This is a genomic window from Echinicola sediminis (assembly GCF_054777495.1).
In genome coordinates this window covers 1-57,671 of record NZ_BAAHAP010000034.1, presented here as the reverse complement: position 1 = coordinate 57,671, position 57,671 = coordinate 1, and the positions used below count along the sequence as shown (strand labels likewise).

Sequence of the window (57,671 nt, the reverse complement as noted above, 5' to 3'; positions counted from 1 at the left end):
TTTAGCGCTACGAAGCTTCTTCTCCAGACTTTCCAGGTCGGCGATGTCATCAAATGGCAGCATTAGGGAGTGGTTGCGCTCTTTCAGCGCTTGGATTTCCCTTTGCTTTTCTAGCTGGTTTTGTGAGTGGCTGTCAAGCGTTACCTGGATTTTTTCAAAATCGGATTTCCCTGACCTGAGCTGATCAAGTTTGGTTTTTAACTGTTGTATTTCAAGTTCATTTTGAGAAAGGGCTCCGTTTTCCAAACCATGGGAAAGGGGATCGGGATGCTCCAAAGCTCCGCAAAGGGGGCAAGGTTGCCCTTCTTTGAGTTGATGGGCATAGGTGAAGAGCCCTTGCTGCTGCAGGAGTATTTCCCGTTCTTTTTCCAGTTTGGACAGTGCTTTGGCGGTCAGCTCCAGTTGCTCCGGAAAGGCATCTGTTTCCATTCCGTTTTTTGCTAAGATGGATTGTGCCGCTTGTCCTTGGGTTTGGATTTCTTCCTCAAGGCTGGATAACTGTTGGGTCAGTCTGCGATGTGAATCGCTGTTTTGTTTCATTTCCACCGCAGTGGCCTCCAGTTTGCTGACCAGTTCCATGTCGGGTACATTCAGCTTTTCCAATGCTTGTTCCAGCTGATGGATGTGCTTTTCCTGTTTAAGCCTTTCCTCCTGGAATGTCTGGGTCTTTTGCTCGAGCAGTTCCAGCTGATGGTCCAGTCTGACTTTTTGTGACTCCAGCTGGTTCAGTTCTTTTATTTGTATTAAATCCCTTATTCGGGCTTCCTTATCTCCTTTTTTGCTGAAGTCTTGGTAGAGTTTCTGGTAGCGGGCTTCCTTTTCTGCTATTTCCTGCTCAAAGGCTGTTTTAAAACGCTCACAGTCCGTCACGCTGACCTGGTATTTTTCCAGTTCCACTTCCTGCTCTTTAAGTTGGTCAAGAATAGGCTTTAAGTAGGTGAGCGCTGTTTGGAACTGGCTTAGCTGGTCCCGCTTTCGTTGATAGGCCGGTAGCTGATCATTGAGCTTTTGGAGTTGGAGTTGCTGGTGTCGGAGCAACTCGGCCTTATCCTTGAGGGCCTGGGCATTTCTCAGCAAGGCTTCTTTTTCACTCAGGGCCAAATTCTGGGCCTCCTTTTTCTTCAAAAGCTGTGTTAGCTGTTCTTCAGCTTCTTGGAGAAGGGCTTTTGTGAATTCCTCCAGGCTTCCCAAAAGGGTTTCCAGCTTGATTTTCTTTTCCTTTTCCTCGGATAAGAGCCTTCTGGTACGGTCCGAAAGGTCAAAGCGCTCCAGCCCAAAGAGCTCCTTCATCATGTCTGCCCGGTCCTTGGGCTTCTGCTCAATAAAGTCCCTGAATTTCCCCTGGGGGATGATTACCGTCTGGCGGAAATGATCCATTTTCATGCCTACCAGTTCCTCCCCACGGGCCTCCAAGGGCAGCCAGCCCTGATCGGTCATCTCATAAAAAGTGTGGGTGGCCGGTTTAACATCGTCAAAGTTTTTGCTGTTCCGCTTGGCCAAGTAGGAGGCCTTGAAAGTCTGCCCATTGTTTTTGCCCGCTTTGAATTCAAAGTTGATGGCAATGCCCGGGCTTTGCAGGTTGACCATGCTGTTTTTCTCCCCTTTGCTGGCCAGCCTTTCGGTGGTGCCGTACAGGGCCAGTAAAACAGCTTCCAAAATGGATGATTTTCCACTGCCCACAGCGCCAAAGATGCCAAATAGACCTGCAGCGGTCAATTGGCTGAAGTCGATGGTCTGTTTTTCTTTGTAGGAGTATAAACCCTCTATTTCCAGTTTTATCGGGATCATGCTTGTTCAGTATTGTCGTTTTGGCCGATGATTTCGTTGAAAAGTGTTTTGATTTCCCCGTTGGGCTCCATCCCTTTGGCGCTTTCGTAAAATCGCGAAAATAGGGTGCCCATATCCTGGCCGAGGTCTTCAGCCCTCAGGCCATTATCTCGGTTTTGGCTGTCTCCCGTCAGTTTGGGGATGAGGCTTATGATACCGTCATGGGCTTTCATAATGGCCTTGCGGGTTTCCGCATCGATGGAGCTTGCGGTTTCGTAGAGGATTTCCACAAAGCAGTGGGGATGTTGTTCGAGCCATTGGAGTGTACTGGCCAAATCACTGAAGGTTTCCTGATAGAGCGGCCTGCCTTCTGTCAAAGGGACGGGGGTGTACCTGACGGGTTGGGCAGGAAGAGCTTCCACCAGGACCACTTTCTTTTCCTGGTTGGCCTCGCTGAAGCTGTAGGCCAAGGGAGAACTGCTGTAAACTACCGGGCAGGGCGAATGGTCCACAGTATGGTAGCGGTGCAGGTGCCCCAAGGCGGCATATTGTATGGTCTTTGGGATCAGGTGGGTATAGATGGCCTGGGCTCCCCCCACATGGAGTATGGGACGCTCACTTTCCGGTTCTGCCTCAGGTTTTTCCCCTTCTTTCATAAAGAAAAAGTGGCCCACAAATAAATTGACGCCCTTATCATCGCAATGGACATCTGAAATCTGTTGCCATTTATTGCCCAGCACTTTCCGCAGTTCTGCCTCTTTATCCTCTTCTCCCAGGTAGGTTTTGAGCAGGACCTCATTGGCGTAGGGGGCCAGGATAATCCTTATCGGAAACTCAAACTGGGGAAGTTTTAGTTCTGCAAAGCCCGGTGCGGATTGGGTGATTTCCAGTCCTGTGTCCAGTTTGCCGGTTGGGATTACCTGGTCGTATTGACTGTAAAAAAGGATGCCCAGTTCTTTGGCCAAAGGATTGGGAGCGCTGATGAACTGGCTGCTGTCGTGGTTTCCGGAGATGGCCAGGATAGGGCGCTTGCCTTCGTTGGAAAGTTTTTTGAGGCTTTTGTAGAGCAGCTCCACGGCTTCATGGCTGGGGTTAAAGGTATCAAAAATGTCCCCTGCCAGCAGCACCAAATCCACTTTTTCACGGTCAGCGATCTGGATGATTTCCTCCATTATCAGCTGCTGTTCAGGTAGCCTGGAGTATTCCTGTAGACGTTTTCCGAGGTGCCAATCAGCTGAGTGTAAGATTTTTAACATAATTTAAAAAAGGAAAAACTTGTGATTTGAACCAAATACAGACTAAATTTAGGCGCTTAAAATTTGGTAAGCAAACCTATTTCAAGGAGGTGACAGTAATTGGCACTGAAATTGAGTAGGCCGATACGTATGAAAAAAGCTTGGTGTTTAATCGTGTGCATGCTTGCGTTGATGAGCTTTAAGGCAGCAGCACAGCCGACTGTAGAGGAGTCGGATTCGACATTGGTGATAGAGAAAGGGGTGGCCAGTTATTACGGGCGTTTTTTCCATAACCGCAAGACTGCAAATGGGGAAGTGTTTGATATGGAAGGGATGACGGCGGCGCACAAAAACCTGCCGTTTGGAACATTGGTAAAGGTTACTAATCTGAAAAACGGCAAAGAGGCAGTGGTAAGGATCAATGATCGCCTGCCCCAAAATTCCCGGCGGACGATAGATCTGGCCCGGGGGGCAGCCAAGAAGCTGGGCATGATCCAAATGGGGCTGGCCCCGGTAAATATCAGCGTACTGCAACCGAACACGGTAGCCAACCTGATCGATTTTTATGAAGATGATGTCCCCGAAAGTTTACGATTGAGAATGTATTATGATCCCATTACGGTCGAAAAAGATACCGCGCAACTTTTTAACATGCCTGATTGGGAGTTTGTGGGAGCGATGTGATTTTTAGTAACAAGTAGCAAGTACGAAGTACAAAGTAGGACGTACGAAGTAGCAAGAGGAAAGAAGCAAGAGCAAAGAGTAAAGACACGTTACGTTTTGTAATGCGGTTTTGATCGTCCCAAATCATATCCGGTTTGGCAATGCGGTAAAATTATCCACGGATGCACACAGATAAACACGGATGGCGTGTTGATCAAAAGAAACCTACGTTTATCCTTTTGTCCCCTGTCCGGAAAGGCCAGTGGGTAACATTAAAGCCAAGGTCGTTAGCACGAGCCTCTTCTCCTTGTGTTTACCGGAGATGAGCAATCATGACATGACTTGGAGTCATGCCATGATTTTTTTGATTTTGATTAAATAATTAGTTTTGTAACTTAGTCCTACGTTTTAATTGTTTGGCTTAATCTTTTTGCATCTTATGCGTTTTTTGAAACGAATTTTACTGTTGGTTGGCATTGTTGTTTTCTTGGGATCTTGTGATTCTCAAAAAAGACAGAAAGAGGATGGTAGCCCATCCCTTGATTTGGTCAAAACCGATCAAGGCATAGCATTGCCTTTGGATGCTGAGACGCCCAATATTAGTGTGGGACTGGCCTATTACAGGACAGAAAGACCGTGGTTATTTAATTGGAATCCAAAAGCGCATAGCCTCCAAATGTATGATTTGGATAAAGAGAATTTGTTTAAGGAGATCACTTTTGAAAGAGAGGGAGAGGAGGGAGTGGGGAGAATTCAGGGCTTTCATGTACATAATCTGGACAGCATATTTTTATTTCCACAAAATAAGGGGGAGATCTTTCTGACGGACACCTCGGGGCTTGTCAAAAATAAAATCAGTTATGATGTGCCTCTTTATCACACAGCCGCATTTGTGCTTACCTCTTATTTTGCTTCCTCTCCAGTAATCAGGGATGGGAAGATGATGGTGAAAACCCATGTGGATGGAGATCATAAAACCGTTATTGGAGAAGAACTTGCCGAAAGGCACCTTTCTTATTCTATTGATTTAGAAGATGGAAAAGTGAGGTTTTTGTCACATCAGTATCCTGAGGAATATTTGAAAGAGGGCAAAAAACATTTTGAAGCGAGTTTTGCTGTTTCCCCTTCAAAAATGGTTTACTCCTTATTTGCCGATCATAAGCTGTATTATACTGATTCGGAAGGACAGGAGCTTAAAGCAAAGGAAGCACCCAGCAGATTTATCAAAGGGAACTTTGAAAATTATCCATTGGAAGGGAACCGCCTGGAGAGCTACAGTTATTTTTATGGCTCTCCGCATTATGGAAGTCTGCTCTATGATTCATATAGGGAGGTTTATTACCGTTTTTGTTACCCTAAAGTAGATGTGAAAACTGAAGAAGAAGCATTGAAACTTCGGCAATATCCAAAACGGTTTTCCATTATGATTTTGGATAAGGAGCTAAATGTCCTTGGAGAAACCTTGTTTGAAGAAGGCAAATACTATCCTGATAATGCTTTTATTACTGAATGGGGGCTTTACCTGTCCATCAACCATGCCGACAATCCGAGGAATAAGGAGGATTATTTGGGTTTTGATTTGTTTGGGTTGGAGTTTAAAGATGCTGGTAATTAGAATCAAGGGAAAAGAAAGAGCAAGGAGTAAAGATATGGTCTTGTTGATATAGTTAAATCAATAAAATTAGTTTATGGCAAATCAATTGAGGATATTTTTTGGCGTGGTAATCATCATGATGGGGCTTGTGATAATGAAAATAGGGTAGATAAAAAGTATAAGCACTTTACCGAGGAGGATATTACGGAAAAGGTTTTTTTGGAAAGCAAGAAGTATTATTTCGAAGAACTGGTCTCTCCGAGGAATATCATTAATAAAGGTGATTATCTGGTTATAAGCGAGAGCAGAAGAATCAATTCAGAAATGCCGATGATTCATATTCTGGATTCAAAATCATTGTCTTATTACCAAAGCAAAGGTGTAATGGGTTTTGGGCCTGGAGAAATACCTGATGTTTTTGTGTTAGATCCTGGTTTTGATGATAGTACTTTTTGGGTAGCGAGCGGCATGGCCAAAACATTTTCCGAATTTAATTTGAAAGACCAGAAGCAGCTTTCCAATCAACAAATTAAGCAAGAAGGAGGCTTTTATATGACTGCCCAAATGTGTAGGACATCGGATAAGACAGTAGTGTGCAGAATGACAAATGATCCACATCAGTTTGTAGAGTTTGATATGAAAGGCAACAGGCTCAAGAGCTTTGGAGATTGGAAAAATGATCCGCTTAGCAAAGGTTTGAATGATTATATGATGAGTGAGCTGAACAAGGGATGGATGAGCGCGAATGCCAAAGCAGATGTCTTTGTATCGGTAGGGATTTACAGGGACCGAATTGAACTGTTACGAAAAGACTTAGGTGCCATCACCACCATTGATGGGCCAAAGCTAACCGTTCCAAGATATAAGTTAGTAAATGGAGGAAAAGGTGGTGCAGCATTAGTAGTAGATTATGATGAGCCTCTTTCCTATCTGGATGTAACAGTTGGGGATCAATATTTCTATGCACTTTACTGTAATAAAAATGAACAGAAAATTCGGAAAGAAGGTGACTATGGGGCCAGAGTATTTGTATTTGATTTTAATGGAAATCTTGTCAACGAGTATGAACTGGATAGGTCAGTCAGGGCAATAACCGTTAATTCAGATAGAAACATCATATATGGTATCACCACCGATGAAGCCCCTGGGATTGCTGTTTTTGAATTGCCTTAAGAAATACACGCTATATGATTGTCAATAATTTTAGATCCGTTTCGGCTGTTATTTACTTTTTCCCTCTTGTGGCGATCTGGTCTGGATCAGCATGGACATAACAGAGCGGAAAGCTTTGTTGTGCTGAGGGCTTGGCCCAAGCACCCTTAAACCTGAGCCTGCCTTTGTCGGTAGACAGGTCTCCGGCTCAAATAGATGAAGTTGGAGTCGGAGACTCAAATTTACCAGTCCCGTGCCTGCGCGCCGGGGCGTGGTCCAGCCAGCGGGACAACGGAGTGTAATTGGTGTTTAATTCGATAGTCTAATTTATCTGTCTTACATCTACCATCTAATATCTCCTCAATATTCCTTTTCTTTTACTTAATAATTTAGTTAATTAAGACCTGGAAAATTTTAGTACATATCCATGAATTTAAAGCCACTTTTTTTACTCCAACTTTTAGCCGTTCCCCTTTTTATTTCCTGCGAGAGCAAAGGGGAAAAGCAAGAGGAAATCCCCCTGGAATCCATCCGCAATGAGGTGAGTGCCACCAAGGTTACCGTGGCCAAGGCGGAGAAGCGCTCCTTTGATTACCTGATCAATGCCTCCGGCAAGGTGGAGGCCGCCCAGCAGGTCAAGGTGCTGATCGAAGGCCAAGGCTACCTCAAGGAACTTCATGTTAAAGAAGGCCAGTATGTTCCGTCCGGAACGGTGATTGCCCAGCTGGACAATTCGGACAATATCTTCCGCAAGGAAAAGGCACTGGTGCAGCTGAAAAATGCACGGGCCAGCTATAACAGCGAAAAACTGGGCTATGCGACCATTTTTGAAGGAGAAAATAAGCAGCAGATAGCCGAGTTGGATGAGCAGCTCAAGGCCAGCAGCGGTTTACTTTCGGCGGAAATAGAACTGAAGGAGGCGGAACTGGAACTGGCCAAGGCCACCATCAAGGCGCCCATATCAGGAAAGGTGGCCGATCTACAGGTCAAACCGGGCAGCCTGGTAAAAGCTGGGGAAGATTTCTGCGAGATCTTGAGTGCGGGCGAACTGGAACTGGAGGTAAAAGTACTGGAATCCGATATTCCTTTTATTTCCCTTGGCCAGCAGGCTGAAGTATATCCGGTCTCTGCAGGTACCGGCAGCCTTTCGGGCAAGGTCAGCAGCATCAATCCCAAAGTGGATGAAAACGGACTGGTGGAGGTCAGCATCCAGCTGGGCCAAGCCGCTAAATTGCTTCCCGGCATGAATGCTCGGGCCGTGATCCGCGCTCCGCAAAACGACAATGTGGTGGTGCCCAAGCAGGCCCTGGTCTACCGGTCGGGCCGTCCGGTGGTCTTTACCATTAATGGCCAAGAGTCCAAGTGGAACTATGTGGAAGTGGGCAAGGACAATGGCAAGGAGATAGAAATCCTGGACGGCATACAGGACGGGGAAAGCGTCATCACCAGCAATAACCTGCAGCTGGCCCATCAGGCGCCTGTCCAAATTGTACAAGAAAAAGAATAGCCATGGTCAGATTTTTATTGTCCCGGCCCATTGCGGTGACCATGATTTTTGTGGCCCTGATGGTTTTTAGCCTGATCGCTTTTACCAAATTGCCCATTTCCCTTTTGCCGCCCATAGACGTGCCCCAGATCGTGGTGAAGGTCAGTTATCCCAATGCCTCTCCGGAAGCCATAGAACAGAATGTGCTCCGACCGGTAAGAGAAAGCCTGATCACCCTGAACGGTCTGGAGGATATGGAAAGCAAGGCCGGCAGTGAAATAGGAACCGTCAGGTTGCAGTTTGCCTACGGCACTTCCATGGAACTGGCCTATATCGAGGTGAACGAGAAGATCGACCGACTGACCAATAGCTTGCCGGAAGAGTTGGACCGTCCTCAGGTCATCCGCATCAACACCAACGACATTCCCATGGTGCGTATTCAGGTCATTCCCAAGGAGGGAATCGATTATGCAGAGGTCACCAAGCTGACAGAAAATGTGCTGAAGAAACGGATAGAGCAGCTGGAGGGCATTTCCCTGGTGGACATCAACGGAAAGCAGGAGCGGGTGATCACCGTGGAACCCAATAAGGCGGTGCTGGCCGGGCTGGGCATGTCCGAGCAGCAGGTCATCAATGCCATCCAATCGGGCAACCGAGAACTTCCGGGCATCAGCGTCAAGGACGGGCAGTACCGGTACTTTTTGCGTTTGGCGACCAGGGTAGATACCCCAGGGGATATCAAAAAGCTTCCGGTGATAGGACCCGAGGGCACCGTAGTGGCCTTGGGCAAAGTGGCCGATGTACAGTACCGAATGGGGGAAAGCATGGGCTACCATCTCTATGGACAGCAGGAAGGTTTGGTCATCACTGTGCACAAGCAAGCCGCCGCTAAAATGAATGAACTGATGGATAGGGTAAGGGAGTCGGTGGACTTGTTTAAAAAGGACTATCCACAGGTGGATTTTGCGATGACCCAGGACCAGTCCATGTTGCTCAATGCCGGGATCAACAACCTTCAGACCAGTTTGCTCTTTGGAGGGATCTTTGCTTTTGGGGTGCTTTTTATCTTTATGGGCAATTACCGTATGCCCTTGATCATCGGTGTCAGCCTGCCGACCTCCTTGGTGATCAGTTTTTTGGTCTTCCATGCTTTTGGAATCTCCATCAATGTGATTTCCCTGAGTGGGCTGGCCCTTGGGCTGGGCATGCTGATCGATAATGCCATCATTGTCCTAGACAATATCACCCGCAAAAGGCAGGAAGGATTGCAGCTTTTAGAGGCCTGTGTCCAAGGGGTAAATGAGGTGATGTCGGCCCTGATCAGTTCTGTGCTGACGACCTTGGCGGTTTTTGTTCCCTTAGTGTTCTTGAGTGGAATCTCCGGGGCATTGTTTTTCGACCAGGCCGTATCGGTGGCGGCCATTTTATTTGTGTCCCTGGTGGTGGCCTTTGTGCTGCTTCCTTTGCTTTACCGCCTGTTTTTTGCCAAAACAGAAGGGGACAGTCCCCGTGAAGACAGCCGTTTTTTCAAATGGATCCTTGCAAGGTACAAAAAAGGCTATCGCCGGATAATGGCCCATAGAAGATGGAGCCTGATGACGCTGTTTGGGCTTATCCCTGTATTTCTGCTGATAGCTTGGGGCTTGCCCAAGGAGGGCTTGCCCCCGATTGGGAAGAAGGATGTGCTCCTCGAAGTGGACTGGAATGAGCCCATCGGAGTGGAACAGAACCGGGACAGGGTGAAAAAGATCATGGCCAGCCTTGGGGAGAGCTACCAGCAGGCGGAAGCGGATGTGGGCATCAGGCAGTTTTTGCTCTTTGACGGGGAAAATGCCGTACAGCAGGCCAGTATCTATCTGGACTTCAGTGACCAGAATAGCAAGGAGAGGCAGACAGCATTGTTGGAAAACTACCTTAGGGAAAATTATCCAAGCGCCAGCGTAGCGCTGATGGATGCCCCCAATGCCTTTGACCAGCTGTTTTCCTCGGATATCCCCTATTATGAAATGCGGTGGCAAGAGCTGAAGGACAAAAAGCCGGTGGAGGCAGCTACCATGGGGCCTTGGTTGGATGCTCTGCCGGTAAAATGGAAGAAAGGTCCGGGACTGCAAGAGGAGTCTACGGTGATTTTCCGTATTGACCTGGAGAAACTGGCCCTGTATGAAGTGGAGATCGGTGCGCTGACGGGAGCTGTGGAGAAGCTCTTCGGCCATTACCCCATCGATGAGATCAAGCACTTCAATGAGGTCACCCCAATCAAGCTTCAGGGAAACAAAAATGATTTTGGGCAAATCCTCAATAACAACTACCTGCAAGGCAAAGAGGGGCAGCGCTATGCCCTGGCCAACTTTATCCGGACAAGTTACGAGAACCATTATAAATATGTCACGGCGGACAAGACCGGGATTTACCAATCGGTGGAAATCGCTGCTCCTGATCCGATGAGTAATGACCGCAAGCTGAAGGACTGGGGAAGGGAAAGGAACCTGAGTGTCTCTTTTACCGGGCAATATTTCAGGGATCAGGAAAACCTCAGGCAGCTGCTAGGGATATTGGGGGTGTCGGTGCTGCTGCTCTACTTTATATTGGCGGCGCAGTTCGAAAGCTTTGTGCAGCCCCTGATCGTGATTTTCACCCTGCCGCTGGGCATAGGAGGGTCTTTGCTGGTACTGTGGCTGACCGGGACCTCCCTGAACGTGATGTCGGCCATCGGCCTGGTGGTGATGCTGGGGATTATGGTCAATGATGCCATTTTGAAGATTGATACCATCAACAGGCTACGGATAAAGTACCGTGTGGCCATGGCCGAAAAAGGAGCCTCGGCTATTTTGGAGAGGGCCCTTTTTGAGGCAGGGGAAATCCGTCTAAAGCCCATCCTGATGACTTCCATTACGACTATTTTAGCCCTGTTGCCTGTAGTGTTCAGCTCAGGGCTTGGTGCAGATCTGCAGCGGCCCTTGGTGTTCAGTGTGATTGGGGGACTGACGATTGGTACCTTGACGGCCTTGTATTTTGTGCCTTTGTGTTATTGGGCGTTTTGTAGGGAGTATAGAGTACAAAGTAGGGAGTAGTGAGTATTGAGTAAAATTGGGACTACGTTGTGTATGTTGTGCCGAAGGCCTGCCTATAGCAGAGAGGTTACCATGGAAAGTGTTTAAGGTGCGGAGGGGATCCCCCTTAAGGGGGCTAGGGGGTGAGGAGGGTGGACTGATAGCTGTGTGTTAATGAGTAGTTAGTAGAAAAAAGAATAAAGAGCAAAGAATAAAGATCAAAGTAGCTAGTATAAAGTACAAAGTATTGAGTCTTGAGAAAATAGAGTTCGTTGTGCCATGGGCTGCGCCCTGGCACCATGAAAATTGAGCCTGTGGCTCAGTTGTAATGAGCTGAAAGCTCTGCTTTAGGAGTCCCGCGCCTGTGCGCCGTGGCGTAGCACAGCTGTCGCGACAACCGTTCAATACTCACTACTCAATACTCACTACTCAATACTCAATACTTAATACTAAAGTCTAATATCTAAAAATTGAGTCCATTCAGAATAGTCATATCGTTTTTTGTCCTGGCCATCATCGGCTTTGCCTTGGTGCCCAGGCTGACCGTGGAGCTGAACCCCAGGGAAAAGCAGCCGGTGCTGAGGGTTTCTTTTGGGGTGCGGGATGCTTCGCCTGAATTGGTGGAGAAACTGGGAACGGCTCCTTTGGAAGGGCTTTTTAGCCAGTTGGCCGATTTGAAGAAAATAGAATCCGTCTCCCGGTACAATGGCGGTTCGGTCACCCTGCGATTCGATAAGCATACGGACATGGAGTTCAAGAAATTTGAAGTGGCCTCCCTGGTCAGGCAGGTGTACCCTTCTCTGGACCCTACGGTAAGTTATCCACTGATCTACCAGTCTTCCCAAAGCAATAATGAGCCCCCTATACTTCAATATAGTGTCAATGCTCCTTTTGCCCCATTTGAGATCAAAAAGGTCACGGAAGACGTGCTGAAGTCCGTCCTAAACCGCTTTGATGAAGTGGAGGAAATCCAGGTTTATGGAGCCAATGAGCTGCAGCTGTATGTGACCTACGACATCCAGAAAATGCAGGCTTATGGGGTCAACCGGGGCATGTTGACTGGCATGCTGCGCAGTGCCATTGGCAGCAGCTATCCGGGGATGGCCCTGAACCATCAGGGTGAGTCGCTATTTATCCAGGTGGACAGGTCACTGACCGATCGGGAGCAGTTGGAAAACCTCCGCATCACCACCAAGGCGGGCAAGGATATTTACCTCAGGGACATTGCCCAACTTACCCTGGAGGAAGCCGAGCCCAGCCAATATTACCGTATCAACGGCAACAACTCGGTGACCATGAGCATTACCAGTCGCCCTGGTGTCAATAAGGTGGTGTTGGCGCAGAAGCTTAAGCAAGCAATGACGGAGGCCTCGGAACTGCTGCCCAGGGGATATGATGTGCGCCTGGAGCAGGATGATACCGAATACCTGTCCAAGGAACTGCACAAAATCTACAAAAGGTCAGGGCTGTCCCTGCTGATTTTGGTGGTCTTTATCTTTTTGATCAACCGTAACTGGCGTTACCTGAGCGTTTTGTTTCTGGGGATCCTGGTGAACCTGAGTGTGACAGGGATTATTCTCTATTCCTTGGGCACTCATCTGCACCTGTACAGCATTGCCGGGTTGACCATTTCCTTTGGGCTGATCGTGGATAATGCCATTATCATGATCGACCACCTGCACAAGCACCGCAACCGTAAGGCCTTTCTGGCCCTGTTGGCCGCTTCACTGACCACCATTGCGGCCCTATTGATGGTATTCTTGCTGCCAGAGGATGATCAGCGCAACCTGACCGATTTTGCCGTGGTGGTAGCGGTGATGCTGGCCGTATCCCTCTTGGTGGCCCTGTTGTTTACCCCGGCCATGTACCAGCTGTTGTTTGAAGAAAAAGCAAGGTCAGGTAGAAGTCTGTCCGTCAAAAAGCTGCGCAGCAGGGTACGTTGGTTTGGAAGGTACCGCCAGGGGATCGGCTTTACTGCCAGGTACAGAAAAACTTTTGTCACCCTGCTGGTACTGCTATTTGGTCTGCCGGTGTTTTACCTGCCGGCCAAATGGGAAGGACAGGAATGGTACAATAAGGTGATCGGCAGTACCCTTTACCAGGAGGATGTCCGGCCCTATGTGGACAAGGCTCTGGGAGGTTCTTTGCGGATGTTTGTCCGTGGAGTGTTTGAGAAGTCAGGCTACAGGGAAGCCAGCCAGACCAGGCTTTACGTGAATTTGCGCCTGCCTTTTGGCAATACCCTGGACCAGATGGATTTTATCATCCGGGAGTTTGAGGAATTCCTAAAAGGAGTGGAAGGAGTGGACAAGTTTGTCAGCAATGTGTCTTCCGGCCAACATGCTTCCATTGCCATCACCTTTAAGGAAGCTTATGAAAATTCAGCCTTGCCCTATCAGTTGAAAGGCCGGCTTTCGGTCAAGGCAACGGATTGGAGCGGGGCCAATTGGTCGATTTACGGCGTGGGGCAGGGATTTCATGCCGGGCCGGGAGGGGATGGGATTCCCTCCTTTACGGTGATGATGAAAGGCTATAACTTTGACGAACTGGAAAGGCAGTCAGAGGTCCTGGCCAAAAAGCTGCTCAAACACAAGCGAATCCAAGAGGTAAATACCAATGAAAGGATGGGCTATAATGAAAAAAGCTCCGAGGAATTTGTCCTGCGTTTTGACCAAGAGCAAATGGCACTGCAGCGGACCAATCAATATGAGGTGATCAGTGCCCTTCAGGACCTGGCTAAACCAACAGGGGCGGGTTTGTCTGTAGCGCTCAAGGACAAAAGTTACGGGGTAGTGGTGCGGGAAGAAGGCGCTGAAGATTTTTCCCGTTTTGACCTGGAACATACCACCTTGATCGGTGGTGGCAACAGGTTGTTTAAAGTGTCCGGTTTGGGCAGCCTCCAAAAGGAAACCACTGTAAATTCCCTGCACAAGGAAGACCGGCAATATATCCGCAGGGTGGCTTTTGAATATATGGGGTCCAGAAAATTCGGGAATGAATACCTGGAGGAAGTACTGGAAGAAATGAGGACGAGCATGCCTATAGGCTATTCGGCAGCAACTTCCTCTTACTATTGGAATTACGACAAGAACAAACGGCAATATACCTTATTACTGGTGTTGATATTGGCGATCTTTTTTATCTGCGGGATCCTGTTTGAAAACCTCAAGCAACCTTTCTACATCATAGCCGTGATCCCGATTGCCTTTATTGGACTGTTTCTGATTTTCTCCGTCTTTGACTTTTACTTTGACCAGGGAGGCTATGCTGCCTTTGTGATGCTGGGTGGCCTGGCAGTCAATGCAGCCATCTTTATTGTCAATGACCTGAACAACAGGGGAAATGGACTTTACAACCGCAATGTGTTGAAGTCGGTAGCAGGAAAGGCGATTCCTATTCTGTTGACTGTTTTGTCTACCTGCTTCGGCTTGATTCCTTTTGTTATGGAAGGACAGAATGAGGTGTTCTGGTTTTCTCTGGCCATTGGGACCATAGGCGGGCTGGTGTTCAGTATGGTGGGGGTGTTTTGGGCGCTACCGGTGTTTTTGTGGAAGAAAGAGAGTAGCAAGTAGCTAGTACGAAGTATCAAGATAAAAGACGCTAGACACCAGACGCTAGACAAAAGAACAAAGGCTTCAAAGATTAAATTTTTACCAAAAAGCTTAGAGAGCTCTGTGAAAACCCAGTGCCCTTTGTGGTTCCTCTTAAGTCTAATGTGTCTGTGGGTTGTGGGTTGTGCAGAGGGCTACGCCCCTGCACAGCGAAAGTGGAGCCTTAGGCTCAGTTTTAGAAGTCCCGCGGCGCAGCCGACGGGACAACAGGAGTTCAATGGTTTTTAGATGGTTGGTTCAGGATTGCAAATCCTGAACAGCATGAGGACAGCATGAATCACAAATCCTGAACAGTATGAAACCATCAAACATTGACGGTTTTATTTTCTAGAGCGTTTTTGTATATTAATCACATTAGGTTGGGTAGCTGAACCAGGATTTTGCTTTTTCTTTTAGGAACAGTATTTATGAAGAGATTTGGCCCTATCTGATGAGAATGGGTGCCGTGAATTAAATGATGGAATGATGCTGGAAGTTTTCGTCTTTATTTTTCTCGTTGCTTTTTTATCCCCACTGATCGGAAGATACCGTAGGGTCGGGATAACTGTTTTGGTGACGGCACTGATGGCGGTTCTGGTATATTTTCTCAAGTTGATCGATGTCGTTGTCCAAAAAGAAGGTCTGGCGTTTCAGTACGAATGGGCACCCAGTATCGGGGTGTCCATGAGCTTTTGGGTGGATGGGCTCAGCCTTTTTTTTGCCTTACTGATCATTTCTTTTGGGATTTTAATTGTCATCTATTCTTATTCTTACCTGAAGGGGGAACAGTTTATCGGTAGGTTTTATGCCTACCTGATCTTGTTTATGGGGGCAATGCTGGGGCTGGTCTTATCGGATAATTTGATCAGCCTTTTTGTTTTTTGGGAGTTGACAAGTTTCAGTTCTTATCTGTTGATCGGTTTTTACCATTATCGGGAGCGTTCAAGGTATGCGGCGAGACAGGGGCTATTGGTAACCGGCCTTGGGGGCCTGGCCATGCTGGCAGGATTTGTCCTGATGGGAATGGCTGGTGATAGTTATGGTATTCAGGACCTGTTGGGACAAAAAGACCTGGTACTGAATTCCTCTTTTTTGCCGGCCATTGTGGTATTGGTATTATTGGGAATCGTTACCAAATCCGCCCAGTTTCCCTTTCACTTTTGGTTGCCCAATGCGATGGAGGCTCCGACTCCGGTAAGTGCTTACCTGCATTCATCCACGATGGTCAAGGCAGGTATTTATTTGCTGTTTCGGCTAAATCCGGTGTTTTCCCATTCTCCCCTTTGGATGGGCCTGCTGATGGCGACGGGAGCAGTCACCATGGTGCTGGGGGCGGTGGAGGCCATAAGGTCGGATGATCTGAAGCGGATTTTGGCATATACCACCATCAGTGCTTTGGGATTGTTTGTTTTGATGGTGGGGATTGGTTCAGAACATGCCCTGAAGGCGGCGTTGTTTTACCTTTTTGGCCATGCCTTTTATAAGGGAGGCTTATTTCTGATGGCCGGGATTATGGACCAACAAAGTGGTACAAGGAGCCTGGGGAAGCTGGAGGCTATAAAAACCAGCATGCCCTTCACGGCCATTGCTGCAGGCTTGGCCTGTGCCTCCATGATTGGGCTCGTCCCTTTTTTAGGTTTCTTGGGAAAGGAGATGGTGTATAAAGCCGCCATGGAAGCGGAGATGTTCATGGTTATGCTGACGGTAGCGGTCTTTCTGGCCAATGTTTTTTTTGTGGCGGTGGCTATCAAAGTTTTTTTTGGGATTTTTGTTCACCATTCTCCCGAAGAAAAGAAAATTCCCGTTACAGACCCTTCTAGATGGATGGTGATTCCTCCGTTGGCCCTTGGACTGGGAGGCCTCTTCTTCGGGATTTTTCCAGCCTGGGCCATGAAAGGACTTTTTGAATCAGCGCTGGCGGGGACTATTGGGGAGGCAAGTGATTGGGACCTCAGTCTTTGGCACGGCTTCAATAAGGTGGTATGGCTTAGTCTGGGGACTGTGTTGGCGGGATTTGTCCTCTATAAGGGTAGGGAAGTAAGGACAGAAGTTTTATCAAAGGTTTTTGCCTTTTTGGAGGGGCTCCCTGCGAAAGGGTACCGAAAAAGTATTTTCCTATTGCAAAAATGGGCCTATTTGCAGACTCAATGGGTTCAGAACGGTTATCTCAGGAATTATATCGCGGTGTTTGTTGCCGCCTTTATCCTTTTGGTGGGCTATTATGTTTACCAATCGGGCTTGTTTTATGAAGTGGGGATTTCCTTGGAATTCAAGGATTTATTCAATAACAAGCTGCTGATTTTACTCCTGATCGTCAGCACGCTTGTTTTTATCTTTAGGTCAAAATCCCAGCTTATGGTGATAGCGGCCATCGGGATTATCGGCTATTCAATAGCGCTGAGCTATACCATCTACAGTGCGCCCGATGTGGCCATTACCCAGTTTTTGGCAGAATCTTTGGGCTTGATTTTATTGATATTAATAGCCTCTAGGTTGCCGGGATTGGATACCAGTAAGCTCAGGATCAAAGGCATTTATCTGGTCGTTTCGGTTCTTTTTGGCTTGTTGATGACCCTGGTCACTTTGCTGGGTATGGGAGTGGAGAAATCTTCCAAGCTGAAGGAATATTTCCTTTCCAACAGCCTGCTGGAAGGCAAAGGGGCCAATGCGGTCAATGTGATATTAGTGGATTTCAGGGCCCTGGATACATTAGGGGAGATTTCTGTTCTGGTCATTGCCATGTTGGGGATTATATCCCTGTTAAGAGAAAAATCAGTAAAACCTTAGTGACGATGAAAACATTAGTATTGGAAACCTTGCTGAAGCCCTTAGTTCCCCTGTTTATGGTGTTCGCACTGTACATGTTTTTTAGGGGGCACAATCAGCCCGGCGGTGGTTTTATAGCTGGACTGATCTCCGTGGTGCCTCTGATGATCCATGCAATTGCCTTTTCCCCGGAGAAAACCGTGGCCGTGTACAAGTTGAAGCCTTTTTTTCTGGCCACGATAGGATTGTTATTAGCGGTGTTCAGCGGGATGTTTTCTTTAATGAGGGGGCAGCCCTTTCTTGCTGCCCAATGGCCAGACTTTGAGGTGAAGATCCTAAGTAAAATAGGTACACCGATTTTATTTGATCTGGGCGTTTTCTTGGTGGTCGCTGGATTTGCCCTAAAAGCAACGTTTTTGTTTGCAGAAAGGAAGGGACGATGAATATAGTGGTGGCGGTGCTTATTGGGGTATTGTTTGCTTCAAGTATTTACCTTTTGCTCAACAGGAATTTTTTCAAACTGATTTTAGGAGTGATCATTTTAAGTTATGCGAGCACTTATTTTCTTTTTGTCATCAGCGGGACGACCGAAAATTCACCTCCTTTGATCAAAGAGGAGGGAAAAGCCTATCTGGAGCAACTGGCTGATCCTCTTCCCCAGGCATTGGCCCTGACGGCGATAGTCATCAGCATTGGCGTACAGATGTTTGTGGTGGTCTTGCTGAAAAAAGTCTATCAGGTAGTGAAGAAAGACGATATCGATGAACTGCAGATAACAGATGAAATAATCGAACCCCAACCCCAAAAAGAGCCAGAGCATTGATTTTAATTTTCCCTATATTGATCCCCGTAATTTTTGCCCTGCTTTGCATGCTGTTTTGGGCAAAGCCACAGGTCCAAAAGCTGCTGGCGCTTTCAGGAAATGTGCTTTTTTTGGCTGCTTCAGCTTGGTTGACCTATGGGATTTATCAAGATGGTATACAGACCGTACAAGCGGGAAATTGGCCGGCTCCCTTTGGGATTACTTTGGTGGCTGATATGTTCAGTGCCCTGATGGTGCTGGTGACGGCGGTGATATTCTTGGTCTGCATCATTTATGGACTTGAAGAGGTGGACCGGGCGAGAAAAGCAAAGGGGTTCTATCCTGTCATCCTGTTCATGATGTTCGGGATAACGGGGACTTTTCTTACCGGCGATGTTTTCAATCTGTATGTTTGGTTTGAAGTGATGCTGGTGTCCTCTTTTGTGCTGATGTCTTTGGGCAGTACCCGGGCCCAGCTTGAAGGGGCTGTTAAATATGTAGTGCTCAACTTTATCGCTTCCTGCTTCTTTTTGGCAGGCCTGGGCTTGGTTTACCGCGTTTTCGGTACCTTAAACATGGCAGAGCTGGCGCAAATTGTCCGTCAGGGGCATCATTCAGGAATGGTCACATTGTCAGCGCTGTTTTTTATTGTCAGCTTTGGGATCAAAGCGGCGGTCTTCCCCTTGTTTTTTTGGTTGCCGGCATCCTACCATACCCAACCCCTGACCATTTCGGGATTGATGGCCGGATTGCTTACCAAAGTGGGCGTATATGCCATTATTCGTTTTTTTTCATTGATCTTTATCAATGATATGGCGTTTACCCATGTCCTGTTGCTCTGGATTGCCGGTCTTACTATGGTGGTGGGAGTCCTGGGGGCCATCGCCCACAACGACTTTAGGAAAATTCTCTCCTTTCACATTATCAGTCAAATCGGGTACATGATCATGGGACTGGCCATTTTTACCCCTCTTGCGCTTACCGGTTCTATTTTTTATATTATTCATCATATTATCGTGAAGGCCAACCTGTTTTTGATCAGTGGGGTAACCAAAAAGATCAGTGGCAGTTTTCGCTTGAGCCTGAGCGGTGGTATCTATGATCACTTTCCTATCATAGCCTTACTGTTTGTGGTGGCAGCCTTCTCACTGGCCGGTATTCCGCCCCTGTCGGGCTTCTGGGCTAAATTTATTTTGGCCAAGGCAGGCTTGGAAAGCGAAAGGGAAGTGATCGTAGCCATCAGTCTCTTGGTGGGGCTGCTGACCTTGTTTTCCATGACCAAAATCTGGGCGGCAGTATTTCTGGGTAAAGGAGATAAAAAATGGGAGGATCAAGTCAATTCCACCTCCTCTTTTTGGAGGGTATTCTTTTTGAAGCATTACCTGATGATCATTCCTGTCATGATCTTGGCTTTGATTACACTGGGCATAGGGATTTTTCCTGCTGGATTATTGGAGTTGGCGGGTCGGGCATCCGAACAGTTGATCAATCCGGAAGCCTATATAAATGCGGTTTTAAAACTAGAATGAATATGGTGTATATCTTTAATATCGTCGCAGCAGTGTTTTTGGCCTATTTTACCTTGGAGGTGCTCCCCGGTCTGCCCCAAAAGACTTATATGACTTTGGGGATGTTTTGGGGCTATTATACCCTGCTTTGGCTGCTGTCGGCTTTTTATAATAGAAGGCACTTTAGGAAAGTCCCGATGGCTATAGGGCTGTTCTTTTACTATTTGAAGGAGCTATGGCTGGCCTCACTGAAGGTTGCCTATGACGCGCTGACGCCCTCTCATAAAATGATGCCCGGGGTCATCGCCTACCCCATGGAAGTGAAGACAGATTGGGAAATTACCTTATTGGCCAATTTTATTACACTTACCCCAGGATCACTTTCCCTGGACATTTCAAGGGATAGGAAACTGCTGTATATCCACGAGACCTATATCTGGCACGGGGACATCCCAAAGTACAAGGAGAAGCTAAAACATGGTTTTGAAAGAAGGATATTGAACCTGACTCGATGAGTATTTATTTCATATTACTGTCCGTGGCAATTGCCCTCATGTTTGTAGCCTTGATGCTGACCATGGTCCGGTTTTTAAAGGGGCCGTCTTTGCCCGACCGGATCATTTCGCTGGATTTGCTGTCCTCTATGCTAATCGGGATTTTAGCACTCTATTCGATCGTTTCCGGTGTGGACGCTACCTTGGAAGTGGCTTTGGTGCTGTCTTTGGTTACCTTTCTTGGGACTATGATCTTTGCCAACTATCTGCTGGAAAAAAGAAAAAAGTAAGCTATGGGAATAAAAGAGATCTTTAGTGTGGTTTTTATATTGATGGGGGTAGTCTTTATGTTGTTGGCTGCCATTGGCTTGGTTAGGTTTCCCGATTTTTATATCAGAAACTCCGCAAGTACCAAGGCCGCCATTTTGGGCTTGGGGCTGATCCTGTTGGGGACAGGCTTGTATTATAACCAATTGGTCATTTTTGTGGAGCTGATGGCCATATTCCTCTTCATTTTTTTGATATCGCCCCTGACCTCCCATATTGTGGCCAGGGCCGCCTTCAAAACTAAGGTGCCTTTTTGGGACAGAACCAACCTGGATGATCTAAAGGGACAGGAAAAAGGGAAAGAAGAGGAGGGGGAAGACAAATGAAAGGCTTATAATTATACGGGAGGGCGATGAAGTAAAGGGAAAAAATTATTATATTAATGAGAGGGCGAAAGTCCTTCTTAATTGCCTGAAATCCAAAATTCTATGACGCATTGCTTTGGTTAGAACTAGGTGGGCGGATTTTATAATGGAATATTTTGTCAGGTGATTTATAGATTGTAAACATTGACTAACAAATAACGTTTATGAGCTTTTTTACGAGAATATTGGTCGGCTTGGATCTTAGCGAGATGGATAACAATGTAATCGCTTATGTCAGCAATTATGTAAAAATCCATCCCAGTGTGGAAATCATCTATTTTGTTCATGTGGTCAATAATTTAGAACTGCCGGAGGATATCCGTAAGAAATACGGGGATTTCCTGCTTCCCAATGATGAAACCATCAAATATGAAATGAAGCAGGAGGTGAGTAAATATCCCGACAGTTTTAAGAATATCCAGGTGGAGTATGAAGTGCTGGAAGGCGCCCCCTTGAAGCAGCTTTTGCACTGGTCAAAGGTGAAACTGATAGAGTTGATCGTGGCAGGAAAGAAAGAGCCCCATAAAGGGACGGGCATTGTGATGGAAAAGCTGGCCCGCAAAAGCCGCTGTTCCATTTTGTTTGTGACCCCCGGACAAAAGGAGCTATTGCCCAGCAAAAGGATTTTGGTTCCCGTCGATTTTTCACGACGTACAGATGCTATTCTTGAGGTGGTGAGGGAGTTTTCGGCGAACGTTCCCGGTCTGAAAATCATTGGCCTAAAAGTGGTCAATGTCCCCACAGGTTATTACAAAATAGGGAAGACCTTTGAGGAGTTTGCCGAAATAATGGTGGAAAATGAGAAGGAAAACTGGGTGAAGTATCAGGAAAGCAGGCATCTGGATGACTTGGATATAGAGATGCATTTTGAGCCCAAACATCATGAAAATATCGCGAAAATCATTTTTGACTTTGCCCAGCGACAGGATGCCAGCCTTATTGTGATGGGCTCCAAGGGGCAGACAGAGGCTTCTGTCCTATTATTGGGCAGTGTGGCCGAAAAGTTAATCTCCTATGATTATCAGATACCGCTACTTTTACTGAAAAAGCCAGAGGATGTCAATGACTTTTTTGATGCCATCATGAAGGTGTGAGGAGTCGGTTCTTAGATTAAAGGGAGGCTTACCATGTTTATTCGCACATATTCATGGCATGACTCAAAGTCATGCCATGAATCATTTGCTTCCTGGGACTCAAGATTTAAACTTACTTTTTTAAAAAAGTATCTAGCTGTTTTCGGAAGTATTCTTTTAGCCCTATTTCAGCTGTCCCGATTACTTTTTGGTTTTTAACCAAGTATGGAATCAGTCTGTTGTTGGATACAGCCGGATCCAGTTGGTTAAAGTGGAGGAAGGAGTGGCCCGGGTCAAGGATAACCGGGAACGGAAAGTCCATTTTCCGCAGCTTATCGGTGGGTTTTTCTTTCTTTTCTCCACCAATGTAGATGATAAAAGGAACCTCAGGGTATCTTTCCTTTGTATCCCTCCAACCAAAAGTCTCAGAAAATATATGTAAGCCAAGCTTGTCATGGTTAAAATAGATGACCACCTGCGATTCACAGTCAAAACAAATCTTGGTGCTGTCCCCCTTTGGATAGATGACCTCCAAATCCTGAGGTAAGATCAGTGGCTGCTCTTTTTTGCAGGAGCTGAAAGGGATAAGGAAAATCAGAAGGAATGGAAAAAATAATGGTCTCATGCTTTTATTGGTTAGGGTTCAACGGTAATAATGACTGGGTAATCATAGTCACTTTTTGGAAGTTCGATAGAGGTAGTGCTTTTCTTCTCTTTCAAATAATCCTCCAGCACCTGTCGGTAGGTGACAAAAAGAGCCCGGCCTGATTTATCCATACCAATGGGAAAGAAGAAGGGGCTGCTTTCGGAATCTACAGGTACCTTAAAGGCTGATTGCTTTTCATGGTTGTAGAAAAGAAGCTGTTTCTGGACACCATTGCTCCCCTGCAGCATGCATTCCATAAGGATGGTTTTATTACCGCCGAACACTCCTACAATGTTGGCAAATCCATTTTCATTGAGCTTTGGGAAACTTTCCATGATATTGCTGGTCCAAAAGGAGGGAGGAATAGAAAAGGCACCAAAGTCCACCTCAAGAGCCACGGAAAGGGAATCCTCTTCAAAACGATAGACCTGATTGTTAAAGGACTCGATTAAAAAGAGTTTGTTATCCGAACAGAAGAAGTTTCTTTCTGACATGGGAAGTAGTTCCCCCGAGTACTGGTTGGGCAGGTATTGGGCGGTGATTTTTCCCGAAGGGGATAGTTTTACCATCCTATTTTCGGTTAGAGGGAGATTATAGCTGCCATAAAGCAGGTATTCTTTGTTGGGGAGCTTGGTAAACGAACTGGCGATATAGTCGGTTTCAAACAGTTTTACTTTTTCCATCAATCCCTCTATGCGGTAAACCGTCGAGGTGTTCCCAAGGGTGGAAAGGATTTCCAGCTCCCCATTGGGCTTGGCAAAGAAATCATCAATGGAAGGAAATTTGTCCGGTCCATCCCCTCTTTCGGCCGCTTTTCTTAGGTAACGGCCTGACTGATCAAAGACGTAAATGGGTTTTTGTTTGCTTTCCTCATCCCAAACAAATAGCAGAGAGTCAGTTTGTCTGATCCTCAGCCTTTGTCCCATCAGGTTTTCTGCAGTGGTTTCCAAGGGTAGGGTCTTAGTGATGTTTAGTTCTTCGGAAGGCTGTTCCTTTGTTTCTGATAGAGAAAGTGCGGTCTGATTGCCGGAAGGCTTAGGATTGCAGGAAGTCATTAATATGCAAGTGAATATGAAAAATGAATATCTTATCATTATTGGCTTTGATCTAAAGTGTTTTATATAAACTAGTTTTTTGATATTCATGGCATGACTCAAAGTCATGCCATGAATATCAAAGCGTACTTTTTAAATGATACTGGACTAGGATACTTTCTGACATCATGTTTTTTTGGCGAAAAGAGCGAAAACTTTTCGGATGAATATTACCATAACGAAATTTTGAAGTCCTGCGCCTGCTTACGGACTGTTTAGGGGGCAGCTGCTGCGCCTCCCGTGTAACAGAACTTCCGGTAATTGTATCTGGTTTCTAATAAAACTAATAAAATAGGTTAATAACTAAAAATTATTTTAGTTATTTTCGGTGGCTTGATTTTATAAGTGGCAATTGATTTGCTACCAGCACTCGAAATATAAATTTCATCATCATGAATAATTCTAAGACCAGCTGTTTTTCCTTTGTTTTGGCTGTTTTTGCCTTGGCAAGTTGTGGTAAGGGAGCTGACAAGCAAAGAGAAACAGGTCCGACCGCTAAACTGGAACTGGAAGTAGTGGATTCCTTGGTAATAGACGAACTGGAACCTTTGTATATGGATGACCATATGGCTGAACTGGGTTATTTTATGCTAAGAAACAGTAAAACACGTCAGCCGTTATTGGTGGATGAAAAGGGGACCGTCATTCAGGAATTCGATATTCTGCATGATGGGCCTGACGGAATTGGAAATTATGGGGTAGGTTATAGGTTGTTGAACGATACGGCCTGGGTCGCGCAGAATCTGATGAAGGGATATTTTGTTTTTGACTACCAGGGGAGAAGGTTGAAAAAGCTCCCCGCTTTGTTTGAGGATATCTTTTCGATTACCATCAACCCTTCACGGACTGGATTTCATCCCTATGTAAAAAATGGCAAAGCCTATATATTGGGAGAGGAGATCAATATGTTTGACCACAAAGCCGTTTCTCCCGAGGAGCTGGGGGCCGATTTTTATGATTCGGCCAAAACTATTTTCAATTTAGAGCTGGCCTCATCTAAAAGTGAGCGGCTTGTCACGTACCCGGCGGAGTGGGAACCTCGCAGGGCAGGCAGGTACGTCGGAAAGGCCTTTCCTTTGGCGGCCATCAATCGGAAAAACAAAGAAATGGCCATTTTACCGACCGTCGGTAACCAACTTTTTGTCTATGATTATTCGGGGGATACCCCTGTTTTGAAAGATTCCATAAAACTGGAGCACAGGTTTCGGCCCGAGAAGGCTCCGGATGCAGATTTAAGTGCGGAGCGTTGGTTGGAGGATTATCCTTTATTTACAGATCTCAATGTGCTTGGAGAGGGGTACCTCATCAGTTTTTCAACCAGAATTCCCAAAGAGGTGTTGAGGGAGTTAAGGGCCAAGAGTGAGCAATATTATAATTTGCCTGAGTTTAAAGCAGCCTCGGAACAGTATAGGAAGGCTTACCATATTGTCGTCAACAAGGGCAAGCAGGAGGGGGTGATCGACCAATTGCCGGTTCATGGGGGATTGGACTTCAGTGATGAAGAGGGTTTTTTATATATTAATGATAATATGAACCCCGAAATTGAGCGGGAGTATAATGTCTTTTATAAAGTAAAAATTAAAAATTGAAATTTTTTTTCGGGTATAAAATGGTTTTTTCAAAGAAAGAAAATTTGGAATAATGCAAAAAGAAGGCAGGCATGATCAATATGTCTGCCTTCTTTTTTGATTGCAAACGGTTTCGGATTGATGAAAATGAAATTTTCATTAAAATATTGTTTGTTTTATCGAATCGTTAATAAAATATAAACAGTGTTGATGTATTTGTAATTATTGATTTCTTTTTTTACGTTTGAATTACAATCACGTGATTAAAAAGTCAAAGTACCTGCCCAAAATAATTAGCCTCAAAAAATAACCGGTTGATACCCAACGATACCGGGAGGTTTGAAAGTGTTATTTGTTAACCCTTAAAATTTTAAAACCATGAGATTAATTATTGCAACACTAATGGCGCTATGCACGACATTGACTGCTACAGCCCACACTGCAGGTCATTCGGACCTAGAGAAGGAAAAAGAAAAGAAAGAAACGGTGGTCCTCGAAAAAATCGGGGACAAGAAAGTGCAGCTGAAGTTTATGGCCGAACCACATGGAAAAGTATTGGTGAGGATCAAGGATGCCAACAGCAGTGTTATTTTCAAAGAAATCATCAAAACAGAAAAGGAGTTCAAAAAGAACTATGACCTGGCTGCTTTGGCTGAAGGAGATTACAAGTTTGAAGTCTTTACCAAAGAGCAGGGCGCAGAAAACTTCAGCCTGTCATTGGGTGAAAAGAAAACTGCAGGTTCCAACTACTTTACTAAAGTAAAAATGTTGGACGGAGAGCGAGTAGCCCTTTTGATAAAAGCAGATGGGGATGCCAAAAAGTACATTCGTGTCATGGATAACGGACATGTGATCTTTGAGGATTCTTTTGAGGGAAAATCCTATGGAAAGTTATTTAAATTCATCAAGGTAACATCTTTGGAAGATTTAGTCTTTGAGGTGAAGGCCGAAAAAGGTGATGCAAGGTATCTTTCTGCTCTTTAAGAACTAAAACCAACATGATTTACAGAGGCTGTCCTTACAGGGGCAGCCCTTTTTGTTGTTGGTGTTTATTTGTCCATGATTCCAGAATTTAATTAAATAATCAAAAAACGAAAATTTATTTTTAGGTATAATATTCTGTTTTGTAGGTTTTTTTTAGTCAAATGTTTTGTAAAGAGTAAGTTGGCTTTTTAGAAATTAGTTGAATGGTTGAAATTCGAAATAATTAAAAAATTCAATGATTATTATGGTATTGTTAATTATTGATAATTATCGTTGTGGTATTTGTAATTACATAGCCGTGTTGTTACATTTGTAGTGTGATCGAAGATCAATTACCCGCCCAAAATAATTAGCCTCAAGAAAATACGGATGCCAATACTACAAGTGTCCGGAGGTTTGTAAAAACAATCTAAAACCTATTAACATTTCTAATCATGAGATTAATTATTGCAACTCTAGTAGCGTTCTGTATTTCAGTAAGTGCATTCGCTAAAACAGGAACTGGCCTGGATGAAAAAACAGTGAAACTTGAAAAAGTTGGAGACAAAAAGATTGAACTGAAGTTTTTGGCAGTTCCCAACAGCAAAGTACTGTTAAGAATCAAAGACGAGAACAAATCCGTGATTTTCAAAGATATTATTTCAAGCGACAAGCTATTTGCCAAGAAGTATGACCTTTCTGCTTTGGCTGATGGGGAATACCAATTTGAAGTGTTTACGCCAGAAGAAGGTACCATTCAGGACAAGAATCTGTTTGTAGGGCAAAAAAGAGAGAGCGCTGATTTCTTTACCAAAGTAAAAGTACTTGACGATAAGAACATCGCTTTTCTGGTAAAGTCTACTGACGAGACCAAAAAGTACGTTAGAATCATGGATCAAGGAAGTGTGATTTTCGAAGATAGCTTTGAAGGGAACAAATTCGGTAGAGTATTCAAGTTTGAAAAAGTAGCTTCTTTGGAAGGACTTGTATTCGAAGTAAGAAATGAAGCAGGTGACGGAGAATATGTCTCTGCTCTGTAATTACCATACTAAATTGGAAAAAGGCGCTTTGATCTGATCAAAGCGCCTTTTTTATTGCCCTTAAAAAAACTCATGATTTTTGTGTCGGAATAGTACAGTGTAATGTCCGATATAGAACAGTCTCCGCCATGGGCAGTTGGTAGATTTATTTTTTTATTGGAAAGGGAAAAAAAGAAAAAAAATAGTTTGTTCTAACTGACATCATCATCCTCCCAAGCTCTTGGACGGTGAATGGTGGGAAACCTGTATTATTTCCGATCAGTTATGCGGACAGTTATATTGTTTTGATACAGTTTTTCGCCTTGGTGCTTGGTGCCAAAAAAACGGATTTCTTCATTATGGGGCATTTGATAACCATTAGCTGGGGCAAAAGGGCCTCATAGGAATAGGGGGATGTCCAAATGGTACACAATTGGTCTTATTGCTAATACCGCTTAGCGCAAACAAAAAAAAACAAAGATCAATAAACAAGCACCGTCATGAAAGCATTATTAGCATCCGCTTTAGTACTTGGAATGGTATTTCTTGCCAAAGCAAATGAAGTCCCTGATAGAAAAAGTTTACTGGCACTTACCAGTGTAGAGACCAATGATGAAAGAATCAACGTAAGTTTTAAGGAACCGGTCGGGAAAGCCGTGGTTTTGATTTTTGATGAAGAGGGTAAGGTCCTGGCCCGAAACAAATACAATGTCAAAAAAGCGATGAACATCCCATATAACCTATCCGACTTGCCGGAAGGGGATTATGCGGTACGTATCAAGACCCGGGATGAAACTGCCACCTATAATGTGGAGACGAAATCCAAGGCAGTAACCTACGAGCGGCCCATCGTAGCCTACGGAAAAATCAAAGACAATAATACCATTAACCTAATGGTGTTGGGCATCGAAGAACCTGGAATCCGGGTGGATATTTTCGATGAAAACAACAAAAAGGTGGCAACGGACAATGTCGATGTCACAGAAGGCTTTGAGAGGAATTATAAAGTCGTCGACAGAAAAGTGGAAGGGCTTACTGTACGCATCAAGGATGCCCAAGGGAGAAAGAAGTACATCTACTTCTAGTAGCCCAGTTTAGCATAGGTTTGGGCGCGAGGCTGTCTGTTTCAGACAGCCTCTGTTTTTTTTAGAATGCTAATAGTCCAACAGCTGCTGCAGCTTTTTCTTGAAGCGGGACTTGGGTAGAAAGTTTTCTTCCAATGCTCCAGAAAAGGGGACGGGGGTATCCAGGCTAGCTTCCCGCATTACGGGAGCATCTAAGTGTTCAAAGCAGTTTTCACTGATCCATGCCGCTATTTCAGCTCCAATTCCTCCAGTAAGTGTGGCCTCGTGCAGGATAATGACTTTGTTTGTCTTTTTAACCGTTTCAAGGACAGCCTCTTTGTCCCAGGGAAGAAGGGTTTGAAGGTCGAGGATATCCGCATCGATATTTGCTTCTTTAATAGTGGCCATCGCCCAGTGGACACCTGCGCCATAAGTGATGATGCTGGCATGGGAGCCTTTATGGACCAGTTTGGCCTTGCCGATTTCCTCGGTGTAATAGTCTACGGGTACTTCTTCTGAAATTGACCTGTACAGGGCTTTATGTTCAAAAAACAGGCAGGGGTTGGGGTCTTCAATTGCTGCGGCCAACAAGCCTTTGGCAGCCACAGGGCTGCTGGGGTAGACTATTTTTAGTCCCGGAGTGTGGAAAAACCAGGCCTCGTTTGACTGGGAGTGAAAAGGCCCGGCCCCTACCCCGGCCCCAGTGGGCATCCGGATGACCACATCGGCGTTTTGCCCCCAGCGATAATGGATTTTGGCCAGGTTGTTCACTATTTGGTTAAAACCACAGCTCACAAAGTCGGCAAACTGCATTTCCACCATGGTTTTGAAGCCCTGAATGCTGAGCCCCAAAGCCGTTCCGATAATGGCGCTTTCACAGAGCGGGGTGTTTCGGACTCTTGCTTCCCCGAAGTTTTTCAGGAATCCATCGGTGATTTTAAAAACCCCGCCGTAGTTGCCTATATCTTGCCCCATCAAAACAAGTTCAGGGAACCGATCCATACATTGCCAAAGCCCTTCTTTAATGGCATCCACCATCCTTAGCTTTTCAGTCCTGCAGGCTGTGGGAATAGTGGATTTGGAGCGGTGGGGAGCATAGATGTCTCCAAGTTCCTTAGGGGTACTGGCCGTCGGGCCCTTTTCATTGAATGCCGTTTCGATAGCATGGTCAATGGCTGATTTGATCCGGGCATTGATCGTGCTTTTCAGGGAAGGGGAAAGGATGCCGGAGGCTTCTAAAAAGACTTCGTAGTTATGGACAGGATCTTTTGTCCGTCCCTCTTCGAAATATTCTTCGGGGACATAGTGGGTGCCGGAGGCTTCTTCATGGCCCCGCATTCGGTAGGTAATCGCCTCTACCAAAAAGGGCCTGGGTGATTCTCGGATCTTTTCCGCGATGGAGGAAAGGCAATGATACATCTCCAGGATGTTATTGCCATCCACCTTTACCGCTTCCATTCCGTAGCCAGGGCCTTTATCGGTAAACTGTTTGAAGCGAAACTGCTCCTCGCTGGTTGTGGAAAGGCCATAGCCATTGTGCTCGATGACAAAAATAACGGGCAGCTGCCAAACCGCAGCCACATTCAGCGCCTCATGGAAATCTCCCTCAGAACTTGCCCCGTCACCGGAGAATACCAAGGTGGCTTTTTTTTCTCCCTTGAGCTGATGGGCCAAGGCTATTCCATCGGCTATGGCCATTTGTGGGCCCAAATGAGAGATCATCCCAACAATGTGGTGCTCCAATGTCCCAAAATGAAAAGACCGGTCCCTGCCTTTGGTGAATCCGGATTCTTTTCCCTGAAACTGTGCGAAGAGCTTTGCCAAAGGGACATTCCTTCCGGTAAATACTCCTAGATTGCGGTGCACGGGCAGCAGGAATTCGTCTTTGTGCATGGCCTTCACAGCAGCTATGGATATCGCTTCCTGGCCCCATCCGCTGAACCATTTAGAGATCTTTCCCTGCCGAAGTAAAACCAGCATTTTCTCCTCAATCCTTCTGGGCAACAGTAGGGATTCATAAAAGTCCAGAAGCTGTTGATCGCTGAGTTTTTTGCGGTCAAAGATCATTGCTGAAGAGACTTTTTTCATAGCGTTGGCTTGGCTGGATAGAAGCAAATTAAATTAAGTTTGTGGTAATGCAAAGGTGCTCAAAAGAATTGTGTTTTTCCAAAATTGGCTGGAGTCTTACAAAAATAATAGAACTTACCAGTGAAAAGTAGAGTTTAAGGGGTATGCCCGATATATTGATCAAAAATATGGTTTGCCCACGCTGTATAATGGCGGTGGAAAAGGTTTTTAAGGACAACGACATTCCTTTCCAGAAGGTGCAGTTGGGAAAAGTCACCACCAAGACCCCGGTTTCCAAGGAGCAGGAAAGTGTCCTAGAGGCTGCTCTTTTGCCTTTGGGATTTGAATTGCTGAAAGGAAAGGAGGTACAGACTGTGGAAAGGATCAAAAACAGCTTACACAGTCTGCTGGAAATGGAGGAGATCCCTTCATCCTTAAACCTATCAGATCATATCAAAGAAGCCGTTCCTGAAGATTACAGTAGGTTAAGCCATTTGTTTAGCACCTCGGAGGGCATTACCATAGAGAGGTACTTTATCAGCCTGAAGCTGGAAAAAACCAAGGAGCTGCTGTTCAATCATGAATTGCAGCTGAGTGAAATAGCCTGGAAGCTGGGCTATAGCAGTGTGCAGCATCTTTCCAATCAGTTCAAAAAAATAGTGGGTATGACACCCTCTGCTTACAAAAAGATGAAAGACAAGCCCAGAGAAAGCCTGGATGGTATAAAATGAAAATAGCGGTGAATTTCACCGCTATTTTTCTCTATAATCTTTAGAAAAGCCTGATCCCCAGAGATAGGATCAGTTGATTTTGTCGTTGGTCTGTATCAAATCCTGCGACACTTTCCGCCTGCTTGCTGAGTGATCCTTCATACTTCAGGTCGATGATCATATTAGCGATGTCCACCCCTAAGCCGGCTTGGAATCCCAAGGTTGCTTTTTTGTAATCCGGTTCTGACTGGAAAATCAGAAAGCTTTCTTCATAATCTGAATTGATCAAAAAACTTCCTACAGGCCCACCTTGAATCCTCAAAACATTAGCTAGTTTGAACCCTAGCATCACAGGCACATCCAGACGGTTAAAAGAAGCTTCAAACTTTTGTTCATCAGGGCCGTCGGTTTTGGTGATTTCCCCCCCTGTATTTACATAAAGTACCTCTGGCTGAACAAAGAAGGAATTGCCACCCATTCTTACGAAGGCCCCCACATGGTAGCCCAGCTTACTGTTTCCGCTTTCATATTCCCCGTTATTGACCTGTATGTTACCTTGGGAAACACCTAGTTTGGGACCGATGGAAAAGTCCTGAGCATGCAAAGAGCTGCCGATCGCCAAAAAGGCAATTAAAACAAGCAATAATTTTTTCATCTGTGATAGCTTTTAGTGTTTAAATCTTGGATAACAAATTCGCTCCAAATATCCTGCCAGAACTGGCAAGGGTAGGAGGCACTTGTTTCCAAAATCGATTATGATCTTTTTATCGCTGTTGTAAATTTTTTGAGTTCACTTTTGACCTTAGGGAACAAGAAGAATAGCCCTATCATATTGGGGAAAACCAAGGCCAGGATCATGGCATCGGAAAATTTCACCACAGCGTTTAGTGTGGTGGAAGCTCCAATAATAATAAAGGCGATAAATAAAATTTTGTAAGTAAGGTCAGCGGCCTTGCTTCTTCCGAACAAATATTTCCAGGATTGTAGCCCGTAATAGGACCATGAGATCATGGTGGAGAAGGCAAACATGATAATGGCTACTGTCAACACGTAGGAGAAGTGGGGTATAGCGGCATCATAGGCCATGGTAGTCAGTTCAACACCACCTAGGGAAGCTCCCCCTTCCTTGAGAATTACGTTTCCATTTCCATCTCCTCCGTATTTGAAGATGCTTTCCATATTGCCCAGTCCTCCGTCGATATTAAAGAAGATGATCACCAGTGCCGTCATGGTACATACTATTACCGTATCAATCATCGGTTCCAAAAGGGCAACTACCCCTTCACTGGCAGGGAATTTGGTCTTTACAGCGGAGTGGGCAATGGCTGCTGAACCCGCGCCGGCTTCGTTTGAGAAGGCTGCTCTTTGGAAGCCTACGATCAGCACTCCTACCATACCGCCCAGTCCGGCCAGAGGGGTAAAGGCACCTTCGATGATAAGGCCAAAAGCATCGTCAATATAGTCATAATGGGCTCCCAGAATGATCAGAGAGGCTAAAACATAGACGCCTGCCATAAAAGGGACAATTTTTTCGGTGATGGTGGCGATTCTTTTGATACCGCCGATGATTACTATGGCTACCAAAAAGGCCAGGCATACTCCGATCCAAAATCCGTTGGTCTGGAAGTTGATGCCGAGAAGATTGGATAGCTGGGAGGCCGCTTGGTTGGACTGAAAGGCATTTCCTCCTCCAAAGGAAGCGCCTACACAAAGTATTGCAAAAAGCCCTCCTAGAAACTGTCCTAAGCGGCCTTTGTTGAGGTCGTGGCCAAGGCCTCTGGAAAGATAATACATGGGCCCACCATGTACCGTTCCGTCATTTTCCACATCCCGATACTTCACGCCGAGGGTACATTCGACAAATTTGGTGCTCATGCCTAGGATGCCGCATACGATCATCCAAAAAGTAGCACCGGGTCCCCCAATGGCTATGGCCACGGCCACCCCGGCAATATTGCCAAGGCCTACGGTACCTGAAACCGCCGTAGCCAATGCCTGAAAGTGGCTCACTTCACCTTCTTTGGATTCGTCCACCACTGCGTCCGGGTGCTCCGGATCTTTGTAGGTCTTTTCCACATCGTCGTATTTGCCCCGAACGGTATTGATGGCAAGTGGAAGTTTGGTGATGCCCGGCAAGCCAAAGTATACCGTGAAAAATGTGGCGCCTGAAACCAGCAAGATCAAAATGAAGGGAATATTATAGTCTCCGATGCTGATAGGGTATAGAACAAGGCTTTCCCAAGCGTCAGCCACTGGCTGAAAGGATTGGTCTATTCGCTGTCCAAAACTTAATTCTTCAGTGGTCGAGGGGGCTTGAGCAAAGAGGCTGAGTGGTAAAAGAAAAATTAAGAAGGATAGAAGTTTTCTATACATAATGTGTTTAAGTTTGATTTGTATATTTGAGTCTAATTTTTATAAACTTGTTATCAAATCCCAATCTCTCTTAACCCCTGTATAGTCATCACCCTTCAATGGGCATTATGCATTCATGAGCACAATATTCCGCTTGTGAATAGTGTGCTCATAACATAAATAAAGGATACTATTTCTGATGAGTTTCATGAGTAAAAGAAGAGAAATTGGATTTCTCCAGATACAAGCTTGATTTTTTCAATTGGCTAAATTAAGTTGTTTTGCTAGAATAGCAATCCCGTCCATAAAACTTTTTGGGTGATAATTTAACTGCTCTTTGGCTTTTTGGATGATAAAACCTGTTTTTAAGGGTCTTTTTGCCGGTTGTGTAAAGGAGGTAGAGTCCGATTTGTTGATCTTGGTTTTGTCCAATTTAAAGAACTCCGCAGTTTGAATGGCCATGTCATACGGGGTCAGTAGCTCTTCCCCTGAAATATTGAAAATGCCTTCTGCTTGCTTTTCGGCCATCAATATACAGCCCTCGGCAAGGTCTTCTGCCAATGTAGGCGTTCTGAGCTGATCGTCCACTAGTTGTAACTCTTTCCCTTGTTCCAGCGCATTTTTTACCCACAGCACAATATTGGAGCGGCTCATGTCATGCGAGAGACCGTACACGAGCACTGTTCTTGCAATCCCCCACTTTAACTTGGAGGAAAAGAGGGTGTTCTCTGCTTGCAATTTGGTCTCCCCATAGTAATTCACCGGATTGGGTTTGGCCTCTTCGGTGTAGGGACCATTTTCCCCATCGAAAATAAAGTCTGTGGAGACGTGGAGGAGGTAGGCTCCCTTCTGTTCACAAGCGGCGACAATATGTTGCACCGCTGCGACATTTTGCTGGTAGCAATGCTCTTTTTCAGTCTCGCACTGGTCTACATTGGTCATGGCAGCACCATGAATAACAATGTCAGGGGAGTATTGTTTGAAAACGGACAGGACATCCCTTTCATCGGTGATGTCCATGGAGGCATAGGAAAAACCTTTCCAGGTGTCTGGAAGCCTGCATTTGCCCCTGCCTGTGGCGACAATGTGGAAGGTGTCTTTTTCAAGAAGCCTTTTGACCAGTTTTTGGCCCAATAGCCCGTTGGCTCCTGTAATGAGTAAGGTGGGCTTGTTATTTTTCTGGGTACTCAAAACCGTATTCTTTAGTGATTTTTTTCTTCGAAATTTTTTCTACCTCTACGGTAATGTACACCGGATCCAGCGGCCTGTCCATGCTGTTGGTTTTTTCCGAGGAAATTTTGTCCATTATGTCCAGGCCTTTGATGACCTTGCCGAAAACGGTGTATCCTTCATCCAGATGAGGAGTGCCGCCCGCAGTGGTATAGGCGGTGATTTGTTTTGGACTTAGTTTTTTGTCCAGGTTGATATTGAAAAAATCCTCCATCTCTGCCTTTTTGGAGAGCATCAGTTCGTTCATCCCATTGAAGTCTCCAAAGTTGTAAAGCTCAGCATAGCGATTGGCCAGTTCTTTGCGGCTTTCCACGCTGATGTATTTCATGAAATGCTGCTGCAGTCTTCTCATGTCCGTGGTCAGTTCCAACTCGGAATACACTTTTCCTTCCACAATATAAAACTGGCATCCGCTGGAGCGCTTTTCGGGATTGATATTGTCACCTTGACGAGCTGCGGCGATAGCTCCTTTCTCATGGATCAGCTCTTCGTTGAATTCCGCCGGAATGGTGTACCATTCCTCCTGTGGAAGTCCTTCTTTGGTGAAAACATCACCTCCTTGTATCATAAAGTTGTCGATGACCCGTTGGAATTCCGTAGAGTCAAATCTGCCCTCTTCGGCCAGCTTAATGAAGTTTTCTTTGTGTTTTGGAGTTTGGTCGTATAGAACGGCATAAATGTCACCGTGTCGGGTATGTATTTTGATCAACGCGTCCTTTTCAGAGGAGCATGACATGGCCAATGGCAGCAAACATGCCAACCAAAGTAGTTTAGCTTTCATGGATTACTTATTAAGGTTCTTTTTGATATCGGAAAGGATCCGGTCACCGCCCATTTGCAGGATTTTTTCTGCCAATGTTCTGCCCAGACTTTCTGCCTGTTCTGCGGGACCTGAAATGCTGTCATGGAGGCGCTCCTTTCCATCCAGGCTCACGATGCCTCCATTAAGGTGGATTTGGCCATCTTTATAGTCTGCCAGGCAGAATACCGGGATGCTGCATCCTCCTTCCAATACCTTGAGGTAGCTTCTCTCAGCCCTAAGCCTATAGCCGGTCACTTCATGGTGGGTGGCCTTGATGATCCGCTGTCTCAGTTCTCCGTTCAGGCGCTCGGAGGCTTCCACGGCAATACTGCCCTGTCCCACAGCAGGAGTGAATTCCTCCAGGGAAAGTTCATGCCTGATCAGGTCATCGTATCCCATGCGGTGGGCACCGGCATAGGCCAGCAAGAGCGCATCACAAACGCCGGATTCCATCTTTTTGATCCTGGTCTGCAGGTTGCCCCTTACTTCCACCGTTTTGATATGGGGATAAAAGTGCTTTAAAGTGGCCACTCTTCGGGTGGAAGAAGTCCCTAGCAGAAGCGGTTTATCGGGGTTTTTGTAATCGATTTCCTGCTTATGGCTGAGAATAATGTCATTGACTTTTTCTCGTTCGGTAAAGGAAATGAGTTCAAAGCCTTCGGGAAGCGAAGAGGGCATGTCTTTGGCACTGTGTACGGCGATGTCCACCTCCCCATTGGCCAGCTGCTCTTCCAGCTCCTCGGTAAAGACTCCCTTACTTCCTATTTTTGAAATGGAGACATCCAGAATTTTGTCCCCTTTGGTTTCTATGGTTACGATCTCGGTAGTCAGGCCCTCGGCATTGAGTAAGTCGGCAATATGGTAAGCTTGGAAAAGCGCCAGCTTGCTGCCTCTGGTGCCTATTTTGATAGGTTGCATTATTCTTTGATTTTACTTTTAGTCGATTTTTTGCTCGCGGAAGATTCGATGAACTCGATGATTTTCCCTGCAATGTCGATGCCTGTGGCCTTTTCAATGCCCTCCAGTCCGGGAGAGCTATTCACTTCCAGGATCAGTGGTCCACGGGCTGATTGAAGCATGTCAACGCCGGCCACTGCCAGGCCAAGGGCCTTTGCAGCGCTCAGCGCGGCTTTTCGTTCGGCAGTCGAAAGTTTGATGACGGTGGCTTTTCCTCCGCGGTGCAGGTTGGAGCGGAACTCTCCTTCTTCGCCTTGGCGCTTCATGGCTCCTACCACTCTGCCGTTGACGACAAAGGCCCTGATGTCGGCTCCTTTGGCCTCCTTGATGAATTCCTGGACAATGATCCTGGCTTTTAGCCCGTGAAAGGCTTCAATTACGGACTGCCCTGCTTTTCTGGTTTCTGCCAAAACCACTCCGAGCCCTTGGGTTCCTTCCAGCAGTTTGATGATCAGTGGGGCGCCGCCCACTTTATCGATCAACTGTTTTTCTCCTCCTTTTGAAAAATTGGTGAAGGCAGTTTTGGGCATGCCCAGTCCCGCCCTGGAGAGAATCTGCAAACTTCTCAGTTTGTCCCGGCTGCGGACAATGGCCTGGGATTCCACGGCGGAAAATGCCCCCATTAGCTCAAACTGCCTTACCACGGCAGTTCCATAGAAGGTGACTGATGCACCGATCCTCGGGATGATGGCATCAATTCCTTGAAGTTTTTCCCCTTTGTAAAAAATCGAAGGGCCTTCCTGCTCAATGACCAGGTCACACAGGGAATGGTCAATGATCATGGCCTCATGGCCTGCGGCCTCAATGGCCTCACGAAGCCGCTTGGTGGAGTAAAGATTTGGGTTTCGGGATAATACGGCTATTTTCATTGCTGCGAAGCTTTTGATTTTTTGGAAAGATTGGTTTGGTCTACATCTACGATGAAGCGTCCTTTAAGCATTTTTCTCCCCAGTAGAATGGCGTTGCGCATTTTGGCGCGGTCGGATAAGGTAAACTCCGTTTCAAACTCCTCGTCAAACATTACCACCGAAGTGGTGACTTTGTAACGGAGCTCCGCTCCGCCAAAGGAATTTTTTACCTTTTTCAGGCTGTACTTTTCTGTCTGTATCAGTTTGTCGTTGAAAAGACGGTGTTTGGAAGAAAGGAGCTTGAATTCAAGGATTTTTTTTCCATGAAGCAGCTTTTCCTCCATCCATTCACAATGTATGGCATTGGTATATGCTCCCGTGTCCACTTTGGCAGAGATCAGGTGAAGATCCCATTCGGGAAGGCTTATTTTTTCTCTTCTTCCTATCAGGTGCTTTTTCATGCTGTTTCCTTTTTTCTAAGGACTTTGGCCATATCAAAGGAAAGGTCGGCAAATAAGATCTTTGCATTGGCATTCCTTTCAAGGTGATAATGGGCCTTATTGAGTAATTCGTAAATGCGCATGATTTTGTTTTCTGTCAGCGCTTTTAGGCTGAAATTTTCCACGAATTCCATGTCTGAAGGGGCGGTCCTCATCAGGTTTTCCAGCTGGCTCCTTTTTAAGAGACTTTCCCGAAGGATGTTCAGCCCTGTAAGGAATAAGGCTTTTTGCCCTTCCTTGTCAATGGCCTGAAAATTGTCCGACCATGACATGATACTATTAATGTCCAAGGTAAAACAAATTCTCATCCAATCACGGAATTTGGCGGTGTTTTCGTCCACCACCTGGTCAGCGAGTCTATAGGCTTCCCGCATATTGCCATTGGCAAGCGGGGCAATCTGAAGGGCTGCTTCTTTGGAGCAAAGGCCCCTTTCGATCAGGTGTCCTTTGATCTCTTCATCTGAAAATGCCCTAACCAGCACTTTTTGGGTCCTGGAAAGAATCGTGGTGAGCAGCTGCTCGGGCTGATGGGCCACCATAAGGAACAGGGTCTTTTCAGGTGGCTCTTCCAAGACCTTCAGCAGGGCATTGGCCGAGGAGGTATGGAGGTATTCCGGCATCCAGACCATAATGATCTTATATCCTCCTTCAAAGGACTTTAGAGAAACGGTTCTGATGATCTGCTTGGCTGCTGCCTTGGAAATGTTCAGTTGCTTTTTTTCAAAGCCGTTATGATAAATCCAGTCCTGTAAGTTGCCATAAGGACGCTGAAGGACGAATTCACGCCAAGGGCCGAGGATGTCGGTTTTTTTGCCGTTTCCATCATCGTCTTCCTTTATCAGGCTGCCCGGGACGGGAAAGGTAAAGCTTTGGTCAGGATGGATCAGTTTTTCCATTTTCTGACAGGAGGCACAAGTGCCACATGCATCATTTTCTCCCGGGTTTTCACAGTTGATGTAAGTGGCCACCGCCAAGGCCATTTTTAAATTGGCAGCACCTTCAGGGCCGTGGAACAGCAGGGCGTGAGCCAAATGATTGTTCCTAATAGCCTGAATAAGTTTTTCTTTAGTTTCTTCTAACCCGGGAATGGATGAAAATAGCATATGTCAAACGTTCTTAGCCCTCTTTGTCCCAAATTCTGTACGCTTTGGTCATGTCAAAGACCTTTTGCAACAGGGCTTTTTCTTTATGATCAAAGGAGTAGCCTCTTCTTTCCATGACTTTGGTGGCGGTGTCTTCAAACTTCCTGAACTGGAAAGTGGAAAATCCGGCCGCTCCTCCCCAGGAAAAAGAAGGGATAAAGTTTCTTGGAAATCCATCACCAAAAACATTGGCTCCAACACCGATTACCGTTCCGGTATTGAACATGGTATTGATGCCGCATTTGGAATGGTCGCCCATCATCAGTCCACAGAACTGCAGGCCGGTATTGCTGAAACCTCCTTTGGTGTAATCCCAGACCTTTACTGGGGCGTAGTTGTTTTTGAGGTTGGAAATATTGGTGTCCGCTCCGAAATTGCACCATTCGCCCACTACGGTATTGCCCATAAAGCCATCGTGTCCCTTGTTGCTATAACCAAAGATAACGGAGTTGGAAACTTCCCCGCCAACTTTAGAAAAAGGCCCGATGGTGCTGTCTCCCCTCATTTTACCCCCCATGTTGACGGTGGAGCCTTCGCACAGAGCAAAGGGGCCTTTTATCAAAGCGCCTTCTTGTACCTGGGCGTTCTTGCCGATGTATATCGGCCCGTCTTCAGCGTTGAGTACTGCAGCCCTGATTTTTGCACCTTCTTCCACAAAAATCATATCAGGGTTGTAGACCGCTGTATGTGGGTCGTCTATTGCTTTGCTTTCCCTGTTGGTGGTGATGAGTACAAAATCTTTTCTCAGCTCCAGCGCATTGAACTGGAAAATGTGCCAGTTTCTATGGATCAAGGTGATGTCACCTTCAAATTGTTCTGTTTTATTGTTGCTCTTGACTTCCTCTATAGCAAAGGACTCAGGTTTGTCAATATAGGCCGCCAATAAGGTCTGGTCCTTAAAAAGGGCAGTGCCTTTTGGAAGTGTTTTGATAGCGCTGATCAAACCATGGTCGGGACATAAGCCTCCATTGATAAAGAGTGTGCCTCCCTCTTTTAGGGGGAATTTCTCTTTTAAATAATCCTGAGTGTAATAACCTGCCTCGGTGTCAAGGTGTTTTTCCCACTTTTCACTGATCTTTAGGATTCCGACCCGGATATCAGCGACAGGGCGTGTAAAAGTAAACGGCAAAAGGGATCCTCGGTAAGCGGGATCATCAAATAATGTAATTGACTCCATGGTACAAAAATAGAAAAGTCTCTCGGAATACAATTTCCAAGAGACTTTTAAAATACTTTTTACTAAAAAGTAATTGCTTACTTCTTCTTGTATCTTCTGTTGAATTTCTCTACTCGACCAGCAGTGTCCAATAGCATCTTCTTACCAGTATAGAATGGGTGAGAGTTGGAGCTTACTTCTATTTTGTAAACCGGATACTCATTCCCGTCTTCCCATGTGATTGTTTCGTTAGTTTCAATGGTAGACTTGGTAAGGAATTTATATTCACTGGAAGTGTCATAAAAAACAACCTCTCTGTAGTTTGGATGAATGTCTTTTTTCATGGTAATCCCTATTTATATTTTTTTATCGCTTTTTCAAATGGAGGCACAAAGTTATCCTTTTTTGCAAAAGCCTCCAAATCTTTATCAATGAATTATTTAACCAAAAGGTTTTCAGCTGGCTATTATTCGGCAAAGATGATAAAATAAAATGGTTTTCCATGGGGAGTCCTTGGTTTTTGTCCACTGGTGCCGGTTTTGTTGTGGGAAACGGTTTTTGTCATCTTTTTATAGAAAAGCCAGCGGTTTCATTTATTATTGTTTTTCGGAAAGAAAAGAAATCCCATTTATCGTAATAAACGATCGATCAATGAAAAGAGCTTTATTTGTTGCCTTACTTGTAGCTTTTCTGCCTTTATGGGGCCAGGCCCAAAGTGCATACATCAATTATAACAGGGATTATTATCACTTGCTGGACCGCTATCAGGTTCTTCAGGGAGAGCATTTGAAGGAATTTCATACGGTGGTCAAGCCTTACAGAAGGGATGATGTGGGGAAGCTGCTCGAAAAAATAGTACCCGAGAATCAGGGACGCGTGGATGCATTTAACTTTAATTATCTTAAAAATGATAACTGGGAGTTTGTAGAGGAAAGTACTGACTTTTCGAAAGCGCCACTGTGGAAGGGGATTTATAAGAGGCCTTCAGATTTTTATCACCACCGTAACGAGGTGGTGGATGTACATGTAAATCCAGTGATTTATTTTAGGGGAGGAAAGGAATCCTCAGAAGAAGAGTTCAATTTTAGGAATACCCGTGGAGTGGCTGTTCGCGGGAGCATCGACCGGAAAGTAGGCTTTTATACTTTCCTAAGCACCAACGAGGTCTTGTTTCCTTCTTGGACCGGAAGATATGCGCGCAAAAATGGGGCGGTGCCCGGACAGGGCTTTTGGAAGCCTTATGGGGATAACGGCTATAGTTATTTCTCTGCGACAGGCTACGTGACCGCTCAGGTGAGTAAGCACATATCTGTGCAGATGGGGCACGACAGGAATTTTATCGGGGAAGGTTACCGGTCGATGGTTTTGTCCGATTTTTCCAATGCCTATATGTTTTTCAAGGTGAATACGCGGGTATGGAAGCTGCAGTACACCAACTTATGGGCACAGATGAATGCCGATGTGTTTTTGGACGCCCGAGGAAGGCCAACCGACGGACGTTATCCTAAAAAATGGTATTCGATGCACCGTTTGGGGATCGATCTTGGCAAGCGGTTTAATTTGGGCGTTTACGAATCCGTGATGTCCAATAAGGCAGACTGGAGCTATTATAACCCTGTCATATTTTACAGATGGGTGGAGCACCAGCTGGGGACACCGGATCAGGTACTGTTGGGCACGGATTTTAAGTGGAACTTTATAAATGGAATGCAGCTTTATGGCCAATTTACCTTGGATGAGTTTGTGTTTGGGGAGTTTTTTGGTGTGGATGGTGAAAATTCCAAGAGAAACAAACATGGGATGCAGTTAGGATATAAGTATATCAATGTGTTTGGCGTTCCCAATTTGGATCTGCAATTGGAATATAACCAGGCAAGGCCTTATACCTATCAGGAAAAAGAGGAATACCAAGCTTATACCAGTTATAGAACCCCTTTGGCCCATCCTATGGGAGCTAATTTTAGGGAGGCCATAAGTGTCCTACGATATCAACCCATTCCAAAACTTTCTCTTAATTTTACGGGAGTATACCATTATTACGGAGCTGATCCCGATGAGGCCACCAATTATGGAGGTGATTTACTGAAAAACCGCCTTGAAGGTACCGAAGGTATGGGCTTGTTTGGTCATACGATCGGACAGGGGGTAGAAAATAGGGTGCTGTTGGGAAATGTGACCGCTACCTACATGCTAAAACATAACCTCTTTTTGGATGTAGGCCATAGCTATAGGAGAAGAACCGCCCAAGATCTTGATGCTGCTGAAACCACGCAATATTCGCAGCTGTCTCTTAGGCTAAACATCTCCAGGGAGGAATTTAATTACTAATCAATAATATAGGAGAACTCCTATACAGATCAATGAAGACTTATTTTAGAATTTTGGCTTATGCACGTCCTTTTAGGAGGTATTTGCCTTTATATGTCATCTATGCTCTGCTGGCGATCATATTTGGTTTGCTCAATTTTACTTTATTGAAGCCGCTTTTTGATGTGATTTTTGAGCAGGTGGATCCCGCTGAGCTTAAGAAATATGCCGAACAACCGGAGTTTTCGTTTACCATAGAATATTTCATGCACCTGTTTAACCACTATTTTATTCGGGTAGCAGCCGAATATGGTAAATTCGGAACCTTGGTGTATGTCTGCATCATCATCGTGGTGTCAGTATTCCTGTCGAATATGTTTGCCTACTTGTCGGGGGTCTTGCTGGCAAAGGTCCGGGCCGATGTAATCAAAAAGATGCGCATGCATATCTTTGACCAGGTAAGCAGTATGCATATTGGTTATTTTTCCAACGAGCGGAAGGGAGACCTGATGTCTAAAATGACCAATGATGTTCAGGAGGTGGAGAACAGCGTGGTACAGTCCCTAAGAGTGGTGTTTCGGGAACCGGTGACGATTATCCTTTATTTTGGGGCCTTGTTTTTCATGTCGGTAAAGCTGACCCTGTTTACCATTTTGATCATTCCCTTTTCTGGCGCCATTATCGGCGGGATTACCAAGCGGTTAAAAAAGAAAGCCGTCGAAAGCCAGGAATCACTAGGTAGGATAGTGAACATCCTGGACGAGACCATTGGTGGCATGCGGGTGGTCAAGGCTTTCGGGGCGCGGGGTTATGTGTACGATAAGTTCGATGTAGAGACCGACCGCTATTCCACTATTAATGTTTCCATGGCCAGAAGAAATGAGCTGGCCTCTCCGATTTCCCAGTTTTTGGGGGTGTTTGTAGTGGCCGGAATTTTACTGTATGGAGGTAGTCTTGTTTTGAACAATGCCTCCGACTTGAGTGCCAGTGAGTTTTTGGCTTATATCATTTTGTTTACCCAGGTGTTAAACCCGGCCAAAGAAATATCCCGGGCGATGAGCACTGTACAGAGAGGATTGGCCTCGGCGGAGCGGATTTTTAAGGTGATAGATACACGTCCGGAAATTCAGGACCCATCAAACCCGCGGAAGTTGGCCGGCTTTGACCGGGTAATAACCTTTGAGGGGGTGGACTTTGGCTATGGGCAGGAATTGGTGTTGAAAAAGATTGACTTTACCCTGCAAAAGGGGAAGACTATCGCCTTGGTAGGCCCCTCAGGTGGAGGGAAATCCACCATTGCAGACCTCGTGCCCCGGTTTTATGATCCTGTAAAAGGGACCGTGAGCTTAGACGGTACAGATGTCAGGCAGTACGCTATCGAAGATTTGAGGAGCCAGATAGGGATCGTAACACAGGAGTCCATCCTTTTCAACGATACTGTTTTTAATAATATCGCTTTTGGGCTGAAAGAGGTTTCCGAAGAAGCCGTGGTGGAAGCGGCCAAAATTGCCAATGCCCATGAATTTATCGTGCAACTGGAAAATGGGTATCAGACCAATATCGGGGAAAGGGGAAGCAAGCTTTCAGGGGGGCAGCGTCAGCGCCTGAGCATCGCCCGGGCAGTATTGAAAAATCCCCCTATTTTGATTTTGGATGAAGCTACTTCCGCTTTGGATTCAGAATCAGAGAGACTGGTTCAGGAAGCCCTGGCCAAGTTGATGGCCAATAGGACCACGCTTGTGATCGCCCATCGGCTGAGCACCATCCAGCATGCCGATGAGATATTGGTGGTACAAAGAGGGCAGATAGTGGAGCGGGGCACCCATGAGGAATTAATTGCCCGAGAAGGTTTATATAAGAAACTTTCCTCAATGCAGTCAGTTTAGTATATTAGGTTGGTAAACGTAATTTTATAACTATGAAAAAAGTAACAGGCATATTTCAGCTTTTGGTAGCGCTATTTTTTGGGGTGGCCTTGGTCTTCTTCCTTGCGTTTGACAGTGTGAAAAACGGCTTTGGGGTGCAGGAGCTTACTGCTGGAAAAGTGGTGATCTGGCTGCTTGTCGGATTCGTCTTGTATCTGGTGGCCTGGATGTTTCAGGGTATGTACGCCAACGGTCTCAACAGGAAGATCAGGAAAATGGAGCAGGAAAACAATAATTTAAAGGCCAAGCTCTATGACTGGGAGCAAAGCAAGCAGGTCTCCAAGCCAAGCATGCCGACAGTCCCAGAAGATGAGGATACGGAAGGATCTGTGATCAAGCCAAGACAAAACATCAAGTAAAACCAACAAGAACAACTGGTATAAAATTAGTATATTAGGAAATCCCGATCGGAGATTTCCTTTTTTATTATTTAGAAAATACGGCCATGGTAGCAAAGACTTTTGGAAGTACGGTATCCGGGGTGGATGCCAAGCTGATTACAGTAGAGGTAAATGTAGGGCAAGGAACCAATTTTTATATGGTAGGACTTCCGGACAGTGCTGTCAAGGAAAGCCAACAGCGAGTAGAGTCTGCATTGAAGTATTTTGGGTATAGAATGCCACGGCAGAAAGTAGTGGTGAACCTGGCACCCGCGGACATTCGAAAAGAAGGCTCTGCTTATGATCTTCCGATAGCAATGGGGATTCTAAAGGCCTCAGAGCAGGTTTCCTTTCAAGAGCTGGAGCAGTACATCATAATGGGAGAACTGTCCCTTGACGGTAACCTTCGCCCGATCAAAGGAGTACTTCCCATTGCGATAGAGGCCCGGAAAAGAGGTTTCAAAGGGGTCATTTTGCCTTATGCGAATGCTTCGGAAGCTTCCATTGTCAATAATTTGGATGTGATTGGGGTGGAAAACCTGCAGGAAGCGATTGGCTTTATGGAGGGAGAGGTGGAGATAACACCGATGGTCACCGATACCAGGGATGTGTTTTATAACTCCTTGGAAGACTACGAATTTGATTTTGCGGATGTCCAGGGGCAGGACACCATCAAAAGGGCAATGGAAATTGCCGCTGCCGGTGGGCATAATGTCGTGATGGTAGGCCCTCCGGGAGCTGGGAAGACCATGCTGGCCAAACGGTTGCCGTCCATTTTGCCTCCTATGACCTTGCAGGAGGCATTGGAAACCACCAAAATACATTCTGTTGCCGGGAAACTGGGATGTGAGGCATCTTTAATAGCCCAACGGCCGTTTAGATCACCCCACCATACCATCAGCGATGTGGCCTTGGTGGGAGGTGGGGGAAATCCACAGCCAGGGGAAATTTCCCTGTCCCATAACGGGGTGTTGTTTCTGGATGAACTTCCGGAATTCAAAAGAACGGTACTGGAGGTAATGAGGCAGCCTTTGGAGGAACGACAGGTGACCATTAGCAGGGCCAAGGTGTCAGTGGATTATCCTGCCAATTTTATGTTGATAGCATCTATGAATCCTTGTCCCTGCGGATACTATAATCATCCAGACAAAGAATGTGTCTGCGGTCCGGGAGTGGTGCAGCGTTATCTGAACAAAGTAAGTGGTCCCTTGTTGGACCGGATTGACCTTCACGTAGAAGTCACACCGGTGAAGTTTGATGAAATGACTTCCCTGAAAAAAGCGGAAAAGAGCTCAGTTATCCGTGAGCGGGTGGTTGCTGGCAGGGATAGACAGGTGCAGCGCTTTCAGGAGTACAAGGATGTCTACTGCAATGCGATGATGCCATCGCACATGGTGAAAGAGGTTTGTCAAATCAATGAGGGGGGGAAAGCTTTGTTGAAAACGGCAATGGAGCGGCTGGGCTTGTCCGCCAGGGCTTATGATAGGATATTAAAAGTTTCCAGAACAATAGCGGATTTATCCTCGAGTGAGGAGATTAAAGTGGAGCATTTGGCAGAGGCCATCCAGTATAGAAGTTTGGATAGGGAAGGATGGGCTGGATGATGTAAGAAGATGGGGTGAAGATAAAATTAAAAAATATCGGTATTTATGACACTTGTTTATATTTGAAATTCGAAAATTTATATTGAATTATTTCAATGGATAAATTTGTACTTTTTTTAGGGTTAAGTTTTGTGAATAATAAATGTTATGCCTTTCTTTGCACGAAAGTTGTTATCACCCTATTGTACAAACAATCCAACTTATTCAACACACTTTTTATAAATTGTAAAAGTCAGTTAAAGATCATTAGACCATTTGCACCAGCAAATGGTCTTTTGCTTTAAAATGGTTTAGCCGATATGATTTAGGGCTTTTTCCATATCCTCGAGGAGGTCTTCTAAATGTTCCAGTCCCACAGATACCCTGATAAGGTTGGGTGGGGTGCTTGTATTGGGACCTTCCACAGCTGCCCGCCTTTCGACCAGGCTTTCCACTCCCCCAAGGCTCGTGGCATTTTTGTAGAATTTTAGATGAGATATTACTTTATCAGTATCGGAGAGCGTGCCTTTTACCAAAAATGATAATACACCGCCATATCCTGTCATTTGTTGAGTGGCGGTCTTGTGTCCGGGATGGGTGAGTAATCCCGGATAAAATACCTTTTCGACGTTTTTGTGCTGGTTGAGAAAGGTGGCCAGCACTCCTGCGTGTTCAGCGTGCCCTTTCATGCGATAGGCCAGCGTTTTGATGCTTCTTGTAAGCAGGTAGCAGTCAAAGGGAGAAGGGACTGCTCCCCCAGTTTTTTGGACATTGACAATCCGCTCCCAAAAACTGTTGGTTTCTTTGGTGACCAACAGCCCCCCTAATAGGTCGCTGTGGCCGCTTAGGAATTTCGTAGAACTGTGCATGACCAGATCTGCTCCCAGTTTCAAGGGATTTTGGAAAACCGGCGTGGCGAAGGTGTTGTCACAAACGGAGGTGATTCCGTGTTCTTTGGCGATGGTGCAGAGGGCCTTGATGTCACTGACTTTTAGCAGGGGGTTTGAAGGACTTTCAATCCAGATAAGTTTGGTGTTGGGCTGGAGGTTTTTGTTGAGATTTTCAATATTGCTCAGATCGATAAAAGAGACTTCCAGCTTGTCATGAAAGAGCTCGATCAGTTGTTTTTTTAGCCCGTGGTACATATCCGTGGGGGCAATGATGTGGCTTCCTGTTGGTAAAGCCTGAAAAACAGCCATTCCGGCAGCATTGCCTGAGGAAAAAGCTGCTGCAGCCTTGCCCATTTCCAATCGGGCAATCACCTCTTCCAGGGCCATCCGGTTAGGGTTGTTGGCACGGGTATAAATGAGAGAATCCTCCTGGTGTTCAAAAGTGGTGCTTAGGGTTATCGGTTGTATTACGGGTTTATATTGGTCGCTTATCAAATTTCCGCTATGTATGGCTATTGTCTCGAATCTCATTGGGTCTTATTTTATTTAAAAATAAAGAATTTGGCCCACAGTATATCAAAAAACTAGCGAGAAGCCAAGAGTGACAAGGTTAGAAAGCAATGAAATCACTTGTGTCCGTAGGGATATGAGCCCATTGGGGAGGAGGTGATGCACTGGCAGATCTCTCAATAAAGTGGGGATACAAAAAAAGCCACCCTGTTTAAGGTGGCTTTCCTTCCGTTGTAGGGAGCGATTTACTCTTATCGGATTCTGTCCACAGATTTTACCAGCATCTCGTCCTTTCGGATAAAGCGGTTAGCAACGATATTGAACACCATGGCGACTATGATGCAATAAAAGCCTATCATAAAGGCACCGCTGGCAGCAGGGTTGAAGTCCGCGTTGGCACTATAGGTTTGGTAGACAATGATGCCCAGATTAACGACCATTACCAGCGAATTGATCATGTTTAGGAACATTTGTTTGGTCCTGGTTTTGAACTGGCTCAAACTGTACAAAGCAATTATAGCGGCGACGATGGCCAATATGCCGATGTAGAAAGTGCTGGTGGTCTCGAGAACCGTACCGTTGCTTACATCTATATGGACCATGCTCCAAGCAGTTAATGTCAAAGTCTCCGTCTGTTGGGTATTTACCTGTGACCAAATAGGAAAATAAGTAACCAGCAACATCGCCACGGCTACCAGCAATAAGAAAATGGTTTGAATACGCTGTATCATCGTTGAATTTTAAAACTTTTGACAAAGAAAAAAGGTAATTCGAACATTAGCAAGGAGAAGTAGATCGAAGGTGGGAATGCGGGAAGGTTTTTAAGGTTGAAGTAGTTATTTCAAGGGAAGTGTCGGTTTGTCAGAAACCGGATTCCTTTAGGAATGGGCTTGTAGAGAAACCTTAAGGGAAAAACTAAAAACAGAACCATCGAGGCTTCGTTGCAAACGAGATCGATTAACGTATCTTTGTGGCTTATGGAAACAAGGAGAAGGTATTTTCTGGAGTTGGCATACAAAGGGACGCACTACCACGGCTGGCAGTTGCAGCCAAATGCAAGGACGGTGCAGGAGGAAATAAATAAGGCTTTGGCCACCATCTTGCGGGAAAAGGTGGAGACCATGGGCAGTGGAAGGACCGATACAGGGGTGCATGGCAAGCAACAATTTTTGCATTTTGATGTAGAAGGGGCTTTGGAAAGGAAAAACTTTTTGAAAAAAGTGAATGCGGTTTTGCCCAAAGATATCAGCATATACGATCTCAAAGAAGTGAATCCGGAGGCCCATGCGCGTTTTGATGCCGTATGGAGAAGCTACGAATACTATATCTCTTTGCGGAAAAATCCGTTTGAAGAAGAACTGTCCTGGCATTGTTTTTACCGCCTGGACGTCGAGCGGATGAATGAGGCGGCAGCTTTGCTTTTGCGTCACCGGGATTTTGAATGTTTCAGCAAGGTGAAAACAGAGGTGAACCATTTTGAATGTGAAATAAAAACCGCTTTTTGGGAACAAAAAGAGCATCATTTGATTTTCCATATAACGGCCAACCGTTTTTTAAGGGGGATGGTCAGGGCAATTGTGGGAACTTTAGTGGAGGTGGGTACCGGAAAGTTGGGAGTGGAGGAGTTCCAGTCCATATTAGAAAGTAAAAACCGGGGAAATGCAGGAGCGGCAGCTCCGCCCCGAGGGCTTTATCTCAGCGAGGTAAGCTACCCTATAGAAATATTTATATAAATAACAAGAGGTTTTGAGTCTAGAAAAAGAAAATGTTAAAAGCGGTGATATCATAGACACCCATGTGCTGCGCAAGCTGTATCAGTTTGTAAAGCCCTATAAAGGTAGGTTTTTCTTTTTAATATTCCTTACCGTTGCTTTAGCTGCTTTGGCTCCCACCAAGCCCTTGTTTATCCAGATAGCAATAGACGAACACGTAGCTCTTGGGGATTATGAGGGACTGTTGCGCATTACCTATATTCTTGTCGGGCTATTGACTTTACAGGCCATAGTGCAGTTTGCCCATACCTACCTCTCAGGGTGGATTGGACAGGTGATCATCCGCGATATAAGGATTAAACTGTACAGGCATTTATTGAAAATGCGCCTGAAGTTTTTTGACAATACCCCCATAGGCCGCTTAGTGACGCGGAATATCTCGGATATTGAAACCCTCTCCAATGTGTTCAGTGAGGGGCTTGCAGCTATTATTGGGGATCTTTTGCAGCTGATAACCATTTTGGGGGTGATGTTCTGGGTGGATTGGAAGCTGACCCTGGTGAGTTTAAGTACTTTGCCGTTTCTGATTATTTCCACTTATGTGTTTAAGGAAAAAGTAAAAGTGGCCTTCAATGATGTAAGGAATGCCGTTTCTAACTTGAACTCATTTCTTCAGGAGCACATTACCGGAATGAATATCGTGCAGATTTTTAACCGGGAGGACAGGGAGTTCGAAAAATTCAAGGAGATCAATACAGAGCACAAAAAAGCCCATGTGCGGTCGGTGCTTTATTATGCCATTTATTATCCCGTGGCGGAGATTATTCAGGCAGTAGGGATAGGCTTGGTGGTTTGGTACGGAGCTACCGGGGTGTTTGGGCTGGATTTGCAGGTAGGGGTCCTGATTTCCTTTATCATGTACCTTCAGCTTTTCTTCCGTCCCATCAGGATGTTGGCGGACCGGTTCAATACCCTGCAAATGGGAGTGGTAAGCTCCTCCAGGATATTCAAACTGCTGGAAAGTAAGGAACATATCCCCAATGAGGGGACCCTGTTGCCAGAAAAAATCAAAGGGAATATTTCACTTGAAAATGTTTGGTTTGCCTACAATGACGAGGAGTGGGTGCTGAAAGATATCAACTTCAATGTGAAGCATGGAGAAATGGTGGCCTTGGTAGGTGCTACGGGAGCGGGGAAATCCTCCATTATCAACCTGATCAGTAGGTTTTATGATATCAACAAAGGTTCAATCAAAGTAGATGGGACGGATATCAAGGATTTTGAACTGGGAGTGCTCAGGAAACATATCGGAGTGGTCCTTCAGGATGTATTTTTGTTTTCGGAGAGTATCTATTTTAATATCACCTTGGGCAATCTGGATATCTCCAGAGAGCAGGTCATGGAAGCTGCTGAGTTGGTAGGTGCCAAGAAGTTTATAGAGCGATTGCCAGGAGGATTGGATTATAATGTGATGGAGAGAGGGGCCACCCTCTCGGTAGGCCAGAGACAGCTCATCTCTTTTGTGCGTGCCATAGTGTACAACCCGGAGATCATCATTCTTGATGAGGCTACCTCCTCGGTGGATACGGAGACGGAGGAAATGATACAGGGGGCGATAGATAAAATGATGAAGGGCAGGACCTCCATCGTCATAGCCCATAGACTTTCTACTATTCAGAAAGCCGACAACATCATTGTGCTGCATAAAGGAGAAATCAAAGAAATGGGCAAGCATGACGCCCTGCTGGAAAAGGAAGGCTATTATGCCCAGTTGCACCAGATGCAGCTGAAGTCCATGGTCAGCTAAAAATGTCTCTTTAAAAAGTGTCCTGATTGATAATAGCTGTTAATTTTGCCCGTTGAAAACTAAACTCACTTTAAAATTTATATGAAAAAATTATTGTTTTTGGTAATCTTCAGCTTACCCTTGTTGGTAAATGCTCAAGAGCAATCTATCGGTTTGAGATTGGGGGAGCCACTGAGTGTGACTTACAAAACTTTTATAGATGATAAACTTTCAATTGAAGCGATGCTGGGACGTGGCAGTGCCAATAGCGCTGCTTATTATAGAAAGGCGTTTGACAGCAATAAGCCTTCTCCAGGTGCCTTCTATATGAACCACAGTGCAAGTGGGGGTATATCCATCAATGGCCGTTTGGCATATCACGAAGACATTACAGCTGAGTTTGATATCAGTGAAGGGACGCTTTTAGGCTATGCCGGGGCAGGGCTTCAGTTGAGGAGTGTCAGTGTGGATTATGCTTATCAGCAATCGGCAGATATGGCCAATCTAATGTATGAGAAACGCACCAATATTGACTTCGGGCCGGAGATTTTTGGAGGAGGAGAGTACCTGTTTGAAGACCTGCCGATCAGCGCTTTTGCTGAACTGGGGATTTATCTGGAGGTGGCTGACCGTCCTGGCCATGTAAAGCTACAGGGAGGAATTGGGGCAAGGTACTTTTTTTAGTATCGAGTAGTCAGTATCAAGTAGCAAGAGCAAAGTTTCCATTTGCCGGGCATTTCAGGTCCGGTAGTAGTTAAAAGAATATTGAATGAAAAAGACGGTAGCCATTGTAGGCATATTGGCACTGATTGGTTTTGGCGTATTTGCTTATCTTGGTGGATTGAAAGATTTTTCCATTGAGGAGGCCCCGGGTCAAGAACTGTTGCTGTACGGCTTGACCTATGAGGGGACTCCGCAGGATGAGCAACTGAGGAAGACGTTTGAAAGGGTGGAGGCAGCAAAAGAAGCAGTGCCTGATGCCATTATGCATACCATTTATGAGGTGGAGCCTGCCGGGAAGCTGGATACCATGAGGGTGTTTGTGGGGCTGGATAAGGAGCTGAAATCCGGTGAAGTCGGTTGGGAAAAGAGAGTCGTGTTTGGCGAGAAAATTTTGGTGGCAGACCTTAACTATCATAAGTTGGTCATGCCGAGGCCCGAAGCAGTGAAAAAGGCAATAAGGGACTATGCAGAGGAAAACGGCTTGGTGTTGAAAGGAATGTTTGTGGACAGGCTTTTGGCGGCCGATCATGTGCAGGTAATGGCTCCTGTGGAAGAATAGGATAAAATGGGATAAATTGGTATGGTTTTGGTAAATAAATTAAACAGTTGATTTCGGTATGGCCGAACAAAGTTTCCGGACAGCCGTGTAAATAGGATATTAAAGAACTAAACTCCACTATTATGAAGAGAATATTTTTGCTTGTATTTGTAGCCGCAACGATGGTGTTTCAGTCCTGTGAGGGACCAGCTGGCCCACAAGGACCTCCAGGTCAGGACGGAGGGATATTTGTGGCCGATGCATTTGAGATTGAAGTGGATTTTAATGCTTCGAACGATTATCAGGTTGTTGAGGAATATGGTTTTGATGTATTTCCTTACGATGTCGTGCTGACCTATATTCTTTGGGAAGTGGATGGAGCGGAAATTTGGCGCTTGGTTCCTCAGCAGGTTTATTTTCAGGACGGTATACTGCAATATAACTATGATTTTACTGATACAGATGTAAGATTGTTTTTGGATGGGACTATTGATTTTGCCACCTTGCCTAGTGAATGGACCCAAGGACAGGTGTTTAGAGTTGTGGTAGTGCCAGCTGAAAATGTGGATGCAAGAATGGATTACTCCGATTATGAGGCTACCATGAAACATTTTGGAATCAGTGAGAAAGATTTTCAGAAACGTTAAGGGATAAAATAATATAGAAAGCCGTCGTACTAAAATTGCGACGGCTTTTTTGTTTCCCGGTTTTAGCAAAGTCCTGAACTTTGGAAAAGCGAGAGACGAGTGTTCGTATAATTTCTTTGTAACAACTATCTTTGTGGCATGCAATTGAAGAACGACTTATTATTAAGGGCTGCCCGTGGGGAGCAAGTGGAAAGGACCCCGGTTTGGTTGATGAGACAGGCAGGGAGGATCTTACCTGAATACCGTGAAGTGCGAAACAGTGTGAGCGGATTTATAGAGCTGGCTCAGACACCAAAATTGGCCGCAGAGGTAACCATACAGCCAGTAGATCTTTTAGGGGTGGATGCCGCTATTATTTTTTCTGATATTTTGGTGATCCCTGAAGCGATGGGGCTGCCGTATGAAATGATAGAAAAGAGGGGACCCAAATTCCCCCATACCGTTTCTTCCGCTTCCGATCTTAATAAATTGCGGGTTGCTGATGGCGTGGACGATCTAGGTTATGTGATAGAAGCCATTAAGATTACCAAAAAAGCATTGAATGGCCGTGTGCCTTTGATTGGTTTTGCCGGTGCCCCCTGGACCATTTTTGCCTATATGGTGGAGGGGTCTGGCAGCAAAACATTCTCAAAATCCCGCGCCATGCTTTACAAGGAGCCAAAACTGGCGGAGAAGCTATTGGATATGATCACCGAATCTACCATTAACTACCTCAAGGCCCAAATAGCGGCAGGAGCTAATTTGGTTCAGGTGTTTGATAGCTGGGCCGGAATACTGCCCCCTGAGCAATACAATAAGTTTTCATTGAAATATATTTCGGCCATATGTGATGCCATCACTGAGGTTCCGGTGACCGTTTTTGCAAAAGGAGCCTTCTTTGCCAGGGAGGAAATGAGCAAGCTTAATTGTGAAACCATAGGACTGGACTGGAATATGGGCATAGCCGAATCCAGAAGAATGATCGGAGAGGAAAAGACCCTTCAGGGAAACTTGGATCCTGCGGCACTCTATGGATCAGCTGAAGAGGTGGAAGAAGTTACCAAAAGAATGCTGGATGAGTTTGGTACGGGAAGACATATTGCCAATTTGGGGCACGGGGTATATCCTGATATTGATCCCGAAAAAGTGAAAGTATTTATCAATACCGTAAAGGAATATAGCACTCAGCTACGAGCTGCGGCCGTGAAATAAGAAGCGGGAACTTTTCTTTGGAACAAGGAGGCCTTCATCATCATTGGTGAAGGTCTTCTTATTTCATAACGGTCAGTTCATCACCGATCTTTAGCATGCCGGAGTCCAGGGCAATCAGGTTTTGGCCGAAAAGCACTTTTTTATCTTTAGTCCTGTAGCCGGCCAGCGTTTTAAGGGGTTCTTTGCCTTTAATGCCTGTGTCTTGGTCCACTGTGGTGAGTACGCAGCGGGCACAAGGTTTGGCCACTTTAAAGTTAATATTGCCTATTTGGATTTCCTTCCAGTGATCTTCCTCGAAGGCACTTCCGCCAGAAAACACCAGGTTGGGCCGGAAGCGTTTCATCGGGACTGCTTGCTCCAAACGGTCGTTTAAGTCATCCAAGGACCTCTGTCCGATTAATAAATAGGGCATTGCGTCTGCAAAACTGACCGTTTCTCCATTGTCAGCGTATTTTAGGTCTATATTTCTTGGAGTGGTTTCAGGCATGTATACCAATCTACAGGGCAATCCCAGAGCTTTGGAAAACCAGTTGTCTGCCGTTTCACTGACAATTTGACCTTTGACTGTATCATCCCAAACGCGGACATCAATAAATTCATCCGTGTCAGGCTGGAAGGGAATCTTTAAGTGGAGGTCTTCTGACTGCTTGTGGTAGATGAACAAACCTTCTGGTGTCAGTTTGACTTGGAGCAGCGCCATTTTGTGCAGGCTTCTTTGGCTGAGGAAATTGCCGGACTTGTCCACGAGCATCCATCTACGGTCCCATTTGAACCCTTTTGTCAGCACTTCAGCTTTCTCTAGACGTATGCCCCCCAAAGATTTTATAGGGTAAATGTAGATGTCCTGGATTTTCATGGCTTGCTTTTAGCCGACTAATTTAATGCATTCCCTGCATAAATATCAATAACGGAATAATTCCTTAGGCTGCTGGGGGAAGGGAGGGAGCAATTTATAAATGCTTTGGTCCGGCCGCTTGATGCTGTCTTCAGGTATAGGCTGCTTGGCGCGTGTTAGGTGTTTGATTTCTTTGTCGTCATCCCTCCATTCACCGATTACCAAAGAAACCAATAATCCAATCAAAAAAACCAAGGCCCACTTGATGCGTTCGGTTTTCAACGAAGTGTCCATTATTACTTAGTTTGTGTGTTTGTGCTTGCTTAAAATACGCTAATGTCAAAATCCAGCAACAGTATGCGTTTTTTTGTTGGATTTGAAAATGAGAGCTTTACATCTTTTAGATACGTGCTCGGTCTAAAAGGTTGCATCAATTTCAGTAAAAAAAACGTTCGCACCCAGAAAATGTGACCAAGTACCATTTGCTAGGGATGGAAAGGGGTAAGTGGGCATGACTCCAGCGGTCTTTGGGGCTTTTATTGACTTTTTTAGGTAAGGATTGCTCGCTGTAACGGGGGTGGTTTTTGCGCCGTTATCGCGAATGGGTGTTGCTATGGCAGTTTTTTGGGAGGGTGTTTATCAGAATATGTCATGTTTTCTGACAATCTGACGCAGAAAAGGGCCGGTATTGACTTGGCACATGACTTGATAACTATGATTTCGAACAGTTTAGAAAGAAAACAAGAATAAGAAATACAAATTAAGTTATGGGAAAAATTATTGGTATAGACTTGGGGACCACCAACTCTTGCGTTGCCGTAATGGAAGGTAACGAGCCAGTGGTCATCCAAAACAGTGAAGGAAGAAGAACAACCCCTTCTATTGTAGCGTTTTTGGACAATGGAAATGGTGAAAGAAAAGTTGGGGATCCTGCCAAAAGACAGGCCATCACCAACCCCGCAAATACCATTTCCTCAGTGAAGAGGTTTATGGGGAAAAAGTTCTCTGAAGTGTCTGATGAGAAAAAGCACGCCTCTTATAAAGTGGAGCAAGGATCAAATGATACAGTAGCCGTTAAGATCGGTGACCGTTCTTATACTCCTCAGGAGATCTCCGCGATGATTCTTCAGAAGATGAAGACCACCGCAGAAGACTTCTTGGGACAGGAAGTTACTGAAGCGGTCATTACTGTTCCTGCCTACTTTAATGATGCCGAGCGTCATGCTACCAAGGAGGCCGGTCAGATTGCTGGCTTGGAGGTGAAAAGAATCATCAATGAGCCTACCGCAGCGGCGTTGGCCTATGGTATGGACAAAAAGGACAGGGATATGAAGATCGCTGTGTACGACCTTGGTGGTGGTACCTTTGATATTTCGATCCTTGAATTGGGCGATGGTGTGTTCGAAGTGAAATCTACCAATGGTGATGTTCACCTAGGGGGGGATGACTTTGACCAAGTAATCATTGATTGGTTGGCATCTGAATTTAAAGCAGAAGAGGATATCGACCTGAAGCAAGACCCTATGGCGCTTCAAAGGTTAAAAGAAGCAGCTGAGAAAGCCAAAATTGAACTTTCCAGTTCGTCTTCTACTGAGATCAACCTGCCCTATATTACCGCTACCCAAACAGGGCCTAAGCACTTGGTAAGAAATCTGTCCAGAGCGAAGTTTGAGCAACTTTCTGAGACTTTGGTAAGGAGATCCATGGAGCCTTGTAAAAAGGCTTTGTCAGACGCCGGGCTTTCTGCTTCTGAAATCGATGAGGTTATCTTGGTAGGTGGTTCTACTAGAATCCCTAAAATACAGGAGGAAGTAGAGAAGTTCTTTGGTAAGAAGCCTTCTAAAGGGGTAAACCCTGATGAGGTGGTGGCCATTGGTGCCGCGATCCAAGGTGGTGTATTGACAGGAGAGGTAAAGGATGTGTTGTTGCTGGACGTGACCCCGCTTTCTTTGGGTATCGAAACCATGGGTGGTGTGTTCACCAAATTGATTGAAGCCAATACCACTATTCCTTCCAAGAAGTCAGAAGTGTTCTCCACGGCTGCTGATAACCAGCCTGCGGTGGATATCCATGTACTTCAAGGGGAAAGACCTTTGGCCAAGGACAACAGAAGTATCGGTAGGTTCCAATTGGCGGATATCCCACCGGCTCCAAGAGGGGTGCCTCAGATCGAAGTAACTTTCGATATTGATGCCAACGGTATCCTTCATGTGTCCGCTAAGGATAAGGGAACCGGTAAAGAGCAGAAAATTAAAATTGAATCTTCTTCAGGACTTTCTGATGCTGAAATCGAAAGAATGAAGAAAGAGGCAGAGGCTAATGCTGCTACTGATAAAGAGGAGAAAGAAAAAATCGAAAAGCTAAACCAAGCTGACAGCCTGATTTTCCAAACAGAGAAGCAGCTGAAGGAATTTGGTGACAAACTTTCCGATGGCAATAAAGCCAATATCAACGGAGCGCTGGAAAAATTGAAGACTGCCCATCAGTCTCAAGATTTAGCGGCAGTAACTCCGGCCATAGAGGAGCTGAACAAAGCTTGGGAAGCGGCATCCACTGAGATGTACAATGCCACTCAAGGTGCAGGAGCTGAAGGCGCGGCCGCCGGAGGAGCAGATGCCTCAGCCGGAGCTGGAGCGGGAGCTGATTCCGGAGAC

At 45.6% G+C, this 57,671-nt stretch carries 49 protein-coding genes (1 of these 49 running past the window's edge); 30 read left to right on the top strand and 19 right to left on the bottom strand.

The annotated features are described in order from the left end of the window. Together ACYVAA_RS10855 and ACYVAA_RS10850 are read right to left on the bottom strand one after the other, a co-directional pair. Nucleotides 1–1,788 carry the 5' portion of a sbcc family protein gene (locus tag ACYVAA_RS10855; protein WP_460541469.1) on the bottom strand. 1,239 nt of this gene lie to the left of the window's left edge, so only the first 1,788 of its 3,027 coding nucleotides appear in the window; it begins with the start codon at nucleotides 1,786–1,788; the stop codon falls past the left edge of the window. Further along, nucleotides 1,785–3,023 (bottom strand): metallophosphoesterase family protein, encoded by a 1,239-nt coding sequence (locus tag ACYVAA_RS10850; protein WP_460541467.1) that lies wholly within the window; start codon nucleotides 3,021–3,023, stop codon nucleotides 1,785–1,787. Before ACYVAA_RS10850 ends, ACYVAA_RS10855 begins: the two co-directional genes overlap by 4 nt. A gap of 129 nt (nucleotides 3,024–3,152) precedes the next feature. Between ACYVAA_RS10850 and ACYVAA_RS10845 the strand changes: the two genes are divergently transcribed. From ACYVAA_RS10845 to ACYVAA_RS10780, 14 genes are all read left to right on the top strand, one after another. Further along, nucleotides 3,153–3,686, top strand: coding sequence for a septal ring lytic transglycosylase RlpA family protein (locus ACYVAA_RS10845; protein ID WP_460541465.1), 534 nt, complete (start codon nucleotides 3,153–3,155; stop codon nucleotides 3,684–3,686). Nucleotides 3,687–4,104: 418 nt separating this feature from the next. Then, on the top strand, nucleotides 4,105–5,280 hold the full coding sequence (locus tag ACYVAA_RS10840) for a DUF4221 family protein (protein WP_460541463.1): 1,176 nt from the start codon (nucleotides 4,105–4,107) through the stop codon (nucleotides 5,278–5,280). Between the two features lie 48 nt (nucleotides 5,281–5,328). Further along, nucleotides 5,329–6,432 carry a BF3164 family lipoprotein gene (locus ACYVAA_RS10835; protein ID WP_460541477.1) on the top strand — a complete coding sequence of 368 codons (1,104 nt, stop codon included), beginning with the start codon at nucleotides 5,329–5,331 and terminating at the stop codon, nucleotides 6,430–6,432. 406 nt (nucleotides 6,433–6,838) lie between these two features. Then, nucleotides 6,839–7,918, top strand: coding sequence for an efflux RND transporter periplasmic adaptor subunit (locus ACYVAA_RS10830; RefSeq protein ID WP_460541461.1), 1,080 nt, complete (start codon nucleotides 6,839–6,841; stop codon nucleotides 7,916–7,918). Between the two features lie 2 nt (nucleotides 7,919–7,920). Continuing rightward, the gene (locus tag ACYVAA_RS10825; RefSeq protein ID WP_460541459.1) at nucleotides 7,921–10,968 is read left to right on the top strand and encodes an efflux RND transporter permease subunit; all 3,048 of its coding nucleotides are present in this window, start codon (nucleotides 7,921–7,923) and stop codon (nucleotides 10,966–10,968) included. Nucleotides 10,969–11,417: 449 nt separating this feature from the next. Further along, nucleotides 11,418–14,519: an efflux RND transporter permease subunit gene (locus ACYVAA_RS10820; RefSeq protein WP_460541457.1), complete on the top strand. Its 3,102-nt coding sequence runs from the start codon at nucleotides 11,418–11,420 to the stop codon at nucleotides 14,517–14,519. Nucleotides 14,520–15,020: 501 nt separating this feature from the next. Next, nucleotides 15,021–17,324 carry a hydrogen gas-evolving membrane-bound hydrogenase subunit E gene (gene mbhE, locus ACYVAA_RS10815; protein WP_460541455.1) on the top strand — a complete coding sequence of 768 codons (2,304 nt, stop codon included), beginning with the start codon at nucleotides 15,021–15,023 and terminating at the stop codon, nucleotides 17,322–17,324. Between the two features lie 5 nt (nucleotides 17,325–17,329). Next, nucleotides 17,330–17,746, top strand: coding sequence for an MnhB domain-containing protein (locus ACYVAA_RS10810; protein WP_460541453.1), 417 nt, complete (start codon nucleotides 17,330–17,332; stop codon nucleotides 17,744–17,746). Beyond that, nucleotides 17,743–18,126 carry an NADH-ubiquinone oxidoreductase chain 4L gene (locus ACYVAA_RS10805; protein ID WP_460541451.1) on the top strand — a complete coding sequence of 128 codons (384 nt, stop codon included), beginning with the start codon at nucleotides 17,743–17,745 and terminating at the stop codon, nucleotides 18,124–18,126. Before ACYVAA_RS10810 ends, ACYVAA_RS10805 begins: the two co-directional genes overlap by 4 nt. 17 nt (nucleotides 18,127–18,143) lie before the next feature. Further along, a complete protein-coding gene (locus ACYVAA_RS10800; protein WP_460541449.1) occupies nucleotides 18,144–19,634 on the top strand; it encodes a proton-conducting transporter transmembrane domain-containing protein in 1,491 nt (496 codons plus the stop codon). Nucleotides 19,635–19,636: 2 nt separating this feature from the next. Beyond that, nucleotides 19,637–20,128 (top strand): Na+/H+ antiporter subunit E, encoded by a 492-nt coding sequence (locus ACYVAA_RS10795; RefSeq protein WP_460541447.1) that lies wholly within the window; start codon nucleotides 19,637–19,639, stop codon nucleotides 20,126–20,128. Further along, a complete protein-coding gene (locus ACYVAA_RS10790) occupies nucleotides 20,125–20,397 on the top strand; it encodes a monovalent cation/H+ antiporter complex subunit F (RefSeq protein ID WP_460541445.1) in 273 nt (90 codons plus the stop codon). Before ACYVAA_RS10795 ends, ACYVAA_RS10790 begins: the two co-directional genes overlap by 4 nt. A gap of 3 nt (nucleotides 20,398–20,400) precedes the next feature. Further along, entirely contained in the window at nucleotides 20,401–20,760 is a 360-nt protein-coding gene (gene mnhG, locus ACYVAA_RS10785; protein WP_460541443.1) for a cation:proton antiporter, read from the top strand. 203 nt (nucleotides 20,761–20,963) lie between these two features. Continuing rightward, on the top strand, nucleotides 20,964–21,893 hold the full coding sequence (locus tag ACYVAA_RS10780; protein ID WP_460541441.1) for a universal stress protein: 930 nt from the start codon (nucleotides 20,964–20,966) through the stop codon (nucleotides 21,891–21,893). Between the two features lie 112 nt (nucleotides 21,894–22,005). Here the strand turns inward: ACYVAA_RS10780 and ACYVAA_RS10775 are convergent, their stop codons facing one another. Then, a complete protein-coding gene (locus ACYVAA_RS10775; protein ID WP_460541439.1) occupies nucleotides 22,006–22,497 on the bottom strand; it encodes a hypothetical protein in 492 nt (163 codons plus the stop codon). 11 nt (nucleotides 22,498–22,508) lie between these two features. Next, entirely contained in the window at nucleotides 22,509–23,573 is a 1,065-nt protein-coding gene (locus ACYVAA_RS10770) for a 6-bladed beta-propeller (protein ID WP_460541437.1), read from the bottom strand. 431 nt (nucleotides 23,574–24,004) lie between these two features. Here ACYVAA_RS10770 and ACYVAA_RS10765 point away from each other — a divergent pair, with 431 nt between their 5' ends. From ACYVAA_RS10765 to ACYVAA_RS10750, 4 genes are all read left to right on the top strand, one after another. Further along, entirely contained in the window at nucleotides 24,005–25,201 is a 1,197-nt protein-coding gene (locus ACYVAA_RS10765; protein ID WP_460541435.1) for a hypothetical protein, read from the top strand. A 357-nt stretch (nucleotides 25,202–25,558) separates the two neighbouring features. Continuing rightward, nucleotides 25,559–26,164: a hypothetical protein gene (locus tag ACYVAA_RS10760; RefSeq protein ID WP_460541433.1), complete on the top strand. Its 606-nt coding sequence runs from the start codon at nucleotides 25,559–25,561 to the stop codon at nucleotides 26,162–26,164. Between the two features lie 434 nt (nucleotides 26,165–26,598). Further along, entirely contained in the window at nucleotides 26,599–27,183 is a 585-nt protein-coding gene (locus tag ACYVAA_RS10755; protein ID WP_460541431.1) for a hypothetical protein, read from the top strand. A 479-nt stretch (nucleotides 27,184–27,662) separates the two neighbouring features. Beyond that, the gene (locus tag ACYVAA_RS10750) at nucleotides 27,663–28,247 is read left to right on the top strand and encodes a DUF3244 domain-containing protein (protein ID WP_460541428.1); all 585 of its coding nucleotides are present in this window, start codon (nucleotides 27,663–27,665) and stop codon (nucleotides 28,245–28,247) included. Between the two features lie 69 nt (nucleotides 28,248–28,316). Here the strand turns inward: ACYVAA_RS10750 and ACYVAA_RS10745 are convergent, their stop codons facing one another. After that, nucleotides 28,317–30,314 carry an alpha-ketoacid dehydrogenase subunit alpha/beta gene (locus tag ACYVAA_RS10745; RefSeq protein ID WP_460541425.1) on the bottom strand — a complete coding sequence of 666 codons (1,998 nt, stop codon included), beginning with the start codon at nucleotides 30,312–30,314 and terminating at the stop codon, nucleotides 28,317–28,319. Between the two features lie 143 nt (nucleotides 30,315–30,457). Between ACYVAA_RS10745 and ACYVAA_RS10740 the strand changes: the two genes are divergently transcribed. Beyond that, nucleotides 30,458–31,024: a helix-turn-helix domain-containing protein gene (locus ACYVAA_RS10740; protein ID WP_460541423.1), complete on the top strand. Its 567-nt coding sequence runs from the start codon at nucleotides 30,458–30,460 to the stop codon at nucleotides 31,022–31,024. A 40-nt stretch (nucleotides 31,025–31,064) separates the two neighbouring features. Here ACYVAA_RS10740 and ACYVAA_RS10735 read toward each other — a convergent pair whose 3' ends face one another. The 10 genes from ACYVAA_RS10735 to ACYVAA_RS10690 all read right to left on the bottom strand — a co-directional run bounded on the left by ACYVAA_RS10735 (nucleotide 31,065) and on the right by ACYVAA_RS10690 (nucleotide 40,334). Continuing rightward, complete coding sequence (locus ACYVAA_RS10735) at nucleotides 31,065–31,658, bottom strand: porin family protein (protein WP_460541421.1); 594 nt, start codon at nucleotides 31,656–31,658, stop codon at nucleotides 31,065–31,067. Between the two features lie 98 nt (nucleotides 31,659–31,756). Continuing rightward, the gene (locus ACYVAA_RS10730; RefSeq protein ID WP_460541419.1) at nucleotides 31,757–33,376 is read right to left on the bottom strand and encodes an alanine/glycine:cation symporter family protein; all 1,620 of its coding nucleotides are present in this window, start codon (nucleotides 33,374–33,376) and stop codon (nucleotides 31,757–31,759) included. A gap of 237 nt (nucleotides 33,377–33,613) precedes the next feature. After that, nucleotides 33,614–34,546 (bottom strand): SDR family oxidoreductase, encoded by a 933-nt coding sequence (locus ACYVAA_RS10725; RefSeq protein ID WP_460541417.1) that lies wholly within the window; start codon nucleotides 34,544–34,546, stop codon nucleotides 33,614–33,616. Then, the gene (locus ACYVAA_RS10720; protein ID WP_460541414.1) at nucleotides 34,527–35,366 is read right to left on the bottom strand and encodes a peptidylprolyl isomerase; all 840 of its coding nucleotides are present in this window, start codon (nucleotides 35,364–35,366) and stop codon (nucleotides 34,527–34,529) included. The genes ACYVAA_RS10725 and ACYVAA_RS10720 overlap by 20 nt, the downstream gene beginning before the upstream one ends. 3 nt (nucleotides 35,367–35,369) lie before the next feature. Next, the gene (gene hemC, locus ACYVAA_RS10715; RefSeq protein WP_460541411.1) at nucleotides 35,370–36,305 is read right to left on the bottom strand and encodes a hydroxymethylbilane synthase; all 936 of its coding nucleotides are present in this window, start codon (nucleotides 36,303–36,305) and stop codon (nucleotides 35,370–35,372) included. Continuing rightward, nucleotides 36,305–37,213 carry a 30S ribosomal protein S6--L-glutamate ligase gene (gene rimK / locus ACYVAA_RS10710; RefSeq protein WP_460541408.1) on the bottom strand — a complete coding sequence of 303 codons (909 nt, stop codon included), beginning with the start codon at nucleotides 37,211–37,213 and terminating at the stop codon, nucleotides 36,305–36,307. The genes hemC and rimK overlap by 1 nt, the downstream gene beginning before the upstream one ends. After that, nucleotides 37,210–37,653, bottom strand: a complete 444-nt coding sequence (locus tag ACYVAA_RS10705) for an ATP-dependent zinc protease family protein (RefSeq protein ID WP_460541406.1) — start codon at nucleotides 37,651–37,653, stop codon at nucleotides 37,210–37,212. The genes rimK and ACYVAA_RS10705 overlap by 4 nt, the downstream gene beginning before the upstream one ends. Further along, a complete protein-coding gene (locus tag ACYVAA_RS10700; RefSeq protein WP_460541403.1) occupies nucleotides 37,650–38,795 on the bottom strand; it encodes a DNA polymerase III subunit in 1,146 nt (381 codons plus the stop codon). Before ACYVAA_RS10700 ends, ACYVAA_RS10705 begins: the two co-directional genes overlap by 4 nt. A 13-nt stretch (nucleotides 38,796–38,808) precedes the next feature. Then, nucleotides 38,809–40,011 (bottom strand): GlmU family protein, encoded by a 1,203-nt coding sequence (locus ACYVAA_RS10695; RefSeq protein WP_460541401.1) that lies wholly within the window; start codon nucleotides 40,009–40,011, stop codon nucleotides 38,809–38,811. A gap of 77 nt (nucleotides 40,012–40,088) precedes the next feature. Continuing rightward, nucleotides 40,089–40,334 carry a 50S ribosomal protein L31 gene (locus ACYVAA_RS10690; protein ID WP_460541399.1) on the bottom strand — a complete coding sequence of 82 codons (246 nt, stop codon included), beginning with the start codon at nucleotides 40,332–40,334 and terminating at the stop codon, nucleotides 40,089–40,091. Nucleotides 40,335–40,641: 307 nt separating this feature from the next. Between ACYVAA_RS10690 and ACYVAA_RS10685 the strand changes: the two genes are divergently transcribed. From ACYVAA_RS10685 to ACYVAA_RS10670, 4 genes are all read left to right on the top strand, one after another. Then, complete coding sequence (locus ACYVAA_RS10685) at nucleotides 40,642–42,318, top strand: hypothetical protein (RefSeq protein ID WP_460541395.1); 1,677 nt, start codon at nucleotides 40,642–40,644, stop codon at nucleotides 42,316–42,318. Between the two features lie 32 nt (nucleotides 42,319–42,350). Continuing rightward, nucleotides 42,351–44,183 carry an ABC transporter ATP-binding protein gene (locus ACYVAA_RS10680; protein WP_460541392.1) on the top strand — a complete coding sequence of 611 codons (1,833 nt, stop codon included), beginning with the start codon at nucleotides 42,351–42,353 and terminating at the stop codon, nucleotides 44,181–44,183. A 32-nt stretch (nucleotides 44,184–44,215) separates the two neighbouring features. Continuing rightward, nucleotides 44,216–44,581: a hypothetical protein gene (locus ACYVAA_RS10675; RefSeq protein WP_460541389.1), complete on the top strand. Its 366-nt coding sequence runs from the start codon at nucleotides 44,216–44,218 to the stop codon at nucleotides 44,579–44,581. Between the two features lie 86 nt (nucleotides 44,582–44,667). Continuing rightward, nucleotides 44,668–46,206 carry a YifB family Mg chelatase-like AAA ATPase gene (locus ACYVAA_RS10670; RefSeq protein ID WP_460541387.1) on the top strand — a complete coding sequence of 513 codons (1,539 nt, stop codon included), beginning with the start codon at nucleotides 44,668–44,670 and terminating at the stop codon, nucleotides 46,204–46,206. A 290-nt stretch (nucleotides 46,207–46,496) separates the two neighbouring features. Here the strand turns inward: ACYVAA_RS10670 and ACYVAA_RS10665 are convergent, their stop codons facing one another. Continuing rightward, nucleotides 46,497–47,606, bottom strand: a complete 1,110-nt coding sequence (locus tag ACYVAA_RS10665) for a trans-sulfuration enzyme family protein (protein WP_460541385.1) — start codon at nucleotides 47,604–47,606, stop codon at nucleotides 46,497–46,499. A gap of 230 nt (nucleotides 47,607–47,836) precedes the next feature. Further along, nucleotides 47,837–48,316, bottom strand: a complete 480-nt coding sequence (locus tag ACYVAA_RS10660) for a DUF4293 domain-containing protein (protein WP_460541383.1) — start codon at nucleotides 48,314–48,316, stop codon at nucleotides 47,837–47,839. Nucleotides 48,317–48,562: 246 nt separating this feature from the next. On the opposite strand from ACYVAA_RS10660, the gene truA reads away from it, so the two are divergent. From truA to hemE, 6 genes are all read left to right on the top strand, one after another. Next, nucleotides 48,563–49,318: a tRNA pseudouridine synthase A gene (gene truA / locus ACYVAA_RS10655; protein WP_460541381.1), complete on the top strand. Its 756-nt coding sequence runs from the start codon at nucleotides 48,563–48,565 to the stop codon at nucleotides 49,316–49,318. Between the two features lie 13 nt (nucleotides 49,319–49,331). Further along, nucleotides 49,332–51,104, top strand: a complete 1,773-nt coding sequence (locus ACYVAA_RS10650; RefSeq protein WP_460541379.1) for an ABC transporter ATP-binding protein — start codon at nucleotides 49,332–49,334, stop codon at nucleotides 51,102–51,104. A gap of 81 nt (nucleotides 51,105–51,185) precedes the next feature. Further along, the gene (locus ACYVAA_RS10645) at nucleotides 51,186–51,767 is read left to right on the top strand and encodes a hypothetical protein (RefSeq protein WP_460541377.1); all 582 of its coding nucleotides are present in this window, start codon (nucleotides 51,186–51,188) and stop codon (nucleotides 51,765–51,767) included. An 85-nt stretch (nucleotides 51,768–51,852) separates the two neighbouring features. Then, nucleotides 51,853–52,365 carry a hypothetical protein gene (locus tag ACYVAA_RS10640; RefSeq protein WP_460541374.1) on the top strand — a complete coding sequence of 171 codons (513 nt, stop codon included), beginning with the start codon at nucleotides 51,853–51,855 and terminating at the stop codon, nucleotides 52,363–52,365. A gap of 122 nt (nucleotides 52,366–52,487) precedes the next feature. Next, complete coding sequence (locus tag ACYVAA_RS10635) at nucleotides 52,488–52,991, top strand: hypothetical protein (protein ID WP_460541372.1); 504 nt, start codon at nucleotides 52,488–52,490, stop codon at nucleotides 52,989–52,991. 138 nt (nucleotides 52,992–53,129) lie between these two features. Further along, nucleotides 53,130–54,182: a uroporphyrinogen decarboxylase gene (hemE, locus tag ACYVAA_RS10630; RefSeq protein WP_460541370.1), complete on the top strand. Its 1,053-nt coding sequence runs from the start codon at nucleotides 53,130–53,132 to the stop codon at nucleotides 54,180–54,182. 58 nt (nucleotides 54,183–54,240) lie between these two features. On the opposite strand, the gene ACYVAA_RS10625 is transcribed toward hemE, so the two are convergent. Continuing rightward, nucleotides 54,241–55,038: an MOSC domain-containing protein gene (locus tag ACYVAA_RS10625; protein ID WP_460541368.1), complete on the bottom strand. Its 798-nt coding sequence runs from the start codon at nucleotides 55,036–55,038 to the stop codon at nucleotides 54,241–54,243. Between the two features lie 45 nt (nucleotides 55,039–55,083). Continuing rightward, nucleotides 55,084–55,311, bottom strand: a complete 228-nt coding sequence (locus ACYVAA_RS10620) for a hypothetical protein (RefSeq protein WP_460541366.1) — start codon at nucleotides 55,309–55,311, stop codon at nucleotides 55,084–55,086. 473 nt (nucleotides 55,312–55,784) lie between these two features. Between ACYVAA_RS10620 and dnaK the strand changes: the two genes are divergently transcribed. Then, the coding region (gene dnaK, locus ACYVAA_RS10615; protein ID WP_460541364.1) for a molecular chaperone DnaK at nucleotides 55,785–57,671 on the top strand (1,887 nt) is incomplete at its 3' end.

Coding starts and splice junctions, on each gene's coding strand:
- ACYVAA_RS10765 (WP_460541435.1), top strand. CDS start 24,005: ATGAATAATTCTAAGACCAGCTGTTTTTCCTTTGTTTTGGCTGTTTTT.
- hemE (WP_460541370.1), top strand. CDS start 53,130: ATGCAATTGAAGAACGACTTATTATTAAGGGCTGCCCGTGGGGAGCAA.
- ACYVAA_RS10685 (WP_460541395.1), top strand. CDS start 40,642: ATGAAAAGAGCTTTATTTGTTGCCTTACTTGTAGCTTTTCTGCCTTTA.
- ACYVAA_RS10840 (WP_460541463.1), top strand. CDS start 4,105: ATGCGTTTTTTGAAACGAATTTTACTGTTGGTTGGCATTGTTGTTTTC.
- ACYVAA_RS10620 (WP_460541366.1), bottom strand. CDS start 55,311: ATGGACACTTCGTTGAAAACCGAACGCATCAAGTGGGCCTTGGTTTTT.
- ACYVAA_RS10740 (WP_460541423.1), top strand. CDS start 30,458: ATGCCCGATATATTGATCAAAAATATGGTTTGCCCACGCTGTATAATG.
- ACYVAA_RS10780 (WP_460541441.1), top strand. CDS start 20,964: ATGAGCTTTTTTACGAGAATATTGGTCGGCTTGGATCTTAGCGAGATG.
- ACYVAA_RS10680 (WP_460541392.1), top strand. CDS start 42,351: ATGAAGACTTATTTTAGAATTTTGGCTTATGCACGTCCTTTTAGGAGG.
- ACYVAA_RS10700 (WP_460541403.1), bottom strand. CDS start 38,795: ATGCTATTTTCATCCATTCCCGGGTTAGAAGAAACTAAAGAAAAACTT.
- ACYVAA_RS10635 (WP_460541372.1), top strand. CDS start 52,488: ATGAAGAGAATATTTTTGCTTGTATTTGTAGCCGCAACGATGGTGTTT.
- ACYVAA_RS10665 (WP_460541385.1), bottom strand. CDS start 47,606: ATGAGATTCGAGACAATAGCCATACATAGCGGAAATTTGATAAGCGAC.
- ACYVAA_RS10705 (WP_460541406.1), bottom strand. CDS start 37,653: ATGAAAAAGCACCTGATAGGAAGAAGAGAAAAAATAAGCCTTCCCGAA.
- mbhE (WP_460541455.1), top strand. CDS start 15,021: ATGATGCTGGAAGTTTTCGTCTTTATTTTTCTCGTTGCTTTTTTATCC.
- ACYVAA_RS10720 (WP_460541414.1), bottom strand. CDS start 35,366: ATGAAAGCTAAACTACTTTGGTTGGCATGTTTGCTGCCATTGGCCATG.
- ACYVAA_RS10640 (WP_460541374.1), top strand. CDS start 51,853: ATGAAAAAGACGGTAGCCATTGTAGGCATATTGGCACTGATTGGTTTT.
- ACYVAA_RS10850 (WP_460541467.1), bottom strand. CDS start 3,023: ATGTTAAAAATCTTACACTCAGCTGATTGGCACCTCGGAAAACGTCTA.
- ACYVAA_RS10660 (WP_460541383.1), bottom strand. CDS start 48,316: ATGATACAGCGTATTCAAACCATTTTCTTATTGCTGGTAGCCGTGGCG.
- ACYVAA_RS10745 (WP_460541425.1), bottom strand. CDS start 30,314: ATGAAAAAAGTCTCTTCAGCAATGATCTTTGACCGCAAAAAACTCAGC.
- rimK (WP_460541408.1), bottom strand. CDS start 37,213: ATGAAAATAGCCGTATTATCCCGAAACCCAAATCTTTACTCCACCAAG.
- ACYVAA_RS10625 (WP_460541368.1), bottom strand. CDS start 55,038: ATGAAAATCCAGGACATCTACATTTACCCTATAAAATCTTTGGGGGGC.
- ACYVAA_RS10795 (WP_460541447.1), top strand. CDS start 19,637: ATGGTGTATATCTTTAATATCGTCGCAGCAGTGTTTTTGGCCTATTTT.
- ACYVAA_RS10695 (WP_460541401.1), bottom strand. CDS start 40,011: ATGGAGTCAATTACATTATTTGATGATCCCGCTTACCGAGGATCCCTT.
- ACYVAA_RS10735 (WP_460541421.1), bottom strand. CDS start 31,658: ATGAAAAAATTATTGCTTGTTTTAATTGCCTTTTTGGCGATCGGCAGC.
- ACYVAA_RS10730 (WP_460541419.1), bottom strand. CDS start 33,376: ATGTATAGAAAACTTCTATCCTTCTTAATTTTTCTTTTACCACTCAGC.
- ACYVAA_RS10670 (WP_460541387.1), top strand. CDS start 44,668: ATGGTAGCAAAGACTTTTGGAAGTACGGTATCCGGGGTGGATGCCAAG.
- ACYVAA_RS10760 (WP_460541433.1), top strand. CDS start 25,559: ATGAGATTAATTATTGCAACACTAATGGCGCTATGCACGACATTGACT.
- truA (WP_460541381.1), top strand. CDS start 48,563: ATGGAAACAAGGAGAAGGTATTTTCTGGAGTTGGCATACAAAGGGACG.
- ACYVAA_RS10790 (WP_460541445.1), top strand. CDS start 20,125: ATGAGTATTTATTTCATATTACTGTCCGTGGCAATTGCCCTCATGTTT.
- ACYVAA_RS10690 (WP_460541399.1), bottom strand. CDS start 40,334: ATGAAAAAAGACATTCATCCAAACTACAGAGAGGTTGTTTTTTATGAC.
- ACYVAA_RS10805 (WP_460541451.1), top strand. CDS start 17,743: ATGAATATAGTGGTGGCGGTGCTTATTGGGGTATTGTTTGCTTCAAGT.
- ACYVAA_RS10775 (WP_460541439.1), bottom strand. CDS start 22,497: ATGAGACCATTATTTTTTCCATTCCTTCTGATTTTCCTTATCCCTTTC.
- ACYVAA_RS10675 (WP_460541389.1), top strand. CDS start 44,216: ATGAAAAAAGTAACAGGCATATTTCAGCTTTTGGTAGCGCTATTTTTT.
- ACYVAA_RS10755 (WP_460541431.1), top strand. CDS start 26,599: ATGAGATTAATTATTGCAACTCTAGTAGCGTTCTGTATTTCAGTAAGT.
- ACYVAA_RS10845 (WP_460541465.1), top strand. CDS start 3,153: ATGAAAAAAGCTTGGTGTTTAATCGTGTGCATGCTTGCGTTGATGAGC.
- ACYVAA_RS10825 (WP_460541459.1), top strand. CDS start 7,921: ATGGTCAGATTTTTATTGTCCCGGCCCATTGCGGTGACCATGATTTTT.
- ACYVAA_RS10770 (WP_460541437.1), bottom strand. CDS start 23,573: ATGACTTCCTGCAATCCTAAGCCTTCCGGCAATCAGACCGCACTTTCT.
- ACYVAA_RS10810 (WP_460541453.1), top strand. CDS start 17,330: ATGAAAACATTAGTATTGGAAACCTTGCTGAAGCCCTTAGTTCCCCTG.
- ACYVAA_RS10645 (WP_460541377.1), top strand. CDS start 51,186: ATGAAAAAATTATTGTTTTTGGTAATCTTCAGCTTACCCTTGTTGGTA.
- ACYVAA_RS10750 (WP_460541428.1), top strand. CDS start 27,663: ATGAAAGCATTATTAGCATCCGCTTTAGTACTTGGAATGGTATTTCTT.
- ACYVAA_RS10830 (WP_460541461.1), top strand. CDS start 6,839: ATGAATTTAAAGCCACTTTTTTTACTCCAACTTTTAGCCGTTCCCCTT.
- mnhG (WP_460541443.1), top strand. CDS start 20,401: ATGGGAATAAAAGAGATCTTTAGTGTGGTTTTTATATTGATGGGGGTA.
- hemC (WP_460541411.1), bottom strand. CDS start 36,305: ATGCAACCTATCAAAATAGGCACCAGAGGCAGCAAGCTGGCGCTTTTC.